The sequence below is a fragment of the Fusobacterium mortiferum ATCC 9817 genome, from assembly GCF_000158195.2.
Classification (GTDB): Bacteria; Fusobacteriota; Fusobacteriia; order Fusobacteriales; family Fusobacteriaceae; genus Fusobacterium_A; species Fusobacterium_A mortiferum.
The window spans coordinates 1-50,928 of sequence record NZ_GL987991.1 but is presented as its reverse complement, the minus strand read 5'-3'; the positions used below and the strand labels follow the sequence as shown (position 1 = coordinate 50,928).

52 protein-coding genes, 1 pseudogene and 1 riboswitch are annotated in these 50,928 nt (G+C 28.3%); of the genes and pseudogenes, 17 read left to right on the top strand and 36 right to left on the bottom strand.

What is annotated here, in order from left to right; translation table 11 throughout:
• Nucleotides 1-397 precede the first annotated feature (397 nt).
• From FMAG_RS13295 to FMAG_RS06680, 12 genes are all read left to right on the top strand, one after another.
• On the top strand, nt 398-1,390 hold the full coding sequence (locus FMAG_RS13295) for a hypothetical protein (protein ID WP_005885326.1): 993 nt from the start codon (nt 398-400) through the stop codon (nt 1,388-1,390).
• Between the two features lie 99 nt (nt 1,391-1,489).
• The gene (locus FMAG_RS06735) at nt 1,490-1,894 is read left to right on the top strand and encodes a M15 family metallopeptidase domain-containing protein (RefSeq protein ID WP_005885324.1); all 405 of its coding nucleotides are present in this window, start codon (nt 1,490-1,492) and stop codon (nt 1,892-1,894) included.
• Nucleotides 1,895-1,898: 4 nt separating this feature from the next.
• Entirely contained in the window at nt 1,899-2,153 is a 255-nt protein-coding gene (locus tag FMAG_RS06730) for a hypothetical protein (protein ID WP_005885322.1), read from the top strand.
• 10 nt (nt 2,154-2,163) lie between these two features.
• Nucleotides 2,164-2,613 carry a phage holin family protein gene (locus FMAG_RS06725; RefSeq protein WP_005885321.1) on the top strand — a complete coding sequence of 150 codons (450 nt, stop codon included), beginning with the start codon at nt 2,164-2,166 and terminating at the stop codon, nt 2,611-2,613.
• Nucleotides 2,614-3,243: 630 nt separating this feature from the next.
• Nucleotides 3,244-4,290 carry an ATP-binding protein gene (locus FMAG_RS06715; RefSeq protein WP_005885320.1) on the top strand — a complete coding sequence of 349 codons (1,047 nt, stop codon included), beginning with the start codon at nt 3,244-3,246 and terminating at the stop codon, nt 4,288-4,290.
• Nucleotides 4,283-6,511: a S8 family peptidase gene (locus FMAG_RS06710; protein WP_005885319.1), complete on the top strand. Its 2,229-nt coding sequence runs from the start codon at nt 4,283-4,285 to the stop codon at nt 6,509-6,511. Before FMAG_RS06715 ends, FMAG_RS06710 begins: the two co-directional genes overlap by 8 nt.
• A 296-nt stretch (nt 6,512-6,807) precedes the next feature.
• Complete coding sequence (locus FMAG_RS06705; RefSeq protein WP_005885318.1) at nt 6,808-7,164, top strand: hypothetical protein; 357 nt, start codon at nt 6,808-6,810, stop codon at nt 7,162-7,164.
• 231 nt (nt 7,165-7,395) lie between these two features.
• Nucleotides 7,396-8,277, top strand: coding sequence for a deoxyribonuclease IV (gene nfo, locus FMAG_RS06700; protein ID WP_005885317.1), 882 nt, complete (start codon nt 7,396-7,398; stop codon nt 8,275-8,277).
• A gap of 62 nt (nt 8,278-8,339) precedes the next feature.
• The gene (locus tag FMAG_RS06695) at nt 8,340-8,858 is read left to right on the top strand and encodes a hypothetical protein (RefSeq protein WP_005885315.1); all 519 of its coding nucleotides are present in this window, start codon (nt 8,340-8,342) and stop codon (nt 8,856-8,858) included.
• Nucleotides 8,848-9,561 carry a hypothetical protein gene (locus FMAG_RS06690; RefSeq protein WP_005885313.1) on the top strand — a complete coding sequence of 238 codons (714 nt, stop codon included), beginning with the start codon at nt 8,848-8,850 and terminating at the stop codon, nt 9,559-9,561. Before FMAG_RS06695 ends, FMAG_RS06690 begins: the two co-directional genes overlap by 11 nt.
• A gap of 11 nt (nt 9,562-9,572) precedes the next feature.
• Complete coding sequence (locus FMAG_RS06685; RefSeq protein ID WP_005885311.1) at nt 9,573-10,079, top strand: nitroreductase family protein; 507 nt, start codon at nt 9,573-9,575, stop codon at nt 10,077-10,079.
• A gap of 204 nt (nt 10,080-10,283) precedes the next feature.
• Nucleotides 10,284-10,616: a cupin domain-containing protein gene (locus tag FMAG_RS06680; protein WP_005885309.1), complete on the top strand. Its 333-nt coding sequence runs from the start codon at nt 10,284-10,286 to the stop codon at nt 10,614-10,616.
• Between the two features lie 248 nt (nt 10,617-10,864).
• Here the strand turns inward: FMAG_RS06680 and FMAG_RS06675 are convergent, their stop codons facing one another.
• Nucleotides 10,865-11,413 carry a hypothetical protein gene (locus FMAG_RS06675; protein WP_005885307.1) on the bottom strand — a complete coding sequence of 183 codons (549 nt, stop codon included), beginning with the start codon at nt 11,411-11,413 and terminating at the stop codon, nt 10,865-10,867.
• A gap of 116 nt (nt 11,414-11,529) precedes the next feature.
• Here FMAG_RS06675 and FMAG_RS06670 point away from each other — a divergent pair, with 116 nt between their 5' ends.
• Nucleotides 11,530-12,210, top strand: coding sequence for a pseudouridine synthase (locus tag FMAG_RS06670; RefSeq protein WP_005885305.1), 681 nt, complete (start codon nt 11,530-11,532; stop codon nt 12,208-12,210).
• Between the two features lie 132 nt (nt 12,211-12,342).
• Nucleotides 12,343-13,320, top strand: a complete 978-nt coding sequence (locus FMAG_RS06665) for a tyrosine-type recombinase/integrase (protein WP_005885303.1) — start codon at nt 12,343-12,345, stop codon at nt 13,318-13,320.
• Between the two features lie 229 nt (nt 13,321-13,549).
• Here FMAG_RS06665 and FMAG_RS06660 read toward each other — a convergent pair whose 3' ends face one another.
• Together FMAG_RS06660 and FMAG_RS06655 are read right to left on the bottom strand one after the other, a co-directional pair.
• A complete protein-coding gene (locus tag FMAG_RS06660; RefSeq protein WP_005885301.1) occupies nt 13,550-14,419 on the bottom strand; it encodes a LysR family transcriptional regulator in 870 nt (289 codons plus the stop codon).
• 170 nt (nt 14,420-14,589) lie between these two features.
• A complete protein-coding gene (locus FMAG_RS06655; protein ID WP_005885299.1) occupies nt 14,590-15,108 on the bottom strand; it encodes an IS110 family transposase in 519 nt (172 codons plus the stop codon).
• 279 nt (nt 15,109-15,387) lie between these two features.
• Here FMAG_RS06655 and FMAG_RS06650 point away from each other — a divergent pair, with 279 nt between their 5' ends.
• Nucleotides 15,388-16,362, top strand: a complete 975-nt coding sequence (locus tag FMAG_RS06650) for an alpha/beta hydrolase (protein ID WP_005885297.1) — start codon at nt 15,388-15,390, stop codon at nt 16,360-16,362.
• 20 nt (nt 16,363-16,382) lie between these two features.
• Here the strand turns inward: FMAG_RS06650 and nagA are convergent, their stop codons facing one another.
• From nagA to FMAG_RS06490, 32 genes and pseudogenes are all read right to left on the bottom strand, one after another.
• Nucleotides 16,383-17,522 carry an N-acetylglucosamine-6-phosphate deacetylase gene (nagA, locus tag FMAG_RS06645; protein ID WP_005885296.1) on the bottom strand — a complete coding sequence of 380 codons (1,140 nt, stop codon included), beginning with the start codon at nt 17,520-17,522 and terminating at the stop codon, nt 16,383-16,385.
• Nucleotides 17,523-17,586: 64 nt separating this feature from the next.
• Complete coding sequence (gene nagB / locus FMAG_RS06640; protein WP_005885295.1) at nt 17,587-18,414, bottom strand: glucosamine-6-phosphate deaminase; 828 nt, start codon at nt 18,412-18,414, stop codon at nt 17,587-17,589.
• Between the two features lie 15 nt (nt 18,415-18,429).
• Nucleotides 18,430-19,284 carry a MurR/RpiR family transcriptional regulator gene (locus FMAG_RS06635; RefSeq protein WP_005885294.1) on the bottom strand — a complete coding sequence of 285 codons (855 nt, stop codon included), beginning with the start codon at nt 19,282-19,284 and terminating at the stop codon, nt 18,430-18,432.
• Between the two features lie 13 nt (nt 19,285-19,297).
• Nucleotides 19,298-20,212: a TIGR01212 family radical SAM protein gene (locus FMAG_RS06630; protein WP_187073665.1), complete on the bottom strand. Its 915-nt coding sequence runs from the start codon at nt 20,210-20,212 to the stop codon at nt 19,298-19,300.
• Nucleotides 20,213-20,378: 166 nt separating this feature from the next.
• The gene (locus FMAG_RS06625; RefSeq protein WP_005885292.1) at nt 20,379-20,837 is read right to left on the bottom strand and encodes a putative periplasmic lipoprotein; all 459 of its coding nucleotides are present in this window, start codon (nt 20,835-20,837) and stop codon (nt 20,379-20,381) included.
• A gap of 7 nt (nt 20,838-20,844) precedes the next feature.
• Nucleotides 20,845-21,558 (bottom strand): 2-phosphosulfolactate phosphatase, encoded by a 714-nt coding sequence (locus FMAG_RS06620; protein WP_005885291.1) that lies wholly within the window; start codon nt 21,556-21,558, stop codon nt 20,845-20,847.
• Nucleotides 21,559-21,570: 12 nt separating this feature from the next.
• Nucleotides 21,571-22,860 (bottom strand): MFS transporter, encoded by a 1,290-nt coding sequence (locus FMAG_RS06615; protein ID WP_005885290.1) that lies wholly within the window; start codon nt 22,858-22,860, stop codon nt 21,571-21,573.
• A gap of 267 nt (nt 22,861-23,127) precedes the next feature.
• Complete coding sequence (locus FMAG_RS06610) at nt 23,128-23,853, bottom strand: basic amino acid ABC transporter substrate-binding protein (protein ID WP_005885289.1); 726 nt, start codon at nt 23,851-23,853, stop codon at nt 23,128-23,130.
• 42 nt (nt 23,854-23,895) lie between these two features.
• Nucleotides 23,896-24,624, bottom strand: a complete 729-nt coding sequence (locus tag FMAG_RS06605) for an amino acid ABC transporter ATP-binding protein (RefSeq protein WP_005885288.1) — start codon at nt 24,622-24,624, stop codon at nt 23,896-23,898.
• A complete protein-coding gene (locus tag FMAG_RS06600; RefSeq protein ID WP_005885285.1) occupies nt 24,617-25,327 on the bottom strand; it encodes an amino acid ABC transporter permease in 711 nt (236 codons plus the stop codon). Before FMAG_RS06600 ends, FMAG_RS06605 begins: the two co-directional genes overlap by 8 nt.
• Before the next feature lie 364 nt (nt 25,328-25,691).
• Entirely contained in the window at nt 25,692-26,882 is a 1,191-nt protein-coding gene (locus tag FMAG_RS06595) for a pyridoxal phosphate-dependent aminotransferase (protein ID WP_005885283.1), read from the bottom strand.
• Between the two features lie 132 nt (nt 26,883-27,014).
• The gene (locus FMAG_RS06590; protein ID WP_005885281.1) at nt 27,015-28,346 is read right to left on the bottom strand and encodes a dicarboxylate/amino acid:cation symporter; all 1,332 of its coding nucleotides are present in this window, start codon (nt 28,344-28,346) and stop codon (nt 27,015-27,017) included.
• Nucleotides 28,347-28,516: 170 nt separating this feature from the next.
• Complete coding sequence (locus FMAG_RS06585; RefSeq protein WP_005885279.1) at nt 28,517-29,266, bottom strand: cobalt-precorrin-6A reductase; 750 nt, start codon at nt 29,264-29,266, stop codon at nt 28,517-28,519.
• The gene (cobJ, locus tag FMAG_RS06580; RefSeq protein ID WP_005885278.1) at nt 29,263-29,994 is read right to left on the bottom strand and encodes a precorrin-3B C(17)-methyltransferase; all 732 of its coding nucleotides are present in this window, start codon (nt 29,992-29,994) and stop codon (nt 29,263-29,265) included. The genes FMAG_RS06585 and cobJ overlap by 4 nt, the downstream gene beginning before the upstream one ends.
• Nucleotides 29,987-30,973, bottom strand: a complete 987-nt coding sequence (gene cbiG / locus FMAG_RS06575) for a cobalt-precorrin 5A hydrolase (RefSeq protein WP_005885276.1) — start codon at nt 30,971-30,973, stop codon at nt 29,987-29,989. Before cbiG ends, cobJ begins: the two co-directional genes overlap by 8 nt.
• Before the next feature lie 24 nt (nt 30,974-30,997).
• Nucleotides 30,998-31,744: a DUF5710 domain-containing protein gene (locus FMAG_RS06570; protein WP_005885274.1), complete on the bottom strand. Its 747-nt coding sequence runs from the start codon at nt 31,742-31,744 to the stop codon at nt 30,998-31,000.
• 62 nt (nt 31,745-31,806) lie between these two features.
• Nucleotides 31,807-32,565, bottom strand: a complete 759-nt coding sequence (gene cobM, locus FMAG_RS06565; RefSeq protein ID WP_005885271.1) for a precorrin-4 C(11)-methyltransferase — start codon at nt 32,563-32,565, stop codon at nt 31,807-31,809.
• Entirely contained in the window at nt 32,544-33,272 is a 729-nt protein-coding gene (cobI, locus tag FMAG_RS06560) for a precorrin-2 C(20)-methyltransferase (RefSeq protein WP_005885269.1), read from the bottom strand. Before cobI ends, cobM begins: the two co-directional genes overlap by 22 nt.
• Before the next feature lie 293 nt (nt 33,273-33,565).
• A complete protein-coding gene (gene cbiT, locus FMAG_RS06555; RefSeq protein WP_005885267.1) occupies nt 33,566-34,126 on the bottom strand; it encodes a precorrin-6Y C5,15-methyltransferase (decarboxylating) subunit CbiT in 561 nt (186 codons plus the stop codon).
• A gap of 284 nt (nt 34,127-34,410) precedes the next feature.
• Nucleotides 34,411-35,040 carry a precorrin-6y C5,15-methyltransferase (decarboxylating) subunit CbiE gene (gene cbiE, locus FMAG_RS06550; protein ID WP_005885265.1) on the bottom strand — a complete coding sequence of 210 codons (630 nt, stop codon included), beginning with the start codon at nt 35,038-35,040 and terminating at the stop codon, nt 34,411-34,413.
• Nucleotides 35,027-36,151 (bottom strand): cobalt-precorrin-5B (C(1))-methyltransferase CbiD, encoded by a 1,125-nt coding sequence (cbiD, locus tag FMAG_RS06545; RefSeq protein WP_005885263.1) that lies wholly within the window; start codon nt 36,149-36,151, stop codon nt 35,027-35,029. The genes cbiE and cbiD overlap by 14 nt, the downstream gene beginning before the upstream one ends.
• Entirely contained in the window at nt 36,152-36,799 is a 648-nt protein-coding gene (locus FMAG_RS06540; RefSeq protein ID WP_005885261.1) for a precorrin-8X methylmutase, read from the bottom strand. It lies immediately after the preceding gene.
• Nucleotides 36,800-36,811: 12 nt separating this feature from the next.
• Nucleotides 36,812-37,267: a GNAT family N-acetyltransferase gene (locus tag FMAG_RS06535; RefSeq protein ID WP_005885258.1), complete on the bottom strand. Its 456-nt coding sequence runs from the start codon at nt 37,265-37,267 to the stop codon at nt 36,812-36,814.
• Nucleotides 37,268-37,405: 138 nt separating this feature from the next.
• Nucleotides 37,406-38,722, bottom strand: a complete 1,317-nt coding sequence (locus FMAG_RS06530) for a cobyrinate a,c-diamide synthase (protein WP_005885256.1) — start codon at nt 38,720-38,722, stop codon at nt 37,406-37,408.
• Nucleotides 38,719-39,776 (bottom strand): annotated as a pseudogene (locus FMAG_RS06525) (pyridoxal phosphate-dependent aminotransferase). Before FMAG_RS06525 ends, FMAG_RS06530 begins: the two are co-directional and overlap by 4 nt.
• A 109-nt stretch (nt 39,777-39,885) precedes the next feature.
• A complete protein-coding gene (locus tag FMAG_RS14090; RefSeq protein ID WP_005885254.1) occupies nt 39,886-40,689 on the bottom strand; it encodes a GNAT family N-acetyltransferase in 804 nt (267 codons plus the stop codon).
• A gap of 18 nt (nt 40,690-40,707) precedes the next feature.
• Nucleotides 40,708-41,220, bottom strand: a complete 513-nt coding sequence (locus FMAG_RS06515; RefSeq protein ID WP_005885253.1) for an ATP-binding protein — start codon at nt 41,218-41,220, stop codon at nt 40,708-40,710.
• On the bottom strand, nt 41,220-42,179 hold the full coding sequence (gene cbiB / locus FMAG_RS06510; protein ID WP_005885251.1) for an adenosylcobinamide-phosphate synthase CbiB: 960 nt from the start codon (nt 42,177-42,179) through the stop codon (nt 41,220-41,222). The genes FMAG_RS06515 and cbiB overlap by 1 nt, the downstream gene beginning before the upstream one ends.
• Before the next feature lies 1 nt (nt 42,180).
• On the bottom strand, nt 42,181-43,662 hold the full coding sequence (locus FMAG_RS06505) for a cobyric acid synthase (protein WP_005885249.1): 1,482 nt from the start codon (nt 43,660-43,662) through the stop codon (nt 42,181-42,183).
• A 215-nt stretch (nt 43,663-43,877) separates the two neighbouring features.
• A riboswitch (cobalamin riboswitch) is annotated at nt 43,878-44,077 on the bottom strand.
• Nucleotides 44,078-44,194: 117 nt separating this feature from the next.
• Nucleotides 44,195-45,751 (bottom strand): ATP-dependent helicase, encoded by a 1,557-nt coding sequence (locus FMAG_RS06500; protein ID WP_005885247.1) that lies wholly within the window; start codon nt 45,749-45,751, stop codon nt 44,195-44,197.
• Between the two features lie 21 nt (nt 45,752-45,772).
• Nucleotides 45,773-46,729 carry a Gfo/Idh/MocA family protein gene (locus tag FMAG_RS06495; protein WP_005885245.1) on the bottom strand — a complete coding sequence of 319 codons (957 nt, stop codon included), beginning with the start codon at nt 46,727-46,729 and terminating at the stop codon, nt 45,773-45,775.
• Between the two features lie 102 nt (nt 46,730-46,831).
• A complete protein-coding gene (locus tag FMAG_RS06490) occupies nt 46,832-48,346 on the bottom strand; it encodes an ABC transporter permease (RefSeq protein WP_005885243.1) in 1,515 nt (504 codons plus the stop codon).
• A 139-nt stretch (nt 48,347-48,485) separates the two neighbouring features.
• Between FMAG_RS06490 and FMAG_RS06485 the strand changes: the two genes are divergently transcribed.
• Nucleotides 48,486-49,478, top strand: a complete 993-nt coding sequence (locus FMAG_RS06485) for a DNA polymerase III subunit delta (protein ID WP_005885241.1) — start codon at nt 48,486-48,488, stop codon at nt 49,476-49,478.
• A 333-nt stretch (nt 49,479-49,811) separates the two neighbouring features.
• Nucleotides 49,812-50,570, top strand: a complete 759-nt coding sequence (locus FMAG_RS06480; RefSeq protein ID WP_005885239.1) for a glucosaminidase domain-containing protein — start codon at nt 49,812-49,814, stop codon at nt 50,568-50,570.
• 203 nt (nt 50,571-50,773) lie between these two features.
• Here FMAG_RS06480 and FMAG_RS13580 read toward each other — a convergent pair whose 3' ends face one another.
• The gene (locus tag FMAG_RS13580) at nt 50,774-50,899 is read right to left on the bottom strand and encodes a zinc ribbon domain-containing protein (RefSeq protein WP_081462349.1); all 126 of its coding nucleotides are present in this window, start codon (nt 50,897-50,899) and stop codon (nt 50,774-50,776) included.
• Between the last annotated feature and the right edge of the window lie 29 nt (nt 50,900-50,928).

Sequence of the window (50,928 nt, the reverse complement as noted above, 5' to 3'; positions counted from 1 at the left end):
TTAATCACACTACAACCCCTGCGGGGGTTTGAACACTTTAATTATAACAAAATAATAACAAAAAGTCAAACTTTGAGGAGTGATTCCAATGTAAAAAACATATGTAACATTACATAAATTTCATAATTTATGTAGTTTTTGATAATTTTGAAAGTTCCGAAAAGTCAATGAAATTAAGACTTTTATATTTTGAGATTACTCAAGTCTTTTATAAAAAACTCCTAAAGACATACTTTAAGAAAAATTATAAAAGCAAGTAAAATCAATACTTTTTCAAAAATCATAAAACTAAATTTTTTAAATAAATTATGAAATTTATTTAGATTTTTAGGAATATAAAATATCAAAAATTAATCAAATGATTAATCATATATTAAAAATTTTAAGGAGGAATAAAATGATTAAAGTATTTACAAAAGAAAAAATTTCAAAAGTAATTATAACACACTTATTTACTAGAGAAGAGATTAATCAGTATTTTGATGGAAATGTTTTTATAGACCATCCAGAACTTAATCCTCAAGACTATATTGTATTAGATGAAAATAATGATTTTACTCATCCTACATATGATGAAGAGCTTCAAGCTATAAGAGAGATGACATATGAAGAAACTAAATTATTAGAAGTTGAACCTCTTATAGATGGAGAATATATTGAAGATGGAAAACTTATTACAGTTGAATATGATGAGAAGTTAGGATATCTAAAAAAAGCTTGGAATAAAGAAATTCATGTATGGTATGAGGGAGCAACAGAAGATGAATTAAAAACTGAATATTTTAGATTGATAAATTTATATAAAGCTACTGTTTTTCCTGGTCCTTATAAATGGACTGATAAACTAGGAGAAGTTCATTACCAACACTCAAGACCAGATAAAGATGTAGGACTTCTTGAAACTACAATTTCCTATTTAGAAAGACATCCTGAAGATATTATGCTATGGCAATTTAGTGATGAAGATGAATATCCACTAACATTGGAAGAGGCTCATTCACTACAAGATGCTGGAGTTATATATACAGATGCCTTATTCGAGGTAGAAAGACAATTAAAAGCAGAGACTCCAAATGTTAAATTAACACTAGAAGAGTTCAAAGAGAAGTTTGACACTATTTATTCAACATATATAATGGAGAAAGCTAAAAAACACTCTGACTATATGAATAAAGTTAAATCATTAGAAAATACTATCGAAGTTCAAAAAGTAGAGATTGAAAAAAGAGATGTTCGTATAGTTGATTTAGAAAATCAAAATAAAGAAATGGAAACATTAAAAAAATCCTTAGAAGAAAAAGATAAAAAAATAGAAGAGATTTTACAAAAAATTGGAAGTTTAGAAAAACAAGATGAAATAAAAGCTACAAATGAAAATATTCAGCTATAGTTTATATCATCTAAGTTTTTTAAAGGGCCTTAAAAACGATTTTACGAGGTCGATTTTTTAGAATTATCAGATATAACTGATAGAAAAGGAGTTGATAACATGTATAAATTTAGTAAAACTAGTCTAAAACACTTAAATGAATGTGATGATAGATTAATATTAATAGCAAATAAGGCAATAGAAAGAATAGATTTCTCTATAATAGATGGAGCTAGAACAGAAGAGGAAGCAAAGGCAAATCAAGCTAAAGGAACTAGCTGGACAAACAGGTCTAAACATTGTAGAAAGCCTAAGAGTTATGCTTTTGATTTTATCCCATATCCTTTTAAAGATTGGAATGACTTAGAGGGATTTAAAAAAGTAGCTGATGTACTAAAAGAAGAGGCTGAAAAACTTGGTATTAAAGTTAGATGGGGTGGAGATTGGAATATGAATGGTAAATATGATGATGAGATAGAGAGAGGATCATATGATGGAGGACATTTTGAGTTAATGGAGGAGTAACAGTATGAACGGAATAGTCGCTTCAATAATAGCTTTTAGTAGTAAAATAGCTGATATTTTTAATAAAAAAGCAAAGAGTGGAGAGAAAGCTCAAGAGATTGAAGTAAAAAAAATAGATAATTTTTCAAAAGCAATGATGTGGATTGTTATTATAATTTTATTAATGTGTATGTTAGCTTCTTTATTCCCTCAACTTGCAATTACAGATTGGTGGTTTGAAAAGGCAGATATGGCACTAAAATATATTTTTACATTATAGGAGTGATTTTATGACTATTACAGAAATATTACAACTTGTTATTGATGTAGGAGATATTTTCATCAATAAAGTAGTATGGTTTATAGGCTCTATTATTTCTTTAATTTTTCTTATAACTGGTGGAGAAGATAAGATGATGAATTGTCTTATAATCCTAATGACTATTGATTATCTTACTGGAGTGGCTAAAGCTATTATAATAGAAAAAGTAAATAGTAAAGTTGGATTTAAAGGATTACTAAAAAAAATGGTTATGATAGGAGTAGTTGTCTTAGCTCATCAGATAGATTTACTATTTGAAGGAAAGTTTGCTGTTAAAAGTTTAACAATAGGAATATTATTAAGTAATGAGGGATTAAGTATCTTGGAAAATGCTTCCATTTGTGGAGTTCCTATTCCTGAAAAGTTAAAGAATATGTTAGAGCAGTATAAAGATAGTAAAAATAAAAAAATTGACTAATTAAAAAAAATATTGTATTATCTAGATAAAATATTATTGCTGTTGTGATGGATTTTTCGCCTTTGCTTTAGATAGCTTAATAAGTTATCTTGATTTCAATCAAACTAATGACTTTGAAGTTTGGCTAAATCAGGCAAACAATATACAATTTTACTTACTTAAAGTACTTGAAAAAAAACTTACAGAGGTGGTAGGTATGAAAATTAGTGTAATTGTAGGAGTTTTGGTGAAGCTGGTTCTTATGGAAGGGAATTTTCATCGAATTAAGAAGAGTCCATTAATTATAGATAAGAATACAAACACCAGCAGGGGAAAATTTCCCCTAACCTTCTACCAAATAAAAGTAAAGAGAGAATATAATTCTCAACTATTCTCTCTTGTCTTTCCACTAAATTATTAGTTTACTGTAACAGTTCTTCTAACATAATATTTAGGTTTAGATCCATCATCGAAATAATTTTACAGGTTTTCTTAATAATTTTTAATCAAGATTTTCAAATCTTTAAAATAAAATATAATAAATTAAAATAGAAAAAGTTCTTATTTTTTTAAAAAAAAATACTTGTCCCAATATATTGATTTTTGTCCCAGAGTGTGATATAATATTAATATAATGAGGAGGAATATACTATGAAAAAGGGAAATATTTTGAATTTGATTAAATATCATTCAGAAAAGAATGAAGAAGGATTTAGAAATGAAGCATATGAAATTGCTAATTATTTTGATAAGATTGGAGACTTTCAGTTAGCACAATATATAATGACACTACTATCTGATGCTAATACTTTTGTTCCACAAGAAAAGGAAAAAGAATTTACTTATTTAAAAAAAATAAATCAAAACTTAGAGTCATTACCACTTCCAGATATTATTAAAGATGATATATTAGGAATAGTTAATGCAGTAGGGCATAATATTGGAATTAATAAATTTTTATTTGTTGGAGCTCCTGGAACTGGAAAAACAGAAACCGCAAAACAAGTCGCAAGAATTTTAGATAGAGATATTTTTACTGTTCATTTTGATATGATTATAGACAGTAAATTAGGACAAACTTCAAAGAATATATCACTACTGTTTGAAGAAATAAATAGTTTTATCCATCCAGAAAAAGCTGTAATACTATTTGATGAAATAGATGCCATTGCGATAGATAGAATTAACTCAAATGATTTAAGAGAGATGGGAAGAGCAACCTCTTCTGTATTAAAAGGATTAGATATTTTAAATGATAAGATAGTACTAATAGCAACTACAAATTTATACAATGCATTTGATAAAGCATTAGTTAGAAGATTTGATAGTGTAATAGATTTTAATAGATATACAAGAGAAGATTTGATAGATATTGCTGAAATTATTATAAATAAATTATTAAATAAATTTAAAAATTTAAAGAAAAATACTAGATTATTCAAAAAAATAATAAATCAAATGGAGACAATTCCTTATCCTGGAGAATTAAAAAATTTATTAAAAACTTCAATTGCTTTTAGTAATCCAAAAGAAGAATATGATTATTTGAAAAGATTATTAAATAATATAAAGCCTAATCTAATAACTAATCTAAAACAACTTCAAGAAAAAGGATTTACTGTTAGAGAAATAGAAATTTTAACTGGTATTTCTAAAAGTCAAGTATCTAGAGAATTAAAGGAGTCAGATAATGAATAATATTTTACAATTAAAAGGATTATTTGAACAAAAAAGTCGACAACCACTTCCAATAATACCAAGCTTACCAAAAGGAGGCAAAGTAGAAGTTGGACATTTAAAAAAATTAAAAGATAATTTATTAAAATTAAAAAAATTTTGGTTTAATGAAGAATTAATACCAGGAGCTTTAATAGGAGTATGTTATAAAGATGTAATAGCTAAATCTAGAAGGATTTCAGGAACTTTTTCTAAAGGAAAAAAAATTACATCAAATAGTTCCATTGTAGGAGCTTGTTTTACAAGTTCTGGAAAAATCAAGCATATTATTACACATTATGTTAGTATAGAACTATTAAATTATACTATTTCAAATTATGAAAATGTTATTGAAATATTAGAAAAATATTTTGAAGGAGTAATGACTTCAGAAACTTTAAAAGAATATACATCGAATAAAAAAGAATTTTTATTTAAAGATAAGATAGGAAAAGATAGTTTTTTTAAAATTATAATTGATGCATATTATGTTGAAGATTTCATATTAAATAATAAAGTCGAAAAATTTGAAAATGATGCAATAGTATCTCTATATGAAACTGATATAGAAACGTTAGACCTATTAAAAAAAATAGGAATAAATATATTTTCTAATAAATTGATAGATAAAACAACAATTTTACTAACACCAGAGGAAATAGAAATTCTATATAAAAAAGCACCATATTTAGTAGCTATGGCAGTAACTGATATAAATGAATACGATAAATTTAATTATGATAATATAGAATATAAAAAATCAATAACTCCTATGATACCAAGTCCTAAAAATGAGCCAACTATTGGAGTTATAGATACATTATTTGATGAAAAGGTTTATTTTTCTGAATGGGTAGAATACCATGATATGATAGCAAAAGAAATAAAAAAGGACAAAATAGATTATGAACATGGAACATCTGTAACTTCAATAATAGTTGATGGTCCTACTCTTAATCCTGACTTAGATGATGGATGTGGAAGATTTAAAGTTCGTCACTTTGGAGTAGCTTTACATTCAAAAACAAGTTCTTTTGTAATATTAAAACAAATAGAAGAAATAATAAAATCAAATAGAGATATAAAAGTATGGAATTTATCTTTAGGTTCGAAATTTCAAATTAATGATAATTTTGTTTCTCCTGAAGCAGCTATAATAGATAAAATACAATATGAAAATGATGTAATATTTATTATAGCAGGAACAAATAAAGTTGAATCAGAAATAGAAAAAATAGGAGCTCCAGCAGATTCTATTAATTCTCTTGTAGTGAATTCAATAAATTCCAAAAAAGAAAAAGCAAGTTATTCAAGAAAAGGTCCAGTTTTATCTTTTTTTACAAAGCCTGATATTAGTTATTATGGTGGAGATATAGAGAAAAAAATAAAAGTATATACTGGAAATAAAGAAAAATTAGTAATGGGAACATCATATGCAGCTCCATGGATTGCAAGAAAAATGGCCTATTTAATAAATATACTAGGACTCAGTAGAGAAGTAGCAAAAGCTTTAATAATAAATTCTGCCACAACTTGGGAAGAAAATAAAATAGAAAATTCCTTTTTTATAGGACATGGTATAGTTCCTATTAAAATAGAGGATATTTTAAAAACTAAAAATGATGAAATTACTTTTATTTTAACAGGAACTTCTGAAAGATATGATACTTATACGTATAATTTACCAATTCCTGTAGTAAAAGATAAACATCCTTTTATAGCAAAAGCGACATTATGTTATTTCCCTGCATGTAAACGAAATCAAGGTGTAGATTATACAACTACAGAATTAGATATTTCTTTTGGAAGAATTAAAGAAAACTCTATTGAGACTATTAATAATAATTTTCAAACATTAGAAGGAAATCATATGTATGAAGGTAATGCAAGAATATTTTTTAGAAAATGGGATAATGTTAAACACATTAGAGAAGTTTATAAAAAAGGAACTAGATCTAAAAAAGCTTATGATAAAGGTTTATGGGGAATAAGTTTAAAAACTAAAGAAAGATTAGATGAAAAACATGGTAGAGGAATTAAATTTGGAATAGTAGTTACACTTAAAGAAATCGATGGTGTAAATAGAATAGAAGAGTTTATAAGAAATTGTTTTTTAAGAGGATGGTTAGTAAATAAATTAGATGTAGTTAATCAAGTTGAAATATATAATAAAGCTGAAGAAATAATAAGTTTTGATGATTAAGTATAAAAAACTTTTATATATTATAATATATAAAATAAAAAGGAGATTAAAACTCCTTCTTAAAAATTCCAGCTTAAAGCTGTTTATGTTATAGATTGGTTTAACAAATAAATTGGCACTTTATTTGTTAGTTGCAATAAATCCTGGCAAGATTTATTTTTTAGCATAAAAGGATTAATTATTAAAAATCGATAATTAATTCTTTGAGAATTTATGCTACTATAACTATCTAAGTTAAAATTATTTTAGCATAATATTTCTCTAAAGTCAAAAGATTTAAAAAGAAGGAGGATATTATGATAAACAATATTAAATATCAAAATATGGAAAAACGCTTAACTGGGATGTCAGTTGAACAATTAAAAGTATTTTTAAAAAGTTTTAGTTCAAGATTAAAAGATGTAAATTTACATTGTAGAGATTTAGTCGACACGACAACAAATATAGCATATATAACTTCAGTTGAAGGATCAGGACTAACTGTAACTAATACTTCTAACCGTAATATGTCTGAAGATGTTTATTTAAAAGCTATGTCAATTCTTGGATATGCTCAAAATAATCCAAATAGTAATTACAGTGAAGATGAACTTTTATTTACCAAAGGATATATTGCATTATATCATAAAGTAGAAGCACAAAAAATACACTAGTTTTAATTAAGGGGTATAGAGTATATTTCTATACCTCTTTTTATCTTTATTATTTTATTGTTTTATTTTTTATTACTCTGAAACGGTTAATGGAGGTACTATTTACAATCTAAAGTATATAATTTGATATTTTCCATTTTTTTTAAGATTTGATAAAAAATAAATTTAAAGTTTTAATATTCCTCTCTGCTCCAATTTATGATATAATTAGTATAAGATAAAGGAGTGGTTATGGAAAAGAAATTGGAAACAAGAGAAGATAGAGTAAAAAACAAGTGGGTAGGAACTCACGTATCTACTACAGGTGGAGTATTTAACGCACCAATCAATGCCAATAAGATAGGTGCTAAAGCTTTTGCACTATTTACGAAAAATCAAAGAAGATGGGAAGCAAAACCATTAACAGATGAAGATATAATGGAATTTAAAAATAATCTTCAAAAATATGGTTACTCTCCAGATCACATATTACCTCATGATAGTTATCTTATCAATCTAGGAGCTGAAGATATGGAGAAAAGAGAAAAATCTCTAAATGCTTTTATAGATGAGATAAGAAGATGTGAACAACTAGGACTTAAATATCTCAATACACATCCTGGTAGTCATCTCAATGAGATAAGTGAAGAGAAATGTATAGAAAATATTGCTGATTCTATAAATAAAGCTTTAGCTGTTACAAAAGATGTAATGGTAGTATTGGAAAATACAGCTGGGCAAGGTTCTAATATGGGATATGACTTTGCTCATATAGGAAAAATTATAGAGAAAATAGAAGATAAAAGCAGGATAGGAGTTTGTTTAGATACTTGTCATACTCTAGCTGGTGGATATGAATTAAAAGATGAAGCTGGATATAATAAAACAATGGAAGAATTTGAAAAACATATAGGTTTTAAATATCTAAAAGGAATACATCTAAATGATGCTAAATTTGATACTGGAAGCAAAAAAGATAGACATGATAGTATAGGAAAAGGAGTTCTAGGAGAGGAATTTTTTATTAGATTTATGAACGATAGCAGATTTGATAATATGCCAATTATTCTAGAAACTATTGATGATAGTATCTGGAAAGAGGAAATAGAGTATTTATACAGTCTAATTAAGTAAAAAATTAATAAAATATATTATATTTGGTGGAAAGTTAAACTTGAATTAAAGGAGTTTTAATCATGAAAAAAATACTTATTTGTTATTTAATTTTCACTAGTCATATTTTGATAGCACATCCACACATTTTTTTTGAAAATAGTTTTAAATTAGAAAATTCTTCTAAAAATACTATTAATTTAAAATTAGAGTTAATTCTTGATGATTTAAATAGTGAATTAGCTAAAGAAAGCAGTGATAATTCACATTTTTATAATGATATTTCACAAGACTTAAAATTTTATTATAATGGAAAAATATTACAAAATAATATTATATCAAAGAATACGAGATATAAAGATAATAATTTAATTATTGATCTAGAATTTAGTTATATTTCTCCTTTAAAAAAAGGAGATAAAATTCAGTTAACTATTTATGATAAAGAGTATTTTTATGATTATGATTATGACAAAGATTCTTTAAAAATAGATTTTTCTCATAATAATTTTAAACTAACTTTTAAAGAAGATAAAACTCAGCCATATTATTATAATATGGTATATCCTAAAGTTTATGAGGTAGATATTGATGAAAAATAAAATATTCCAATTATCAATATTTATACTTTTAATTTTAGCTTATATTTACCATCGAGAACTATTTATTACTCAACAAAAATTAACATTATTACTTATGAAGAATATTACATATGCTTTAAAAAATAAAAAAGTTATATATTATATATTTTTTATTTTTTTATATGGTATGCTTCATTCTCTTGCACCTGGACATGGAAAATCTTATATTTTAAATTTAAGCTTAAAATATAGTTTATTAAAACTTTTAATAATATCTGCTCTAATAGCTTATGGACAAGGATTAGTTAGTTATTTTGTAGCTACTTTTTTTATTAAATCAATATCTCAACTTCAAAATATAGATTTAATAAGTAAAAATATTTATAGTATTACTTTAATTTTATTAGCTAGCTTCAATTTAATAAATGAATTTAAAAATAAACATATTGAAAATTCAAAGTTTATATTTGGATTATTTTTTCCTTGTTCTGGGATATTAAGTGTACTTTTATTAGGAAATATGCTAAATAAAAATATACCTTTTGGATATTTAATTCTAGCTATGTCTAGTGGAATATTTTTAACATTAAGTATTTTTTCTTTTATTATAAAAAATATTACATTTTCTTTTAAGTTGAAAAAAAATAAAAATTACATAAAATATTCAAATCTCAGTTTAAACTTAATAATTTTATTATTAGGAATATATATGTTATTTAAATAGGAGGACTTACTATGGATTTTTTAACAAGAAGAAGTATCAGAAAATATCAAGACAGAGAATTAGAAAAAGAAGTTATTGAAGAACTTATGAAAACAGCTGTTGTATCTCCAAGTGGAAAAAATGGAAGACCATACGAGTTTATAGTTGTTACTGATAAGGAAAAAATAAAAAAATTAGCTCATTCTAAAGAAAGTGGAGCTCAATTTGCTGAAAATGCTCCTCTTATGATATTGACAGTGTGGCATGAATATCCAACAGGAGAAGATGATGCTTGTATAGCTAGTACAATTATTCAACTAAAAGCTCATGAGTTAGGGCTTGGGTCTTGTTGGTTACAAACTAAAGGAAAATTTGATGCTAATGGAAAACCTTGTCATGATAATATCAGAGAGATTTTAGAAATACCAGAAGATATCTATATTAGTAATTTAATATCATTAGGCTACCCAGCAGAAGAAAGACCTGCTTATACAGAAAAAGATATGGATATGAGTAAAGTACACTACAATAAATGGTAAAAAATAAATTTTTAAAAATCTAAAAGTGATAAAAATTGAAAAATAAAGAGAGCAGGTGAGTTAAGCTATACTTGCTCTTTATTTTTAACTTTAATTATTTGTTTTTTCATAATCCTCTTAGTTGGTAACATATGTTACTGAAATATATCTATAATTATGATATTATTTATTTAGATAAAAAGTTAAATTTGGAGGTAAACAATAATGAGTAATATCATAAAAAATATAGAGGATTCAAAATCTTTAACTTTAAAATCTCAAATAGATTATAAAGAAAATTCTGTAGAACAACTTATATTAGCAAAAAATCAAGGAGTTACAATGATTTTATTTGCTTTTGATAAAGGAAAAGAGATTTCTACTCATACAGCTCCTGGAGATGTATTTGTTACTTGCTTAGAAGGAAATGGAAAAATTATTTTAAATGGAATGGAACATAATCTTAAAGAGGGAGATTATATTCTAATGCCAGCTAAAGAACCTCATTCTGTATATGCTTTAGATAAATTTAAAATGTTACTTACAATAGTAATGTAATAAATTAACAAAAAAGAATTTAAAGAGGCTACTCCAAGTGATAGAATAGAGATTAAGTCTTAAACTTTAATTTCTGAGTTTTAAAATTTTAGAGTTTAAATTTTAGAATGAAGAGTTAAAATTTCAGATTATATTAAAACTAGGATAGAGTGTCATAAAGATAAGTTTGTTCTTTGAAGAGCCACCTAGCTAATATACTATCCAGTATTATAATAAAACCTCAAGAAATTAATCTTGAGGTTTTTATATTATAAATTATTTACTAATTTTTTTAAAGCTTTAGCTATACTCTTATCTTCTTCTACTTTTTTTATTTTGTTAAGTAACCAGTTTAATTCCTTTTCATCAATAGAAAGAGAAGACCTAATATAATTTTCCAACATCTCTATCTCTTGAGGTAAAAGAGCCTTTCTTGTAGATTGGTTAATCTCTCCTACCGTTCCCTTTCCCTCTAAAAAAGCTATCACTTTATTCCAGTTACTGTATAAATCAGTTTTTCTAAGCAACATTATAGACTTATAATCTAATTCTGGTATCTCTGAATATCCCTTTCTTTTTAAATAAAGTTTTATCTCATCATCTTTTTGAGTGGCAATAAGTATCTCTCCAGCTTTTTTAGAATTCATTATTTTAGGAAGCTTACTATCCTTTCCTTTTGTTCTAAGATATTTAGATAGAGGTATCAGTTGTACCACCTTAAAAAACTCTATAAAAAATTCATTGTTACTATATCCCTCTGGAATTATACTATCTTCTATTAATTCTATCATCTCATCTATCTTTTTAAAATCTAACATATTTTGCTCCTTTTATTGTTGATATCTAATTATAACATTTACTTCTATAAAAGTAAATTTGAAACTTCTTTTAATATATGGTAATATTTAAGTAAGAATAATTTTTGGAGGATAAAATGAGATTAGATAAATTTTTAACAGAGTGTGGATTGGGAAGTAGAAGAGAGGTAAAAAAACTTTTAGACAATGGAAAAATAAGAGTAAATGATATTATAGTAAAAAATCCACAGGCTAATATAAAAGAGAGTATAGATAAAATAGAGTATGATGGGAATAAATTAGAATATAAAGAGTTTAGATATTATATAATGAATAAAAAAGGTGGATATATTACTGCCACTGAAGACCCTAAAGAAAAAACTGTAATGGAGTTACTTCCAGAATGGGTAATAAAAAAAGATTTAGCCCCAGTAGGTAGACTAGATAAAGATACTGAAGGGTTGCTACTATTTACTAATGATGGTAAATTAGGACATTCTTTACTATCTCCAAAAAAGCACGTAGATAAAACTTACTATGCTAAATTAGAAAAAGAGATAGGAGAAGTGGAGATTAAAAAATTAGAAGAGGGAGTAGATATAGGAGGATATATTACTCAACCAGCAAAAGCAAAGATTGTTGGAGAAAAGGAGATAGAGCTTACAATTAGAGAGGGAAAATTTCATCAAGTAAAAAAAATGTTAGAAGCTGTAAACAATAAAGTAGTCTATCTTAAAAGAGTAACTTTTGGAAAATTAGAATTAAAAGATATGGAGTTAGGAGAGGTAAGAGAGATTAATTTAGAAGATATTATTTAAATTTTCTTATTGCTCAAAAAATTAAAATTTTTTGCAATTTTCAGTCATAGTTTTAGTCGAAAAGTTTTTTATTCCTTCTTAAAACTATGTATTTTATAAAAAATATCTTAGGACTTTTTAGGAGAAAAAAATATGGATATCATAAAAAGAGAGGAAACCAGATTAGATACTCCTCGTAGAAAAAAAAGAGAGAAAGAAAATAGAAAGAGTATTTTTGAAACCTATCGTTCTCAAAAAACTATAAAGGATTATCTTTTCTATCTCAAAGATTTTTTACAATATATATACGAGGGAGAAAATATTAGAGCAGATGAGCTTATTGATTTAATGAAAGATATAGAGAAGCAAGATGTAGAAGATTATCTCTCTCATCTTATAGAAGATAGAAAGATGAAAAAAACTTCTGTAAATAAAGTTATTTCTGCTTTAAAATCTCTATATAAGGAGATGGAAAAAAATGGATATCCTAATCCATTTAAATATGTAGAGCTATTTAAAGTGTCTAGAAATATTGATAATGTATTAAAACTTTCTGCTGAAGATATAAAAAAAATTATAGGACAATATACTATCAAAGGGGAAAAAGAGTATAGAAACATAACTATACTATATACTCTTTTTTATACTGGTATGAGAAGTTCTGAATTAATAAATTTAAAATTTAAACATCTACTCAATAGAGAGGGGAATTATTTTATAAAATTAGAAGAAACAAAAAGTGGTAAGGAGCAGTACAAATCTATATATCCAACATTAGTAGAAAAACTATTGGAGTATAAAAAATATAAACAGATGTTTTTTTCTATCTCTGATGAAAATATAGAGGAGCAATACATATTTAATAGCTCTATTGAAAAAAATACAAAACTATCATATAGAACTCTTTATGATATAATACAAAATTTCGGAAAAATTATAGGGAAAGATATTAGCCCACATAATATACGTCATGCTGTGGCAACAGAGCTTTCATTGAATGGAGCAGATATTTTAGAGATAAGAGATTTTCTTGGACATTCTGATACAAGAGTTACAGAGATATATATCAACGCTAAATCTGTGTTGGAAAAGAGAGTTTTAGAAAAACTCCCTGACTTAGAAAAATTATAATAAATAAGTCAGATAAATTTAATTATAAAATGTAATAAAATATTTAGAGTTTTATTGTATTTTTCCTTTATCTGTAAATTTATATTAACCTTTGTTTTAAAAATATAAAATTATAAAAATTAAAATAATATAAAAGTAATTTTAAATTAAATAATTATTTAACAATTAATCAAACCACATATAATTAACATTATATGTGGTTTGATTATTTTAAATAATGAAATAAAAGTTATTTTAAATAATTTTTAACAAAGTTATGGAATATCTTCATACTTTCAGAATAATGAGTATCTTTATTTTTTATTAGAAAAACATCTAAATCTATCGAAGGTACAATTGGAAGAAAATCCAAACCATCTTTTTTAAATATATTCAAACTTTTAAATGGAATGAGCGCTACTGCATCTTCTATCTTTATATAATCTACTAAACTCTCTATTCTCCCTGTTCTAACAATATTTAAGTCCACTCCTATCTTTTGAGATAATAACATTATTTTTTTATATACAGTTGTATAATTATTCATTGTTAATATTTTTTCTTTTTTTAATTGACTGAAGTTTATAAACTTATCTTGAGTTAAAATATGAGATGATGAATACACAGCCACTATCTCATCTTTAGCTATTGTTTCACATTTTATTAAATTTTTTTCAAATAAATCTCTAGAAATTACAAAATCATATTTTTTATTTAGAATATTTTCTTTCAATAAATTCTCTTCTTGTTCATCAATAATTAATTCTATATCTGGATATATACTTTTAAAATTCTGAAATAATAAATTTAAATTATATTGGCTTAAAATAGGAAGTACTCCTATAGATAATATATTTTTCTTTTTATATGGTTTTATATTTTCTAAAAGTTTTTCATATTCTAATAATAATTTTTTTGCTTCTAAGTAAAAAAATTCTCCACCTTCTGTTAATTTAGCTTTTCTTCCACTTCTATCTAATAATGATACTTCTAATTCTTCTTCAAGTTTTTTTATCTGTTTAGAAAGTGAGGACTGAGAAATATACAGTTTTTCTGCTACTTCTAAAAAGTTTTCTCCCTCAACTAATGTAACAAAATATTTTAATTGTTCAAACGTCATTTTTTCTCCCTTCTATATATTCCTTTTTGGAATATATTATAGCATATTAAGAATTGATTTTCTAATCTATTTTATCTATAATATATATATCAAGAATAAAAGGTGATAAAATGGTAAAAATAAGAGATTTGAGAAGTGCTCTCGAGATTTTAAAAAATAATTCAGAAGAGTTAATAGAAACAAAAGATATTACTAAAAGAGCTCGCATATTCTGGAAAAACTTGGTCTAATACAGCAATTGTTTTTCGCTTTAAATCACTGACAGAAGAGATAAGATAACTTCTAAAGCGAGTAAGATTTCTTAAAGATAAGTAGTCTTCATTAGAAAGACTAGTTTCAAGAAAATCTCCATATCTTAGGAGGTCAGCAATTAGGATAGAATCAATGATATCAGTTTTTCTTTTACGAATTTCGATACCGTTACGCCAACCATCAGTCTGAATAGGATTGATAACATGGACAGAAAGGTTTTTTTCAACGAGAAAAGAATAAATAGAAAGCCAGTAATGTCCAGTAGCTTCCATACCGATTTCTAAAGATTGAATAAAGGGAGATAATTTTTCAAGAAGCGAGTTGGCTCCATCAATAGAATTTGAAAAAGAAAAAGCTTTAAAAATAACCTTTTTCTTATCATCAATAAGAGAAGCGACATGAGTATTTTTACCAATGTCAATACCTAAATAAAACATAAAATCACCTCAAGGAATAAATCAAAGATAAAGACCTCTTATCTGAGAAACGTTACTACCTTGTGAAAAATACGAAGTACCAGAAACTGGTCAACATCTAACTCATTCGTAAACAGTTAAACAGAAAGAGGCACCACTCTTTCAAGTACGAGATTAAATCTCAAGGAGGAAACGGTGTCACTCTATCTAATTAAATATATTATACACCAAGTGTATAAAGATTAAAAAGGATTATAGGTTGCCTTTATTAACTTAAATACATTATACAAGGAGAAAATAATGAATAAATTAATAATAGGAGCATTACTTATGACAATATTTTTTAATTCTTTATCTGACAATATAATTCCACCAAAAAATTTAGATTATGTATCATTTCCTAAAAGTGAAAAGAAAAGTAAGGGAATGAAAGTAATCAAAGCGAAAGAAGATATAAAATCTATTAGCTTAGAAAATGTAGTATATACCATAAAGGATAATACCCCTTTACATCTTAATATTCTCTACCCTAGTTTTGAACCAAGTGAAAAAAACAAAGAGAAATACCCTCTTATAATATATATTCAAGGTTCAGCCTGGAGAAAACAAAATCTAGGAATGGGAGTTGGACAATTATCAAGAATGGCAGAAAAAGGTTATATTATAGCAATTGTAGAATACCGTTCATCAGACATAGCTATATTTCCAGCCCAAATTAAAGATACTAAAACGGCTATTCGTTATATGCTAAAAAACTCTGAAAAATATGGAGTAGATAAAGATAAAGTTGTTGTATGGGGGGATTCTTCGGGAGGACATACTGCTGCAATGGTAGGAGCAACTTTAAATGAAAAGGAATATAATGATGAAGATAGTCAATTAGATATTAAAGCTATTATAGATTTTTATGGACCAACTGATATTTCAAAAATGAATTTCGAACCTTCAATTCAGGACCATATCTCTCCTAGCTCTCCCGAAGGAGAACTTATTGGTAAAGTAAATGTATTAGAAAATCTAGAAAAAGTTTATCCCACTGTAGTAATGAATCACATATCTAAAGAAAAATATCTTCCGCCATTTCTTATTATTCATGGAAATAAAGACCGTCTAGTTCCTTTTGGTCAAAGTGTATTACTTTACGATAAATTAAAAGAAGAAAACAAAATTGTAGAATTTTATCAATTAGATGGAGCTGACCATGGTGGAGCACCTTTTTGGCAAGAGGATATATTAGATATAGTAGATAAATTTATAAAAGAAAACTTAAAATAGGGAGCCTTTGCTCCCTTATTTTAATATTCTATTCCCTTAGCAATTACCTTCTTCAAATTCAAATGTTTATCTAGGAAAACTATATCAGCAAAATAATCCGGTTGAAGTTTTCCATATCTATTATCTATCTTTACAGCTTTAGCTGGATATAAAGTAGCCATTCTTATAGCTTCTTCCAATGTAATATCACAATGTTTTACTAAGTTTTTTACTCCCATATCCATAGTTAATGCAGAACCACCAAGTGTTCCATCCTCTCCAAAACATTTTCCATCTTTATAATATACCTTATTTCCTTCAAAATAGAAGTATTCCATATCAGTTCCAACTGGAGAAACAGCATCTGTCACTAAAAATAATCTCTCTCCCATAATTTTTATAGCTGACTTTATAGCTGAGTAATGACAATGGAAACCATCAACTATTATACCGGCACAGATATCACTATCAAATATAGTTCCCACTGCTCCTGGATTTCTATGGTTAAACGATGACATTCCATTATATAGATGCGTAGCTAAAGTTACTCCATACCCCTCTTTTTCTTTTAACTCCTCATAAGTCCCATTAGTATGTCCTAAAGCTACATTGATTCCAGCTTTATAAAGTTTTGAAATTACTTTTTTATCAGTTTTTTCTGGAGCTAAAGTAATTATCCTTACATTTTCCTTTCCAGCTTCTATTATTCTATCTATAATCTTATCTTCAGCTGCTCTTATAAATTTTGGATTATGTATTCCTTTCTTTTCTACATTGATATATGGTCCCTCTATATGTAAACCTATTACTCCATATTTTTCTTTATCTATATTTTCCACTAGAGATATAGCTTTTAATATATTTTCATCACTTGTAGTAATAAGAGTAGGAGTAAATGATGTACAACCAAATTTTAAATTTGTTTTATACATAATCTCTAATGTTTTCTCACTAATATCATCATTAAACAGTACTCCACCACAACCATTCAGTTGTAAATCTATAAATCCAGGAGTAACATAGCACCCCTTAGCATCTATAACTTCAATATTTCCGTACTCTTTCTCTAATTCACTTGCATCTAATATATCTACTATTTTTTCATTTTCAAATACTAATACTCTATCTTTATAGAATCTATTTCCTATAAACAACTCTCCATTTACTATCGCTTTTTTCATCTTACCTCCTACAAAAAGGGAGCCACATTAATAAATGCAACTCCCCAGTTGATTTTAATATTTATTATTTATTCTCTGCATATAAGTCTGCTAATAATTTTTCTGAATCTAAGTTATCTTTTTCGATATCTTTGAAATATCTATATGTGCTAACTTTTAATTCTGAACAAGCAGCTTCGTCAGAAACTATTATACCACTTCTGTGAAGTTGAAGAGCTGATATTGTCCACATATGGTTTACTCCCTCTTCTACTCCATGTTGAAGAGCTCTTGATTTATTAGCTCCTGTTACCATTATTAATACTTCTTTAGCATCTAATATAGTTCCTACTCCAACAGTTAAAGCAAGTCTTGGAACTTTATTTATATCTCCACCAAAGAATCTTGAGTTAGCAATTATAGTATCCATAGTTAACTCTTTATCTCTAGTTCTTGAAGATAGAGAAGATCCTGGCTCGTTGAAAGCTATATGTCCATCTGGTCCTATTCCTCCTAAGAATAAGTGGATTCCTCCATAAGATTTTATTTTATCCTCATATCTTTGACACTCTGCTCTATAATCTACTGCCATTCCATCTAATATATTGATATTTTCTTTTGGAATATTGATGTGGTCAAAGAAATTATGGTGCATATAGTAATGATAGCTTTGGTCGTTATCTGGAGTTAACCCTACATACTCATCCATATTGAATGTCACTACATTTTCAAAAGATACAATTCCATCTTTATTTAATTGAATTAGTCTCTTGTACATTTCTAAAGGAGTTCCTCCAGTTGGTAAACCTAAAACAAATGGTCTCTCTTTAGTTGGTTTGAACTCATTAATCTTTCTTGCTACATATACAGCAGCCCAGTCTCCTATATTTTTATCAGTGATAATTACTCTCATTTCTTCCTCCTAAGTTTACTTTATTTTAAACCCTTGAACTAACTCAATAGCATCAAAGATATAATCTTGCATATTTTTATTCTCTAACATCATTTTAACATAAAGCATATCTATTACTGTAAGCTGTGAAATTCTTGGAGATAATGCTGTTGACCTAAAGTTACTATTCATTTCCACAGTATTAAGTCTGATATCTGCTAAATCTTTAATTGGATTTGGAGCTATACTTGTCATTGCTATAACAGTTATTCCTTTACTCTTAGCTACTTTTACAACATTGTACATTTCCATTGTCTTTCCACTATGAGAGATTACAAATAATACATCATCTTCTCCCATTGTACTTAAACAACTTAGTTGCATATGTGTATCCACTTCTATCATAGCATGTTTTCCTAATTCTAATAATTTATAGTAAAAATCCTTTGCTACTATTCCAGAAAATCCTATTCCCGCTAACATTATTTTACGAGCTTTAGATAACATTACTACAGCTTTTTCTAGCTCTGTAAAGTCTGTAACTTCATAGGTATCACTAATAGCAGTAATATTCTCATTAGATATCTTTCTCCCTATAATTTCAAAACTATCATCTGGTTTTATCTCTTCATGCATAATATTTACGTGAGATTCAGCTTTTCTATTTCCAAGATCTTGGCTTAAAGCAAGTTTAAAAGCTGGAAAACCTTTAAATCCTAATCTTTTAGCAAATCTTACAACAGTAGCTTGACTTGTCTTAGTTATATTAGCTAACTCATATGTATTCAAATCTTTTATCTTATCTGGATTTTCTAATATATACTCTCCTACTTTTTTTTCAGTAGAACTTATATTATCTAACATACTATTTATTTTTATAAGTACTCCCATATAAAAAATCCCCCTACTTCTCTTTTTCGCTTCCCTGCGTTATATTTTCTTCTTTCATAAGCTTATCAATACTATTTAAAACATCTCTTTTATTCAAACTCCAAAGAGGTCCTATTAAATTATTTTTATCTCCATCTCCTGTTACTCTATGTATAACTATATTATACGACAAATTTGCCAAAATTTTAACTATTTTTTTCACGTATTCAGATTTTTTTTGTAATTTTATTTCATCTTTCTGATAAAGCTCTTCTAACATAGTATTTTTAAGCACATGTAGAAGATGAATCTTTACTCCCCAAGTTCCACATTTTTCAGAAAACATAGCAGTTTCAAGAGCATCATCCTCTTTTTCATAAGGAAGTCCAACAATAATGTGTGTAACAAATTTTATATCTCTTTTATTTAACTCTTCAGTAGCTTTTACATAAGTTTCCAATGGATATTGTCTGTTTATTCTTTTAGCCACCTCTTCATTTATTGTCTGTAATCCCAACTCTACCCAAAGAAAATGTTTTTTATTTAATTCATCTAATAGCTCTAAAACATCTTCTCCTAAACAATCTGGTCTAGTAGCAATAGCTAATCCCATCACTCTAGGGTGTGAAAGAGCTTTTGTGTAAATCTCTCTCAAGTACTCCACATCAGCATAAGTGTTAGTAAAATTTTGAAAATATGCTATTACCTCTCCCTCTGGGAATTTTTTTTCAATGAGTTTTAGTTGTTCCTCTATTTGATTATATATATCATCTCCACGCTTCCCAGCAAAATCTCCACTTCCTCTTTCACTACAAAATATACAACCTCTTTTGCTAAGTGTTCCATCTCTATTAGGACAGGTAAATCCCCCATCAAGTGAAACCTTATATATTTTCTTTCCAAAGGTTGTTTTAAAAAAATTGTCTAAAGTACTATATCTCTTCATCACTTTTTCCTCTATAAATTTTTAATTCTCTTTTTTATATTATACCATAATTTATAATTTCATTCATCTTATTTAATATAATATAAAGGAGTAAAGAGAAATAAAAAAGGAGATAATCCTACAAAATAATCAATGTAGAATCTCTACTTTAAACTTTATTTTAATTTTTTTATCTCTTATAAGTAAGAATCTTCTCTATTCCACTTTGAAAAGTTTTCTTTACCTCTACTTTATCTTCAGTTACTGATATTATTTCATATCTATTTCCATTAGAAGTCCAAGTTTTTCCAACTACTAGAGGAGCTTTTAACACTACCTCTCCAGAATTTATATCAAGCTTAGATAAATCAGCTACTTGAGCTTCTTCTGTGAATAATAGTAGTATCTCATCATTATCTAAATAATAAACTCTTTGAACAGTTGTAGCTGTATCTGTTGTATCCTCTACTAAGAATTTTTTATCATCTAATTCTACTATTTTGGAATCTACTTTATAACCAGCATTTTCAAATCCACTTGTATAAGTTTGAGTATTTTCTACAAAGAAATCTTCTACTTTAGGCTGTTGAGTATTTGAGCAACCTAAAAGTAATAAACTTCCTATAAAAATTGCTAATTTCTTTTTCATACTATCACTACTTCTTTACTATTATTTTCCCATCATTATAAAAAGGTAAAATATCATACTTATCCATTGTAAAACAATGCTCCATATCTCCTGTAAATCCAATAGATTTTAGATATTCATAGTGCTTTGTTCCCTTTAATGTAGTAGGAATATCTTTTGAGTTTTCTGCTATAAACTTTAGTCCTATTGCCATATCAGATAATTCTATATCTTTCTCTTTAACAGCTCTTTTTATTATCTCCCCAGCACAAAGAGCATCATCTAAAGAAAAATTATCATCTGTACCAGAGCATACAATTACTACATCTCTATTATCTTCTACAATTTGTTTTGCCACTCTTCCTACATTTAAAAAAGCTGATATATATATTCTCTCTGCTCCATCAGCACTTTTTTCTATTGCTCTTGTCCCATTACTAGTAGTCATATACATATTTCTACCCTCTACTAGCTCTCTTGGATATTCTAGTGGAGAGTTACCACAATCAAACCCTTCTATCTTAAGTCCTTTTCTCTCTCCACATAACAATGGATTCTTATCCAACTTTGAATTTTTTAGTACACTCTCTATATCTTTATATGGGTAGATAGCCTTTACTCCATTTGCTAAGGCTGTTGTCATAACACTTGTAGCTCTTAACACATCTATTATGATAACTGTTTTCCCTTTTACTTTTTCTTGAGTAATATTTCCAGCTACATCAATTATATCTATTCTCATCTCTCTACTCCTCTATTTTTGATCTAATTTATTAAAATTTTTATTTTTTTTAAATAAAAAACTTCCTATAAAACCTATTAATCCTAAAAATATATACATTAAAGCTAAACCGCTTCCTGAACCTTCACCTGTAAAATAATGAAAAAACTCTTGCCCATATCCTCTTCCTAACATATATGGCTCAAAAAAATTATCAGCTAATATACCACAAAGTAAATTTCCCATTGGTAAAGTTGCATATTGAATAGTATTTCTTGCTGAAAAAACTTTTCCCTGTACTTCAAGAGGAACCTTTGTTCTCATAAAATATTCCATATTAGCTAAAAGTAATGGTACAAAGAAATGTCCTGCTAAAACAGCTATTGTCCACCAAATATAATTTCTTCCAACTCCTAATAAAATATTACAAATTAAAAATGAAAATATCATAATATTTGCCATAAGAGGAACTCTTTTTTTAGGTTGAGGAAATTTTTGAACTATCAAGCTTCCTAAAAGTCCAGATATTCCTATTGAACTTGTTACAACTCCAAGTTGAATATCATTATTTCCTGTTCTTGAAAGTATCATAGGAGCAAGAGCTGTATTATACATTCCTGCAATAAAATTTATAAATCCCATAAAATATATAAGTGCTAAAATATCTTTTCTATAAAAAATATATTTAACTCCAGCAATACATTGCTTAAAAATATTAATATTTTCTTCCTTTAAACTTTTTATTTCTGGTATATAGACTAAAAAAATAAGAGTCAATAAAGCAAATAAAAAAGTTAATAAATCAACAATTAAAATATATTTTAATCCTGAAAAAGAATAAATTGCTACTGAGCAAATAGGAACAAAAATAGTAATAAAAGAATTAAAGAAAGAACGTATCCCACTTGTTTTTATATAATTTTCTTTGGAAACTATTATTGATATTACCACTTCAGAAGCTGGATTTTGAAAAGCATCTCCTATACCTAAAAGAAAATTTATAATATAGAGATGTTTAACTTCTAATATATCGAAACTAAAAAGCATTAACACTAAAAGCGAAAGAAATCCTGCCATAGTATCAGATAAAATAATTATACTTTTTTTATTCCAACTATCACTAATTCCTCCAGCTATAAAACTAAAGAAAATTTCTGGAACAAGATAACATGCCCCTAGTAATGAAGTTGTTAATACAGAATTACTCTCTTTATATGCCCACAATATAAAACCATAACTTGACAATTTACTTCCAAATTGAGAAACAAATTGTCCTAAACTAAATATATAAAAATTTTTTAACTCATTAATCTTATTTTCCATTTTAACTTTACTCCTTTTCAATATTATCTTTAATTGAAAATACAAAGTTAAAATTTAGATAGTTTTTTTACTCCACACAGCCTATCATATTTTAACTCTGTATGGAGTATATACAATGCATAATTTCATTTTTCGCCCCTGTTATTTTAATTTTTATATTTATAGATTAACACAATTATTTTTATTTTACAACACTCTTTTCATATTATACTATAAAACTTTCAAAAAATAAAAAAAGAAGAGGATAAAATCTCCTCTCTCCTATTTCTAGTTAAAATATTTCTCTAATAATTTATCATAAGTTCCATTAGCTTTTACTTCTGCTAGAGCTTTTTCTATTTTCTCTAATAACTCTTTATCATTTTTTCTAAGAGCGATAGCATACTCCTCTTGAGCTGCAACTGCTTCAGCTATTTTAAGTCCAGCATTTTGTTTTACATAGTTTTTAGCTGGTTCAGAATCTAATACAACAGCATCTACTTTATCAGCTTTAAGAGCCATTATTCCAGCATAAGCAGCATTGAATCTCTCAACTTTTACTCCTTCTATCTCACTTACAACTGTATCTCCAGTAAATCCTAACATAACTCCAACTCTTTTACCTTTTAAGTCATCAAAAGATTTTATAGAGTTATCTCCCTCTTTTACTATTATAACTTGGCTAGCTGTATAGTAAGGTTGTGTAAAAGCAACTGTTTTCTTTCTCTCTTCAGTAGCTGTCATTCCTGCTATTACCACATCTACCTTTTTCATTTGTAGAGCTGGAAGCAATCCATCAAAAGCCATATCTTGTACTTTTACTTCAGCGTCTAAGACTTTTCCCATCTCATTCATTAATTCAATATCAAATCCTGTAATCTCACCTTTCTCTAAATATTCAAAAGGAGGAAATTCTGCATTTGTCCCCACATAGATTTTTTCCTTAGCTAATGCTGTTGCTGATAAAGATAGAACCATCATTCCAATTAAAGCTTTTTTAAATAATTTTTTCATAATAAAATCCTCTCCTTTTACCTTAGTTAATATAAAGTTAAATTACTTGTTTAATACCTTATTTAAGAACTCTTGTGTTCTCTCATGCTTAGGATTACTAAATAGCTCGGTTGGTGTAGTATCTTCTAATATAGTTCCTCTATCCATAAAGAAAATTCTATTAGCTACATTTTTAGCAAATCCCATCTCATGTGTTACTATAAGCATAGTCATTCCCTCTTGAGCTAGCTCTCTCATTACATCTAGTACCTCTTTTATCATCTCAGGGTCAAGAGCTGATGTAGGCTCGTCAAATAACATTACTTCTGGTTCCATTGCTAAAGCTCTTGCTATTGCTATTCTTTGTTTTTGTCCTCCAGATAATTGATTAGGATAGGCACTTGCTTTATCTTTTAATCCTACCTTTTCAAGTAAGATAAATGCTTTTTTCTCAGCTTCCTCTTGAGAAAGATTTTTTAATTTCATAGGTGCTAAAGTTAAGTTTTCCATTACTGTTTTATGTGGAAATAAGTTAAAGTGTTGGAATACCATTCCTACCTTTTGACGAATTAAGTTAATATCTGTATTATCTGACATTATATCTTGATTTTTTATATATATATGTCCACTAGTAGGCTCTTCTAATTTATTTATACATCTTAAAAAAGTAGATTTACCACTTCCAGATGGTCCTATTATTGCTATTATATCTCCCTTGTTTACTTGAGCATCTATTCCTTTTAATACTTCTAATTTATCATAATTTTTACAAAGTTTTTCAATCTTAATCACTTACTTTCAACCCCTTTTCTACTCTTCTCATAAATTTAGTAAATACTGCTGTCATTATTAAATAGATAAATCCAACAGCTAATAGTGGTTCTACTCCTCTATATGTTTGGCTTGTGATGATGTTTGCAGAACGTAGTAAGTCAACTCCACCTATAAATCCAACTATTGAAGTTTCTTTAAGTAAAGTTATAAACTCACTTACAAGTGCTGGTAAAATCTTTTTAACAGCTTGAGGAATGATTATCTCTTTCATAGATTGTCCATAGTTCATTCCCAAAGCTCTTGCAGCTTCCATTTGTCCCTTGTCAAGTCCTTCTATACCAGCTCTGATTATCTCAGCAACATAAGCACCAGAGTTAATACCGAATGAGATAGCAGCAATTACAAGTATAGGTGTATCTCTTAAGCTTCCTACAAATATTAAGTTAGCTAAAATCATAAGTTGAACTACTGCAGGTGTTCCTCTAATTAAATCTACATAACCAAAAGCTAATTTTGAAAGTGGATTAAATTTTTTCCAATTTTTACTATGTTTAAATGGATAAAAATGTGAAAGTTGTAATAGAGCTATAAATATTCCTAAAGCTATTCCAATTATTGCTGCTAGAGCTGTAGTTCCAACAGAAAAGGATAATCCGTTTAGTATATACTTATATCTTTCCCCTCCTATAAAAATATCTTTTAGTAGTGCTAAATACTCCATCTGTTCCTCCTTAATATATTATAACAATTTATTTTTTTATAAAAAAATACAGACACCGAAATGTCTGTATTACATACTTAAATTAAACTAAGAATATTATATATTAGTATTCAAAGCTATCAACTTTATGCTCATGGAAAAACAATTTAAATTATTTCCAATCTTTTCAAGAAGATAAATGTAATTCAGTCAATTTCAAAGACAAGGCTATTAAAATTATTCTTTTTATTGTTCGTCCTTATCCTGAAGTTCCTTAACATTCTCTCTTCCTCCTTTTCGTAATTTTCCTTGATTATACTCTAATTTTTTTTAATTGTCAATATTTTTTTGTAAATTAATTTTTATTTTTCCTTAACTTACTATCTTATTTTCTATTATATTCTTCTAATGCTCTTCTTAAAACTATCATAGCATTTTCTATATCATCTACATTTGTACAGAAAGAAAATCTTACCTCTTGCGTTCCCTTTCCTGGTGTTTGATAGAATCCAGGTCCTGGAGCTATAAGTAAAGTTTTTCCTTCATATGAATAATCTGTTAATAGCCATTTAGCAAATTTTTCTGCATTATCCACTGGAAGTTTAGCAAAAATATAGAAAGCTCCTTGAGGTTTTGAACAGATTACTCCTGGTATTTTCTTTAAGTATCCATATAATAAATCTCTTCTGCTCTTATATTTTAATTTTACATCTTCAAAATAACTATCCATAGTATTAATAAGATTTGCTGCTGCATGTTGCTCTATTGTAGAAACACATAGTCTAGCTTGACAGAACTTTAAAATATAGTTCATTAACTCATGATTTTTACTAGCTATAAGTCCAATTCTTGCTCCACAAGCACTGTAGTGTTTAGATATACTATCTACTAGTATTACTCTATCTTTTAAATCTTCCATTTTCATAACAGAAGTATAAGGTACATCATCATATACAAATTGTCTATATACCTCATCAGCTATGATGTATAAATCATGTTTTTTAGCTATCTCTCCTATCATTCTTATCTCTTCTTCTGTATATATAGTTCCTGTTGGATTTACAGGATTAGAGAACATTATAGCTCTAGTTGTAGGAGTGATTAGGCTCTCTATCTCTTCTTGAGAAGGTAGATGGAAATTGTTTTCTATTGTAGTTGGAATAGGTTTAACTTTTGCTCCTGAAAATGTAGAGAAGCTTGAGTAGTTAGAATAGAAAGGCTCTGGTACTAATACTTCATCTCCCTCGTTACAAATAGACATAAGTATAAATAGTATAGCCTCACTTCCTCCTTGAGTGATAAGTATATCATCTACATCTATATCTATTCCACTTGCTTTATAACTTTTTACAAAGCTCTCTCTTAATTTTAAAATTCCTTTTGAATCTGAATATGTTACAATTTTCTCTTGATAATTATGTAATCCTTCAAAAAATGAGTCAGGTGTTACAATGTTAGGTTGCCCTATATTTAATTTATATACTTTAACTCCTCTCTTTTCCGCTTCGTCCGCAAGAGGTATCAACTTTCTTATTGGTGAAAAATTCATTTCTATTGCTCTGTTGGATATTTTCATAACTCTCCCTCTTTCAAAATTTATTTTAATTGTATTTATCTATTTTATCATACCTTTAAAAAAAATTCAAAATATTTATTGCAAAAAATAAAAATAGTCAAGAACTATTTATCCCTGACTATTTTATAAAAATTATTTATGATAAATTTCCTCATTTAGCATATGTTCGCTCTTAGCTACATAGATACTAGCAGCACTATCTCCTATTACATTTAGAGAAGTTACTAACATCTCAATAGGTCTATTGATAGCAAGTATTAAAGAGTAAGTTAATATTGCTGTGTCATTTACATATCCAAGTCCAGATAAGATAGTAAATAATACTATTGCTCCAGCTCCTGGTGCTGCTGGTGTTCCTACTGAAGCTATAAGAGCAAGGACTCCTATGATAAATATATTAGCAAGTCCTAATTCATATCCAGCTGTACTAGCTACAAATACAGCAGCAATTACTTGCATAATAGCTGTTCCATTCATATTAGTTGTCATTCCAAGTGGAAGTACAAATGAAGCTATATCTTCATTTACTCCAAGCTCTTCTACAGTTGTCTTTTTATTAAGTGGTAGTGTAGCAGCTGAAGATGAAGTTGAAAAACCAAATAGAGCAACTTTAGATGCCTTTCTTACAAATGGCATTGGATTTAATCTAGTAGATGCTACTATTAATATAGCATATCCAAATACTAAGAATAAAAGTAAAGTTATAGTAGTAGATACTACATATATTAAAGCTGGTTTTAAGTGCTCTACTCCATAAGCAGCAAATGTTCTAGTAAGTAGAACAAATATAGCTATTGGTCCAAATTTATTTATTGCAAATGATAAAAACTTTATAACTATATCATTTACCTCTTGTAAAAATCCTTTTACATAGTGAGTTTTTTCTCCTAATGAGTTAATACATAGTCCTGTTGATACAGCTAAGAATACAGCTGCTAATACTCCACCATTTTGTGAAAAAGCAGCAAATATATTATTAGGAACTATTTGCATAATCATTAGAAGTGGGTTACTTCCTGTTTTTCCTGCTACTACATTTACTCCAGATTCAATATGAATACTAAATGCCCCTGACATATTTAAAGCCATTCCTACAAATCCAGCTAAAGCTAAAGCAAAGATTGATGACACTAAGAAAAATCCTAATGTTTTATAAGAGATACGTCCTAATTTTCTTGTATCACTAATGTGGCAAATAGCAAGAGTTATTGAAGTATATACCATTGGTATAATTACAAGTTGTAGTGAGTTGATAAACAATTGCCCTATGATATAGAAGATACCAATTGCTCTTTCTCCTCCTTTAGCACTGATGTCTTGGAATAGTAAGAAGTTTAAAAATTTCCAAGCTCCACTATCTACTCCTACTCTCTCTCTAAAAAAGATACATAAAAATCCAGCAATGATACCTAACACTAAAGCTATACTCATTTTTACAGCTAGTGTATTAGAGTTTTTTTTCATTGTTTTTTTCCTCCTAATATTTATTTTTAAAAAATTCCTAACAGTTATTATATTCCAATTTTGAAAATATGTCAAAGATTTTTTCACAAAATTGCCATATTTTTTTTAAAAAATAAAAAAAAGAAAAAATTACTTTTAAATAGAAAGTAAAATTTTCTTTTTATAATCTACTATTTCTCTATTACTCTTTTAAATAATTTATCTATATCACTATAACAGCTAGGATATTCTACCTTAGGACGAGTAAGAAAAACTACTTCTATATTCATCTCATCAGCAGCTTCTATCTTTTCTCTCTCTCCTCCTGTATCTCCAGCTTGCTTAGTTACAAGATATTTTATATCATATTGCTCTATCATAGCCTTGTTCATATTTTTAGAGAAAGGTCCTTGCATAGCAATTATATTCTTAGGGAGTACCCCTACATCTTCACACTTTTTTACCATATCCCATTTAGGTAAAATTCTAAAATAAAAATTTTTTAAATTCTTAAGCTTAGAAAAATGAGGAATATTATTACTTCCAAGAGTAACTAATATATTTCCCTCTACTCCCTCTAAATATTTTATCAGGCTTTCTATATTATCAAACTCTTTATATTTTTGTGGGAGAAAAGAGATTTCCTCTCTTTCAAATCTAAAATACTCTATTTGTAGCTCCTTACTTACATCAATGGCATTCTGTGAAACTTCCATAGCATATGGGTGAGATAAATCAACTATCTTATCAATAGAGTTTTCTTTTACAAAATCTACCATCATAGAGTAAGTCAATTTTTTACATAGAGTTTTTACTGGCAGATTTTCTAAAAGTTTTCCACCATACTCAGTAGCTGTTGTTACAATTATATCAGTAGTACTCTTTACAATCTTTTCCAGAAAATCTCTAGAATCCTTTGTACCACCTATTACCCAAATCATAGATGATATCCTCTAGGAGTTATCATTTTTCCCTCTTTTACATATGTTTTAGAGTTTCCAACTATAACCACAGTAAACATATCTATCTCATAGTTTAACATCTCATCTAAATTAGTTAAAGTATAGTTCTCATCTTCTCTCCCTACATGCCTTAATAGAGCAACTGGAGTGCTAGGAGCCTTATGTTTTAACATAATCTCTCTTGCCTCTACTATCTGTTCTGTTCTTCCCTTACTCTTTGGATTATATAGAGAGATTACAAAATCTCCCTCACTAGCTCTATCTATTCTTTTAGTAATAACTTCCCAATCTGTAAGTAAATCACTTAAACTTATTATAGCTTGGTCATGCATAAGAGGTGCTCCAACTAATGAAGCTCCAGCTACTGATGATGTAATTCCTGGTATAACCTCTACATCTATTCCACTTCCTAATGCTACCTCTATCATTATTCCAGCCATTCCATAGATACCAGCATCTCCACTACTTATCAGAGCTACTGTTTTTCCCTCTTTAGCTAGCTCTAAAACCTTTTCACATCTGTCTATCTCTTTTTTCATTCCAGATACATAGAACTCTTTCTCCTTAAATTCATCTTTTACTAAATCTATATAAGTGATATATCCAGCTATTACATCTACATTTTTTAAAGTCTTATAAGCTCTTACACTTATATCTTCCATATTTCCAGGTCCTATCCCTACTACATATATTTTCCCTTTACTCATCTCCAAATTTCTCCTCATAAATTGATATTGTTATTCCACTTTGAATATATTTTTGCTCTAAAAATTTACCATCTCCATTAGAAGCTAACAGAGCACAAGGTTCAGATACACAGCTAACTCCTATCTGTTTTTTTACAAATTCAGAGCCTACAAATCTATCCTCCACCTTTTTTATATCCTCTCTGGATATAATTATAAGCTCTCTATTTAAAATTTGGGCTAACTCTATAATTCCAACTTCATCAGCCTTTATATCCACAGTAGAGATTTTTTTTATACTCTCATAAGCAAGATTATGTTTTCTCATTACCTCATCTAATGATTTTTCTATCTCCTCTTTAGGAGTTCCTCTCCTACAACCTATACCTACAATAATATTTTTAGGATATAATCTCATTATATCTATACTTTTTTTATTTGATACTATTACTACTCCAGAGGAATTTTTATTCTCTCCTAATTTTACATTATTAGGAAGTAGTATATCTACCTTTTTATCATCCACTATTAAAGATGTAAGCTCTTTAGCTTTAGTAAGAGATTCCATCTCGCAATTTAGTTTTTGTGCTATTGTGTCTATTGCTATCTTTCCTGTAACATCTGAACTAGTAGTTATAATAGGGAGTAAAGAGCAAGACTGAGCAATTTTATAAGCTAGCTCATTAGCTCCACCAATATGACCAGAGAGAAGAGAGATTACAAAATTTTCTCCCTCATCTATAACTAATACAGCTGGGTCAATATCTTTACTCTTTATAAGTGGTGCTATCTTTCTAATAACTATTCCTGTTGCCATAATAAATATATGCCCATCATAATAGTTAAATTTTCTCTCTAGTTCCTCACTAAAGTTTTCTATTTGAATACTTTCCTCTATATTAAATTTTTTTAGAGTATATATATCCCCCTCTACTTTTTTCCCTATTCTCTTAGCTACCTCTCCAGCTCCTCTTGTTACACTCCAAAATGCAATCTTCATAATTTTCCTCTCTTAAATTTAATTTTAAATAATATCATCTATCTCTATTTTTGAATCAATAAAAGTTGAAAAATTTTTGATATCATTATTTCTTTCTTCATCACTATAATTAGATATAAGTGTTATAGTCGGACTATATCCATATAAGATAAAATCATTTTTTAAATTAAATTTTATAAAGGTTAATTTCTTAGCCATTTCTCTATTCATTATATTAAATGGCGAATCTACCTCATCAAATAAAAAATAATTTCCTTGTAAAGAATCACAATGTTGACAACAATTAGCATACTCTTTCCTTTTAGTTGTATGTGAATATTTTAGTTTATAATTATATCTCTCTTTAATTAAATCTAATATTTTTTCTGAAATATTTCCTAAACTTATTATTTCATAACTAAAAGTATCCTCTATATCAAATTTATCCTCTGAAAACTCAAATTTTTTATAATTATACTCTTCACTTTCTATATCAAATTCTCCATCTTCCCATCTATATAATGGAAGATTTCTAAATTCTATCCTTTGAGGAATACATAAAGCAATAACTTCGGTTTCTTTTTTACATTTCCAACATTGCTGTTTTGAAATAACTAAATAAATATAATCTTTTACTACTATTGCATCTTCAAAATTTTTCAATATATATTGTGCAAATCTTTTATAGTCTTCTTTCTTTTCTACATACCATTTTTTTATTTCTGGATTCCACCTTGCACCTAATCTTTTTACTTTATCCTTTATATCATAATCAACCTCTAAAAATAACATATTCCCTCCAAAAATTTTTAAATAAATTTTAAAGTTTTCTATTATTTTTCTATTTAATAAGGCTACTCTACTCCCTTTCTAAATTCATGAGTAAATGTTTTATCATATAACTTAGATTTTTCATACTCATTTCCTAAAAAATCTCCAACTAATATTTGAGCTGTTTTAGATATTCCTGCCTCTTTCACTTGTACCTCTATTGTTTCTAGAGTTCCTACTACTATTTTTTCATCTGGCCAGCTTGCTCTTTGCACCACAGCTATCGGAGTGGTCATAGGATAGGAAGTAGCTAGTCTTTTTACTACATCTCCTATCATATGAACAGATAAAAATATTGCCATAGAAGCTCTATGAGTAGCTAGGCTCTCTAATGATTCCTTTTCTGGTACAGGAGTTCTTCCCTCTAATCTTGTACATATTACAGTTTGAGAAACTGATGGAAGCGTAAACTCTTTTTTTACAGCAGCTGCTGAAGCTAGGAAAGAGCTTACCCCTGGAATAACTTCATACTCTATTCCATACTCATCTAAAATATCCATCTGCTCTCTATGTGCTCCAAATATTGCTGGGTCTCCTGTATGTACTCTAGCAACTTTTTTCCCCGCTTTTATTCCATTGATAGTTACTTCCATTACCTCTTCTAGTGTCATTGAAGCTGAGTTATAAATCTCTGCTCCCTCCTTATGACAATCTATAACTTCCTTTGGTACTAATGAACCTGCATATATAATTATATCTGCCTCTTTTACAATTCTTTGTCCTTTAACTGTTATTAACTCTGGGTCCCCTGGTCCTGCTCCTATAAAGAAAACTTTTTCCATTCCTCAAACCCTCCCTTTTTAAAAATCATAGTAGTGAAATATGGGATATCCTCTTTTGTAAGATTAGATATATCATAGAAAACTTTTTCTGTATCTTTTCCACTATTAGATACCATTATTATATTATTCATATTGTTAGTTTTTATAAGAGCCTCTTTTAATTTATCAAAATTTCTCATAACTTTCATAAATACTATATTCTCACTACCTGCTAACTCTTTCTCTATATCAGTATCATCATTTATAGATATTATTTTTAATGACTCATCTCCCATTACTATTGGAAAATTAAATCTTGATGACATATCAGCAAAAGATGAAATTCCTGGGATAGTTTCTACCATCGATTTATATCTATCTTGCATATTTTCTAAAAGATATACATATGTACTATAAGTCATAGTATCTCCTATTGTAAGAAATCCTACATTCTTTCCTTCATCAAGTAATTTTTCTACCACTCTTGTATTTGCTTTTCTTCCCTCTACTCTATCCAATGGATTTTTTAACATAGGAAATTCCATAAATACTATCTCTATATCATCTTTTAAATACTCCTTAGCTATCTCATAAGCAGTACTTCCCTCTGCCTTTTTTGCCTCTGGTACTATTACTACATCTAATTTTTTTAAAGTATTTACTGCCTTTATTGTAATTTGCTCTGGGTCTCCTACTCCTACCCCTATACCATAAAATTTATTTGTCATTCTTTAAAGTCCTCCTTCATTTAAATAAAGAAAACTAAGAATTATTTCATACTCCAAGAAGTTGATTAACTATGGCTTCCAAAATTCTAAGAGCTTTAGCTCTCTAAGAATTTTGAAACACAGAAATTTATTTTCTGTGTTTCAATAGTAGTAGTCGTTAAAACTCCTCTACTATTGGAAGAGTTAAGTCTTCGACTTATTGCGTTTTTTAGCATTTCGTTTCGCTGACTTAATCTAACTTCTCTTCGTAATTTCCATAATTCTTTGAGTTTTCTTTAACTCTACCAAACTCTTTACTTATTAATTGTTATTATGTAAATAGGATTTTCCCCATACATCATTGTATAAGGTCCTACCTTTTTTCCTCTTGATACCATCATATTTACTACTTCTATATCTTTAAATCCATACTCTTTAAGTAGAGCCATAGTATCATTTAAACTCTCCAATGTAATTGTATTTATAACAAGTCTTGCATCATTTGTGGAATAATTTATAAAGTGTTCTAATATACTTCTCATACTTCCTGTTGAGCCACCAACAAACATTCTATCATACTCTACATTAGGGATAGACTCTGGAGCCCTTCCGTGTATCAATTCATAGTTAGTTAAATTGAATTTTCTTACATTCTCTTTTATAGTTTCTAATCCTTTTTCCTCTTTCTCTATCCCTATTACCTTTCCATCACTAAGATAAGTGGCACATTCTATTCCTATTGTCCCTGTTCCTGCTCCTACATCTATCAATATAGAGTTAGTTTTTAGTTGAAGCTTAGCAACAGTTACAGCCCTTACCTCTTGCTTTGTCATAGGTAACTCTCCTTGGATAAACTCTTTATCATATATATGCAAGTTTTTCTCTCTCCTTCCTTCTCTACTTTTCTAAAAAACTAAAAATTGCTCCATACTACAAGAAGTTGATTAACTATGGCTTCCAAAATTCTAAGAGCTTTAGCTCTCTAAGAATTTTGAGACACAGAAAATAAATTTCTGTGTCTCAATAGTAGTAGTCGTTAAAACTCCTCTACTATTGGAATACTCGCTTTGCTCAAACAGTTGTGTTTTTTAGCATTTGATTTCGCTGACTTAATCTAACTTTTCTCCGTAATTTCCGCAACTCTTTGAGTTTTCTATCATCAAGATTTTTTCCTTACTATCATTAAATTTATAAAAAACTCTCTATTAAGTTTTTCATAGTCCTCTATATTTATAAAGGTAATTTTTTCATCTGGATAAGAGAGTCTCTCTCCTACCACAATCTCCACATCTCTATACCCAGCTTCGTAGATATTCTTAGCTATTACATATGGAGTATTTATATTGTCAGTAAGGAGTACTATTCCCCTCTCCTTTGAAAAAATCTCTACATACTCAGCCTCTCTTCCGTGCACACTAAGAAGTTTATAATCTTGCCACACCTCTCCTATACGAGAGAAAAGATATTGATAAGAAGATATTCCAGGTATTACATTCAATTCCTCTCTGGAATAATTTTTTCTCAAAAAGCTAAGCAAACTATAAAATCCTGTATCTCCAGATACAATTATACAAATTTTTCTATCTCTATTTTTATTAATAAACTCTATTAAATCAGAAAGTTTACCTAGAGTATATTTTTCACAAGTAGGTAGGAGTAGAGAGGAAATCTCTTCTAATTGTCTTACTCCTCCTATAGCTATCTCGCATTTTTTTATACTCTCTATTCCAATCTTAGTTATATAATCTATATTCCCTGGTCCAAGTCCAACTACATTAATTTTTTTCAGCTAACTCACCTGCCATCTGATAAAATCTCTCACTATATCCAAGAGTATCCCCTTTAAAAGAGAAAAGTAAAACTTCACATTCTAACTCCCCTCTTGAATACTCCTCTACTCTTTTTTTTACCTTATTAGCTACAAATGGGAAGAACTCTTTTTTCTCTATATAATCACAAGCCTCTTCCACAGTATTAGACTCCATTATCTTATGAATATTTTCTGGACTCTCTCCACATAAAAAAGCATTAGCTCCCATTATCTCCACACGAGCATCAGCCACTCTACTGTGGGTATTAAATATTCCTCCAGCTATTTTTATAGCCTTTCCTATATGTCCAAGAAGTAGAATTTTTCTAAATCCAAGTTTTACAGCAGAGTCTATCATAAATCCCACATAGTTACTTATGACTATTGTTTGCTCTAAATCAAGCCCCAACTTTTCACAATAGTTTTTGCTATAATTTCCAAAGGTAAATATACACCAATCTCTATCCTTTGCCATTCTCAATACTTTGAGTTCCACAAACATAGAGTCCTTTAGTGCTTCCTCACTCATAGGTTTTACTATTCCAGTAGAACCAAGAATTGATATTCCACCTACTATCCCAAGTTTTGGATTAAAAGTTTTTTTAGACTTTTCCAATCCTTCTGGAACATATATAGTAATTATAGCTTTTTTCACATTTTCCTCTAAAAACTTATCAGCTACCTCTTCTATCATCTTTTGAGGACCGGGATTGATAGCTGGTTTACCTATCTCTACTTGTAATCCAAGCTTGGTAACTTTTCCTACTCCTCTTCCACCAACTAAGACAAAATTTTTAAAATAGATTCCATTTTCTATATGGGGTAATTTATCTACTAATTTTATCTTAGTACATATATTTATTCCATTAGTTACATCTGGGTCATCTCCAGCATATTTAGTCACAGCCACACTTACAGAGTTTTTTCTTGTCTTTATCTTATATATGGGTACAACTATCTTTTCTCCATTAAGTGTTGTAAATTCTAGTTGTTCTAAGTAATTATTATTTATTAGAGCCTCTAATCCTGCTTTTATACCTACAGCAGAACAAGTTCCAGTGGTATAACCACACTTTAATTTATCAGACATTTAAAACCCCTCTCTTTTATACATCTGATAAAGTATTCCGTGAAGAATAGATACAGCTACTGTACTTCCCCCTTTTCTTCCATTTATAGTGATATATGGAAGTCCTAATTCTTTAAATGCCTCTTTTGATTCAGCTGCCCCTACAAATCCAACTGGAACTCCAACCACTAAAGCAGGTTTTTCAATCTCTCCTCTCTCTATCATCTCTTTTAGTTGATATAGAGCTGTTGGAGCATTCCCTATTAAAAATATTTTTGTATCTCTATCTTTTCCAGCTTTTTCCATTCCTACTATTGAACGAGTAACTCCTCTCTCTTTAGCCTCTTTTATAACCTCTTCATCAGACACTAAACAATAAGCTGAAGAGTTAAATTTTCCTAAAACTAATTTACTAAGTCCATTTACTATCATATTGGTATCACAGTAAATCTTACAACCATTTTGCAAAGCTTCCATAGCACTGTCCACAGCCCCATTTTGAAACTCTATCAAATCAGCATATTCAAAATCTGCTGTTGTATGTATTACTCTTTTTGCTATTGGGAGAGTTTTTTCATCAAATTTCTCTCTCTTTTCTCCTAATTCCTCCCCTATTATCTCAAAACTTCTTTTTTCAATATCTTGAGGAACTTTTATATATGTACTCATCTTTTTACTCCTTTATATAAATATTTCCATTTCATTATTTTTCTCTTTAAATCCTAGTTTAAGATAAATTTTCTTTCCTTCCTCACTTGCATTTAACCATAATTTTTTAATTCCTATTTCCTTAGAATGCTCTATTAACTTTTCTGTTATCTGCTTTCCATAGCCTTTCTTTCTATATTCTGGTAAAGTATAAATATTCAATATATATCCCTCTCTTCCAGAAATATTTTCCATATAAGGTATCCTTTCAAATAAGCATAAGGAACCTATACTTACTATTTTATTTTCTTTAAATATCCCATAAGTTATTAAACTCTTATCAATATTTTTTAGGTAATGCTCCTTAGTGGAGTTTTTTAAATTTTCAATATTATCATTTTTATCTATTTCTTGTAATTCATAAAAAAGTTTTAATCTTAAATCTAAAAAAAATTCTACATCTTCGATATCTAATCTTTTTATAATCATCTTTTTATTATATAACCCTTCTTTTCTAAAACTTCATCTGTTTTTCAAATAAAACAGAACTTCTTATCTAATTTAACTTGTGAACAATCCTCTACCTTACAAACTGAAAAATTATAATTTAATATTTTAATCTCCATATTATCTATTCTCTTTTATTATTTCCTCCAAATAATCTAAACTCTTAAAAAAATGTATATGTGGATAGCCAGCTCTACAATTTTTTTCTTTAAAGACACAAGCCCACTCTTTACCATTAGGTTTTATAGCTCTATACTCTCTACTATCATCTTTTATATCAGATATTTTAGAGTAGTGAAATTCGTGTCCTCTTCCTAAAGTTTTTTCCTTGTCATAAAGAGATATATAACCAAATCTAGAAATATCTAATCTATCTCTCATCTCTACACTACATTTTATAATATCACACATAGGGAAATATTTCCCATCTAGCAGTTTTATTCTAGAGGTAAGATACATAAATCCTCCACACTCTCCATAAATTTTTCCACCCTTTTGATGATACTCTCTTATACTCTCTATCATCTCAATATTACTAGATAACTCTTTGGCATAGTTTTCTGGATAACCACCACCAAAGTATAATAAATCTACCTCTGGTATCTTTTTATCATTTATAGGAGAAAAGGGAATCAATTCCATTCCTAAATCCTCCATCAGTTCAAGATTGTCATTATAGTAAAAACTAAAGGCTTTATCTTTAGCTACCCCTACCTTTAATCCCTTATACTTATCTTTTAATTCTTCAAAAGGATTTTTTCTATATTCTCTTTCTCCTAACTCCGCTATTTCTAAAAGTCTTTCTACATCAATTGTCTTTTGCAAAATCCCCTTTAAATGCTTTGATTTTTCTCTTAAGTCATCTACCTCAGCAGCTTGTAGAAGTCCAAGATGTCTACTTGACACACTCAAACTCTCATCTTTTGGAAGATATCCTATACACTCTACCCCTGTATATTTTTCTATTGCCTCTTTGTAATGTTTGTACATAGCCTCAGTAGTTCTATTGATTATTACACCAGCTATTTTGACTCTACTATCCAACATCTTATACCCGAGTACCTCAGCAGCTATACTTGTACTTTTTCCTCCACCACTTACTATTAAAATAACAGGTAAATCCAATACTCTAGCTAAATGTGCTGAACTATTATTATCTAAGCTATGGTTTATTCCATCGTATAGTCCCATCACTCCCTCAACTATTGAGATTCCCTTATGATGTTTATAGAAAGAGTATTTTACCCCCTCTTCTCCCATCATAAACAAATCTAAGTTATAGCTTTTATTTCCTGTTACAAATTGATGAAATGTTGTATCTATATAGTCTGGTCCAACTTTAAATGGAGAAACATTTTCAAAGAGCGACATAAGTCCCATTGATACAGTGGTTTTACCTATACCACTACTTACCCCAGCTATCATAAATCCTTTCATCTTACCACCTCAGCAAGATTTTTTAATACCTTCATATTATTTTCTCTATCTTTGATAGCAAGTCTAATATAGTGATTATTTAGTCCTACAAAGTTAGAAGCATCTCTTACAACTATTCCTCTCTCTATCAATTTCTCTCTCACTTCATTAGAGCTCTTATTTAAAAGTTGTATCAAAATAAAGTTTGTGTTAGTCCTATATGCTTTTATTCCCTCTATCTTTAGAGCTTCATTATAAAACCAAACTTTTTCCTTTTCTATCCAATTCTCACTTTTTTCTATATACTCTCTATCCCATAACATAGTTTTTCCTGCTATGTCAGCAAAACTATTTATACTCCACGGCTCTTTATACTTAGGAAGAGTTTTCATTATCTCTTTATCATAACTTATTCCATATCCTAATCTCAACCCAGGTACAGCAAAAAATTTTGTCAATGCTCTCATTACAAATATATTACTATCCTCCAAATTTACAGCTGTAAATTTTTCCCAACCTTTTATAAATTCTATAAAAGCTTCATCTATAAAAAGTTTTATATCTTTTTTTTCAACTCTCCATTTATTCTTTGAATATTTTCAAGAGATATAAAATTTCCTGTGGGGTTATTAGGATTACATATTACTACTAAGTCACATTGAGGGATAGAATTTATAAATTTTTCTACATTCAAATTAAAATTTTCTCTTTCATCTAATATAAAATACTCTATCTCACAATCTATACTCTCTAATGCTCTTCTATATTCAGCAAAGCTTGGAGCTACTACAAAGGCTTTTTTAGGTTTTAAGCTCTTCATATATAGAAAAAGTATTTCTGTAGCTCCATTTCCTACTACTATATTTTCTATATCTATGTTATTATATTTTCTAATACTCTCTCTCAGTTCTATATAATCTGGGTCTGGATACTTTTCTAATATATCAAAATTTTCTATCACACTTTTTTTAAACTTTTCAGGTACTCCTAAGGGATTTATGTTTGAGCTATAATCTAATAGCTCCCCCTTTCCCTCTCTTTTTAGTTTATATATATTTCCACCGTGTAAATCCATCTATTCTACCTCTTTTCCATAACATAGTTTTCTAATAGAATACCTTCTCTCTCTACCAACTGTTGTTTTATAACTTTATACCCTCTTTTAATAAAAAATGGTTTTGCTGTTATAGAGGCGTGAGTATATAGTGAGTATATAGTGGTTTTCCTTTTACTTTATTTTCTAACTTATCACAAATCATTGTAGCTATTCCTATTCTTTGAAAAGCCTTATGCACATATAATCTATCCAAATATCCATCTTCAGCAATATCCCCAAAGCCAACTATTATACCATTACTTTCAGCAACAACTGTGTAGTTTTTTAAAAAAGAAGTATCCCATTTCTCTATATCTATATTCTTAGTCGCCCATACATCTAATTGCTCTTGAGTATAATCTTTTTTATTTATACTATGCACTGTATTATAAAAAAGCTCTGTTATCTCTTGGCAATCAGAAGATTTATATTTTCTTATCTTTATAGTATTTTCTTCTTTTACACTTATATATAAGATAGAATGACATTTCCCATCTTGTGAAAATATTGGCAAGATATCTAATTGATAATCTTCAATATATACTCTATTCAATTTATTATTTTTCTTATCTTCCCATACTCTATTCCAAACTTTTCTGGCACAATTTTCTATATTATCATCTATCTCTTCATATTTTATAAATTCTCTATTTTTTACTCTCTCATCTAACTTTAATAAGAATTTTAATTCTCTTCTCATTATAGTTAAATCATATTCTCCATTTTCATCACTCTCATAATTACTATATTTCGAAATTAATAATTCATTTTTATTTTCTGGGAGCAAAGAGATTTTTTTAGAGAGTATATCTCCCCAAAGTTGAGAAATTTTTTCCATTCCTTCTGGAGTATTATTTGTTCTCAATACTACCTCTTTTAATATATAACTCATTTTATTACCTCACTTATTTTAGAATAAAATATCTAACTTGTATTCTTTATCTATTAAAATATACTTACAACCATATTTTTGACACTCTCTTAGATTTTTCTCATTTTCCTCTATAAGAAATTCTTTTGTACAATAGGAATCATCTAATCTATTTTCTATTGTATTGGCATACTCAACTATCTTATCAAAATTCTTTTCAATATACTCTTTACTCATAATTAAACAATAATATTTTATATTCTCTAGATATTTACTATCAAAATCTCTCTCCCAATCAAAAGGAACATAACAACCTTCAACTATTAGATTTTGTTTATTCTCAATAGCTGTTTTTATAATCTCTCTAACTATTCCCCAAAGATATGGAGTAAGTTGTTCATCATCTTCTGCATTTAGATTTATATTTCCACTTCTTATTAATCCCATCTTTATATGGTCTATTGATAGATAAGGAAACTTATATCTCTCTAGTAGGTTTTGGGCTAATAGAGTTTTTCCTGTATGTGATGCTCCTGTTATAATTATTATCATTAGATAATCACTCCTATTAATTGAGATAAAATTATAAATGTAGCAAGTCCCACCCAAGAGGAAACATATAGAAGTCTAATTCCTCTTTTTACATCTGGTATTCCAAAATGTTTTAATTTATCTCCAATAGTAGGTTTGTCGTGCCATTTTCCAAAGTAGCTAGTTCTTCCACCAAATTGTACTCCCAATGCTCCAGCGAAAGCAGCTTCAGAGTGTCCAGAGTTTGGGCTAGAATGGTTTAGTCTATCTCTAAAAAATATTCTCCAAGCACTTCTATAATCCATTCTTAATAAAAAAGCTCCCATTGGAATAATAAATCCTCCAGCTATTCTAGCAGGAATAAAATTTGCCATATCATCTATCTTAGCAGATAACATTCCAAAATCAATATATTTATCATTTTTATATCCTACCATAGAATCCAAAGTATTTATCGCCTTATATCCCATAGCAAAAGGAAGAGCAAGAGATACTCCCTCAATAGTAAAAAAACTTCCTACAAAGGCAAAGAACATAGGAGCAATAACTCCATCTACTGTATTCTCACTTATTGTTTCCAATATACTTCTTACTATTTGAGTAACGTCCATACTATTTGTATCTCTACTTACTAAATAGGCTAGCTCTTTTTTAGCCTTTTCCATATCTCCCTCTACTAAAACTTTACAAACTCTAAATCCTTCATCTGCTAAGCTTTTAGTAGCCAATGTAGTATATAGAAAAAATATTTCCAACATAGGTGATAACTTAACTAAATAAAATGATACTAAAAAAGTTATTCCAATAGTCAGTATAGCCAATACTCCCCCAGTAATTTTTTTACAGCTAAATCTGTACAATAATTTTTCTAGTAAAGTTATAAGTTTTCCTATAAATCTAACTGGGTGTGGAAACCAGTGTGGGTCTCCTAATATTAAATCCATTATATATGCTATACTGTATCTCATTATAAAAATCATCTTACTCACCTAATATTTTATAAATTTTTTCCATCTCAATATTTTCTCTAAAAATTTCTTCAAGCTTGTCTAGCTCTTTCTCTCTATACTCATCAAATGATATCCCTTGAGCTTGTAATTCCATACCTTTTTTCTCTCTTACCTTGTTGAGTATATGTCTAGTTACTTTTTCATTGTCAAATATACCGTGTAGATATGTTCCAAAGATATTTTCTCCCTTTACAACTGCTACTACTCTCTCATCAGCTGTAACCTTTCTCTCCTCTCCTAAAGTTACCCCTTGATGAATTTCATATCCTTTTATCTTTTCTCCCTCTAGTCCTTCAAGCAATCCAGATGTATTTATAAGTCTACCTTTATATTGTAAAGTATTTTTCTCTCTCTCCATCACTGTTTCCAATTCCAATAGAGAAAGTCCAGGAATCTCTTTTATCTCACTCTCTATTCCATATGGGTCTTTTATCTTCTCTCCCATCATTTGAAATCCACCACAAATACCTATTATAATTTTTCCAGCCTTAGAAGCTTTTATTATTTCAGTAGCTATTCCATTATCCTTTATCTCTTTTAAGTCATCTATGGTGTTTTTAGTTCCAGGGATAATTATAATATCTTCATCTCCTAACTCATCAGCAGAAGTAATATATTTTATATTTACATCTTCTACTATTCCTAGTGCATCTATATCAGTAAAGTTAGATATATGTTTTAATTTGATTACAGAGATATTTATTCCCTTTCTATTTTTCATTTTCTTAAATCTCTCTGTTACACTGTCTTCATCTTCTATATCTATATTACTATAAGGCATTACTCCTATTACAGGAACTCCTGTCAATTCTTCTATCTCTTTAAGTCCAGGTTTTAATATATTTACATCTCCTCTAAACTTATTTATAATTACTCCTTTTACTCTTGCTCTCTCCTCTGGAACCATAAGCATAATAGTCCCATATATAGAAGCAAAAACTCCACCCCTATCTATATCAGCTACAAGTATCACAGGAGCATTAGCCATCTCTGCCATCTTCATATTGGCAATATCCTCTCCCTTAATATTTATCTCAACAGGACTCCCTGCTCCCTCTATTATTGATATATCATAGTTTTCTCTGATATAATTATATGATTTCATTATCTCTGGCTTTAAAGAGGTTTTAAATTTCCCATACTCTATTCCACTCATATTCCCAATAGATTTACCATTTACTATCACTTGAATCTTTCTATCTGTGGTAGGCTTTAGAAGTATAGGGTTCATATATACTTCTGGTTCTATTCCACAGGCATAGGCTTGTACCACTTGAGCTCTTCCCATCTCTAGCCCCTGTCTTGTAACAAAAGAGTTAAGTGCCATATTTTGAGATTTAAATGGAGATACTTTATACCCATCTTTTGTTAAAGTTCTACATAGCCCTGTAACTATCATACTCTTTCCAGCTCCAGATGAAGTCCCCACTACCATTATATTTCTATGTTTCATTTTTCACCTCAATAAATAAAAAAAGTATAATAGATATTAAAAGTATTTGCTAAGCTTAAAAGAAAGCTCAAGAATTGTGCAATTTATGAAAAGAAATTAAATCAACTCATCTTAGCTTTCTTTAATTCAGAATTATCAACTGAATAGATACTTACTTTTTATTTATTATCTACTATACTTATATCTCATTTTTCTTTCTCCTCCCGTCCACGCAGGATAGTTAAATATTTTAAGCGAGATATCCTGACTTTGATTCAACCTACTTGTACTCCTTCCCAATTCCTCAGTGGCTAATGTACTTTCGTCCTCATTACAGTGGCGGGACCGTACAAGAATTTCACTTGTTTCCCTCTACTTAAAATTTTACTTATCTTTTCTTTAAATATTATATAATACTTCAAACATTTCCGTCAAGAAAAGAAATACTGAGAATTATATATATTATTTCTTGTTTTTTATGAAAAAAGATATTAATTATATTAATAATTATCATTTTCTAAAAAAATACATTCCCTTGTTTTATTTTCTTCTATTAGTAATCTAAAAATTTTGATTTTTTATCAAAATATCCAAGTTTTTCATAGTGATATTTTGGATAACTTAGATGTAAAAAACTTTTTGCCCTACTACACCCTACATAGTAAAGTCTTTTCTCCTCTTCAAGATTTTCTTTTTCAATACTACTAGGAAATACCCCATCTAAAAGTGTAGGTATAAAAACTATCTCCCATTCCAACCCTTTAGAAGAGTGTAAGGAGTAAAGGGCTACTCCTCTTTTCTCTTCCATCTCTTTTTTATAATATGGTATTTTATATTCCATCAATAACTTTTCCATCACTTTTACTGTATATTTATTTCTAAATAGTATCACCATCTCCTCAAAGGGAAACTTCTCTTTATAAGCTAAAATCTTCTCACAAATATATCTTCCCTCTTTCTCCTCATCTTTAAATGAGTTGATATGTACTCTCTCCCCTCTTCTTCCTGTTCCATAGATTTTTTTATTATATTTAATTTTAAAATTATTAGCAATTCTATTAGTATATGCGATTATCTCCTCACTACTTCTATAATTTTTCTCTAGCTTAATCAATTTTGCTTTTGGGAAATCCTCTCCAAATTTTAAAATATTAGTAAAGTCTGCTCCTCTAAATCCATATATACTTTGATAGTCATCTCCTACTACCATAAGATTTTTATCTTCTCCTACAAGAAGTTTAAGCAGTTCTCTTTGAGCTAAATTACTATCCTGATACTCATCTACTACAATATAATCTATCTTATCTCTTATAATTTTTAAAAACTCTCTATTCTCTTTAAATTTTTTTATGACTATCTCAACCAGATCATCATACTCATAAACATTTTTTATTTTTTTATATTTTCTATATTCGGACTTAATTTTTATAATGTCATCTATATGCTCTTTAGGAAAGATATCTTCTAATCTCAACCTTGCATTTTGTAATTTTTCTAATCTATTTGATAACTCTTCAATATCATAAAATTTTCCTTTGTATTTTTTATTTAGTTCAAACCTCTCTACTATTTTTAAGAGAATCTTTTCTCTTTCTCCCTCTTCCATTATATTTAGATTATCTACTTCAAAAAGAGCCTTATATTTAAAAATAAGTCTAGCACAAAAAGAGTGAAATGTAGTTACTACTGTTTTTAGCTCTTCTACATTTAAAATATTTTTTAATCTCTCTTTCATCTCTTCACTAGCTTTTCTAGTAAATGTTACCATTAAAATTTTTTCCTCTGATACTCCGTTTTCAATCAACCAAGCTGTTCTATATACTATTGTCCTAGTTTTTCCAGAACCTGCTCCAGCTATCACTAGATATTGTCCCTCTGTTGAGAGCAGTGCTTTTTTCTGTTCCTCATTGAGTAGAGAGGAATAGTCTATTTTATATCCTTTAGATAAAAGAGAGGTATCTACACTCTCTACCTCTCTCCTCTCCAAATCTCTTATACTTTTTCTCAATAGAGTTTCCTCATCTGATTTTTCTACTTTTCTCTCTCTAATTTTTATCCCTTTATCTTCTCTCTTCTCTTTCTTTACTAATCTCTTTAATATCTCCCACATATTTCTCCTTAAATAATGATATTATCTATTAGCAAGAGCTTCCATTATCTCCACACATTTTCTTGAAGTAGCAAAACTATTTAAAGTTGATTCTACTCTTCCCTCTTCTATAAGTTTTGCGAACTCCTCTATCTCATATCTCATATCATTTGTATAGGTATCTACTTCTATCTTTTCCTCTCTACCATCTCTATATTTAATTGTTATTCCTTTTACAGTAGAAACCTTATCTATAACAATAGAACCATCTTCTCCTATTATCTCTGATGGAGTTTTTTCATCTGTTATTTTTGAATAAGATATTACTCCTATCTTATCTGGATATTTTAAAATAATTGTTCCACAACCATCTACACCACTACTTAATAGATAGTTACTTCCCATATACTCTTTTGGTTCTCCAAACATAGCTAAAGTAAAATATAATGGATAGACTCCTATATCATATAGCGCTCCTCCAGACATATTTTTATCAAAGATATTTGTAACTTCTCCAGCTTTTAATAAATCATATCTTGATGAGTATTGACAATATTTTAACATCACTTGTCTTATTGCCCCTATCTTATATAAGTTTTCTTTTATTAACTTAAAATTTGGATTAGTAGTAGGACGCATTGCTTCCATAAGTACCACTCTATTTTTTATAGCTATCTCTTTTAATATATCAAACTCTTTTACAGTTGGAACTATTGGTTTTTCACAAATTACATTTTTCCCTGCTTCCAATGAAAGTTTTGCTTGCTCAAAATGTTTTCCATTAGGAGAAGCTATATATACAGCTTGTATATCCTTATCTTTTAGCATCTCCTCTATATTAGTATATATTTTTTCTATTCCAAACTTTTCAGCAAATCTCTTTCCTTTATTTTCATCTCTCGAAAGAAGAGCATAAGCTTCACACCCCTCTGTACTCTTTAATGCATCTATAAATTTTTCACTTATACTACTTGTCCCTATTATTGCAAATTTTATCATCTGACTCTCCTTTAATATTTTTATATTTCTAATTTGAGTATAACTTACACTATATAAAAAATCAAGAGCAATTTCTGAATTACTCTTGATTTATAAATATTTTTACTCTTTTTCTTTAAAATACTCCCCTAATAAAAAAGCACTTAAAACTATAAACAAAACAATAGATGAAAAAGCAGAACTCTCCATATATTTTTTACTACTTACCAATGAATAATTTACAAGGGAAGCAATAGGTATTATATCTCCTAACTGCATAGTATATACCACAGTAAACTCTCCAAATATCACAGCAAAAACTTGGAGAAAAGAGGAGATAAAAATATTTTTTAAAATTGGAAACTCCACATATCTAAATCTTTGATAAAAATTTTTACAATCTAACTCAGAAGCTTCCAATATATCAACAGGAAATTTTTTTACATACTGATACATAAAAGAGTAACCAATTGGTATAGCTCCTATGAGATATCCTATCCCTAAAAGTATAATAAGAGGAATATCAAATAGGATATTCATATAATATAAGGTTATAGCTAGAAATGCTCCCGACACTCCCATATTAGAAAATATGATTATGTCTGTTAACCTACTATAATTTTTTATAATCAGATAGATAGTAAATACAGTTATTCCACTTACAACTACAGATATTCCAAAAGAATTTACTACCCCTTTTATTACTCCAAACTCCTCATTAAATTCAGGAGAAAAGAGATTTAAATAGGATTGTATAGAAAATTTTCCTGTCAACTGATTAATAAATGAAAATATAAAAGATAATCCTACAACTCCATATTGAAATACCATATATACTAGAGAGTATATTTTAAATATAGGATTGAGTTTTTTCTTTTCTTGTTCTCCTGATATCTCATACTCCTTTACAAATACTCCTAAAGAATTTAAAACTAACAGTATTATAAATTGTAATCCTCCTAAAAGCATAGCCTTAGAAAAATCCGCTCCCCCCATCAATGTATTAGCTATCTCTACCTCTATATTAGAATATCTTATTCCTCCCAGTGAAAGAATTATTCCTAACCCTAAAAAACAATAGGTAAATACTAATATAAAAGCTCTAAATATCTGTGGAAGTATAAGAGGAAGTTGCCCTCTAAGAAAAATTGTCAAGGCACTAGCTCCATCTATTCTCATAGCTTCTCCTAGCTCTTTTGGAATTTTTCTTAAACCTTCACTTATATATTTTACAAATATAGGAGAGTTATAGAAAACATTAGCTATTATTATCCCCTTCAGTGTGTATAGTATATTTAATTCTTTAATTATTGGAAGGTTAAATATAACTGAAAAAATTGTAACTATCGATATTACAGGAAAGAAAAATGGAATAAAGACTAATCCCTGTATAAATTTTGATAGAGTATCTTTATTATAAGCAGAATAATAAGCTGGAACTATTCCAACTATTAAAGCCATAATTGTAGAGTAAAATCCCTGCTTTATAGAAAAAGATATTATCTCTTGAATATAACTTTCCTTTAAAATTTCAAAACTTGATAGTTCAAAAAAATCTCTAGCAAAATAGTATATAGGAGCTAACCACAATACTCCATAAAGAAAATTTACTAAGAATCTCCCCAATTTTTTTTTCATTTTTACTCTCTCTTTCTATTTAAATTTACTTTTTTATAATTATAGCAAATTTTTATCTAGTTGACTATTCTTCCTCTTTTCTTTTTTTAGAATTTGTGATATCATCTAATATAAACTTGATTTTTAAAAAGGTGGATTTATGATATATTTTTTACACGGAGATACTGCTCCTTTGCAGATAAAATACGAAGAAATTTTAGATGAGATTAAAAGTAACAACCCCTCTATTCCAGAAAAAATTTTTGATGCCTCATTAGATGAGGTTACTCAATTTTTTGACTCTGTATCTACAAACTCAATCTTCTCTCCAAAAGAATTAGTAATTCTAAAGAGGGTAGAGAGCTTTAAAAATTTAGAGGGAATAGCAAAGTCCCTTAAGATGTATAATCTTACACAAAAAGAGATAATAATAATTTATGAAGAGTTCTTAAATGACTTTGGAAAGATAAAAAATCCAATTCCTAAAAAAACACTGGATAGTTTCAAAGAGATAGCAGAAATTATATGTTATAGAAAAGAGAATGAAAAAAAAGCTATAATTTTCTATCTTCAGCAAGAGTTAAATATTTCTGAATATGAAGCTGAAAAGTTTGTAGAATTAGTGGGAGATGACTTTTTCAAAGTTAAAAATGAAGCTGAAAAAGTAAAAAATTTCTTAGATGGAGAAACTTTTAATTTAGATAAAATAAAACCTCTCCTATCTATCAATGAAGACTTTAATTTAAAGACTCTTATTGAAAATTTTATTACCTCTAAAGCTAAAGATGATTTACTCCATTTTATAGCTAAAGAAAAATTACATTCTAATTTTATATATGGAATAGGAGATGAAATAATTTTATATCTAAAACTTTCTTCACTTGCTCAAAATGGTATTATAAACAAAAATCTCTCTTATAAAAAATTTAATGAGGGAATTTTTGAAGAGATTAAAGAATTTTTCCTTACTGAAAGAGGCTATCCTCATCCTTATACTCTTTTTTTGAAGCTAAAAAATATTGAACTATTTGAAACAGAATTTCTAAAGAAAAAATTAAAAGAATTAACATATTTAGAGTATAGTATTAAGAGTGGTAATATGGATATGGAAATAGGGGTAGAGGATTACATATTAGAATTTTTTAAAAAATAAATCAAGAATAACAGACATTGTTAAGAATATTTAGAGTAGCTTGGCGAAAATAAATATAAAAAACACTTCCTTTATAACTTAGAGAGATTTGGTGTTTTTTAATATCTTATAAGCTTTAGCTACTCTTTATTCTTTAAATAAAAGTTATTCTTGATTTATTTTTTTGAAAAAACACCTTAAAATATTTTATATATAACATTAATTATAGGACTTTATTTATAGAAATAAAAATTAATTACGATTACTTCAAATTCTATGAATAAAAAATTCTTTACTTACTATGATAAATATGATATACTATTAACCGACTATTTTTTTAAGGAGAGTTTTATTATGAAATTAAAAAATATTTTTATCTGTATTCTTATTTTTACTCTAAATATTATAAGTTATGCAGAATCTTCTATTCCAAAAGTTGAGTATAAAAAGATAGAGGTAAATAGTTTAGAAGATATAAAAAAATGGAAAGATTCAGATGAACTATATGTTTTTACTAAAATTAATATTGATTTAAGCAAACTATCCCCATTAAAAAAGAAAGATACTTTTGTAGATATTTTACTTCCCTCTATAAAGGTTGTTAATGCTGAGATAGAAAATAACAGAAATATAGCTAAAACACTTTCTCAAAAAACTACTCTTTCTGAAGAGGAAAAAAAATACGCTGAAAATCTTTTTAAGAAATATAGAGTTGAATATGGGGACTGGGAGAAACTATATTCTCGTCTTATTATTTATCCTACTTCACTGATTTTAACTCAAGGAGCTATAGAGAGTGGTTGGGGTACTTCTAGATTCTTTAAAGAGGGAAATAATCTATTTGGTATGTGGTCTACTAATCCAAATGAGCCAAGAATACCTGCTAAAGGAGTTAGAGAAAACGGATTTGTTCCTCATCTAAAAAAATATGATAGTGTAAAAGGTTCTGTTTCAGATTTTGTTTTAAATTTTTCTAGAAATAAAGCCTATACAAATTTAAGAAAATTACTTCGTGAAAATCAACCACCTCAAATTGTTGCTGAAGGACTTATTAACTATTCCGAAGAGAAAGAGAGATATGTAAAAAAAAGTTATCAACACGATGAATTATAATGAATTTACTGAATTTGATACCCCTATTGAATAACCAGCATTTAATTATAAAAAACTACATCTAAATTCTAATAGTGAACCTCTCCCACTTAAAATTACTTTGTAATTTTTGAAGTGGGAGCTTCTTCTTGGGAAGTAGTTGCTTTTGTTAGCCAACTATATTTACCAAGCTAACCCCGTAGTTCCCACGGTTCTTTTTATTTTTAGACTGCTTGTTTTATTCTTAGACCTTCAGTCAATATATTTTTAGCTGCGTTTATATCTCTATCGTGATGAGTATGACAAACTGAACAAGTCCACTCTCTTACATCAAGAGTTTTTCTTGCCATCTTTATAACCACATACAGAGCATATTTGA

What these genes read in the sequence shown, in the direction of transcription:
- FMAG_RS13295 (WP_005885326.1), top strand. Translation starts at nt 398, where the DNA reads ATGATTAAAGTATTTACAAAAGAAAAAATTTCAAAAGTAATTATAACA.
- FMAG_RS06735 (WP_005885324.1), top strand. Translation starts at nt 1,490, where the DNA reads ATGTATAAATTTAGTAAAACTAGTCTAAAACACTTAAATGAATGTGAT.
- FMAG_RS06730 (WP_005885322.1), top strand. Translation starts at nt 1,899, where the DNA reads ATGAACGGAATAGTCGCTTCAATAATAGCTTTTAGTAGTAAAATAGCT.
- FMAG_RS06725 (WP_005885321.1), top strand. Translation starts at nt 2,164, where the DNA reads ATGACTATTACAGAAATATTACAACTTGTTATTGATGTAGGAGATATT.
- FMAG_RS06715 (WP_005885320.1), top strand. Translation starts at nt 3,244, where the DNA reads ATGAAAAAGGGAAATATTTTGAATTTGATTAAATATCATTCAGAAAAG.
- FMAG_RS06710 (WP_005885319.1), top strand. Translation starts at nt 4,283, where the DNA reads ATGAATAATATTTTACAATTAAAAGGATTATTTGAACAAAAAAGTCGA.
- FMAG_RS06705 (WP_005885318.1), top strand. Translation starts at nt 6,808, where the DNA reads ATGATAAACAATATTAAATATCAAAATATGGAAAAACGCTTAACTGGG.
- nfo (WP_005885317.1), top strand. Translation starts at nt 7,396, where the DNA reads ATGGAAAAGAAATTGGAAACAAGAGAAGATAGAGTAAAAAACAAGTGG.
- FMAG_RS06695 (WP_005885315.1), top strand. Translation starts at nt 8,340, where the DNA reads ATGAAAAAAATACTTATTTGTTATTTAATTTTCACTAGTCATATTTTG.
- FMAG_RS06690 (WP_005885313.1), top strand. Translation starts at nt 8,848, where the DNA reads ATGAAAAATAAAATATTCCAATTATCAATATTTATACTTTTAATTTTA.
- FMAG_RS06685 (WP_005885311.1), top strand. Translation starts at nt 9,573, where the DNA reads ATGGATTTTTTAACAAGAAGAAGTATCAGAAAATATCAAGACAGAGAA.
- FMAG_RS06680 (WP_005885309.1), top strand. Translation starts at nt 10,284, where the DNA reads ATGAGTAATATCATAAAAAATATAGAGGATTCAAAATCTTTAACTTTA.
- FMAG_RS06675 (WP_005885307.1), bottom strand. Translation starts at nt 11,413, where the DNA reads ATGTTAGATTTTAAAAAGATAGATGAGATGATAGAATTAATAGAAGAT.
- FMAG_RS06670 (WP_005885305.1), top strand. Translation starts at nt 11,530, where the DNA reads ATGAGATTAGATAAATTTTTAACAGAGTGTGGATTGGGAAGTAGAAGA.
- FMAG_RS06665 (WP_005885303.1), top strand. Translation starts at nt 12,343, where the DNA reads ATGGATATCATAAAAAGAGAGGAAACCAGATTAGATACTCCTCGTAGA.
- FMAG_RS06660 (WP_005885301.1), bottom strand. Translation starts at nt 14,419, where the DNA reads ATGACGTTTGAACAATTAAAATATTTTGTTACATTAGTTGAGGGAGAA.
- FMAG_RS06655 (WP_005885299.1), bottom strand. Translation starts at nt 15,108, where the DNA reads ATGTTTTATTTAGGTATTGACATTGGTAAAAATACTCATGTCGCTTCT.
- FMAG_RS06650 (WP_005885297.1), top strand. Translation starts at nt 15,388, where the DNA reads ATGAATAAATTAATAATAGGAGCATTACTTATGACAATATTTTTTAAT.
- nagA (WP_005885296.1), bottom strand. Translation starts at nt 17,522, where the DNA reads ATGAAAAAAGCGATAGTAAATGGAGAGTTGTTTATAGGAAATAGATTC.
- nagB (WP_005885295.1), bottom strand. Translation starts at nt 18,414, where the DNA reads ATGAGAGTAATTATCACTGATAAAAATATAGGAGACTGGGCTGCTGTA.
- FMAG_RS06635 (WP_005885294.1), bottom strand. Translation starts at nt 19,284, where the DNA reads ATGGGAGTACTTATAAAAATAAATAGTATGTTAGATAATATAAGTTCT.
- FMAG_RS06625 (WP_005885292.1), bottom strand. Translation starts at nt 20,837, where the DNA reads ATGAAAAAGAAATTAGCAATTTTTATAGGAAGTTTATTACTTTTAGGT.
- FMAG_RS06620 (WP_005885291.1), bottom strand. Translation starts at nt 21,558, where the DNA reads ATGAGAATAGATATAATTGATGTAGCTGGAAATATTACTCAAGAAAAA.
- FMAG_RS06615 (WP_005885290.1), bottom strand. Translation starts at nt 22,860, where the DNA reads ATGGAAAATAAGATTAATGAGTTAAAAAATTTTTATATATTTAGTTTA.
- FMAG_RS06610 (WP_005885289.1), bottom strand. Translation starts at nt 23,853, where the DNA reads ATGAAAAAATTATTTAAAAAAGCTTTAATTGGAATGATGGTTCTATCT.
- FMAG_RS06600 (WP_005885285.1), bottom strand. Translation starts at nt 25,327, where the DNA reads ATGGAGTATTTAGCACTACTAAAAGATATTTTTATAGGAGGGGAAAGA.
- FMAG_RS06595 (WP_005885283.1), bottom strand. Translation starts at nt 26,882, where the DNA reads ATGAAAATATCCAACAGAGCAATAGAAATGAATTTTTCACCAATAAGA.
- FMAG_RS06590 (WP_005885281.1), bottom strand. Translation starts at nt 28,346, where the DNA reads ATGAAAAAAAACTCTAATACACTAGCTGTAAAAATGAGTATAGCTTTA.
- FMAG_RS06585 (WP_005885279.1), bottom strand. Translation starts at nt 29,266, where the DNA reads ATGATTTGGGTAATAGGTGGTACAAAGGATTCTAGAGATTTTCTGGAA.
- cobJ (WP_005885278.1), bottom strand. Translation starts at nt 29,994, where the DNA reads ATGAGTAAAGGGAAAATATATGTAGTAGGGATAGGACCTGGAAATATG.
- cbiG (WP_005885276.1), bottom strand. Translation starts at nt 30,973, where the DNA reads ATGAAGATTGCATTTTGGAGTGTAACAAGAGGAGCTGGAGAGGTAGCT.
- FMAG_RS06570 (WP_005885274.1), bottom strand. Translation starts at nt 31,744, where the DNA reads ATGTTATTTTTAGAGGTTGATTATGATATAAAGGATAAAGTAAAAAGA.
- cobM (WP_005885271.1), bottom strand. Translation starts at nt 32,565, where the DNA reads ATGGAAAAAGTTTTCTTTATAGGAGCAGGACCAGGGGACCCAGAGTTA.
- cobI (WP_005885269.1), bottom strand. Translation starts at nt 33,272, where the DNA reads ATGACAAATAAATTTTATGGTATAGGGGTAGGAGTAGGAGACCCAGAG.
- cbiD (WP_005885263.1), bottom strand. Translation starts at nt 36,151, where the DNA reads ATGTCTGATAAATTAAAGTGTGGTTATACCACTGGAACTTGTTCTGCT.
- FMAG_RS06540 (WP_005885261.1), bottom strand. Translation starts at nt 36,799, where the DNA reads ATGAGTACATATATAAAAGTTCCTCAAGATATTGAAAAAAGAAGTTTT.
- FMAG_RS06535 (WP_005885258.1), bottom strand. Translation starts at nt 37,267, where the DNA reads ATGATTATAAAAAGATTAGATATCGAAGATGTAGAATTTTTTTTAGAT.
- FMAG_RS06530 (WP_005885256.1), bottom strand. Translation starts at nt 38,722, where the DNA reads ATGAAAGGATTTATGATAGCTGGGGTAAGTAGTGGTATAGGTAAAACC.
- FMAG_RS14090 (WP_005885254.1), bottom strand. Translation starts at nt 40,689, where the DNA reads ATGAGTTATATATTAAAAGAGGTAGTATTGAGAACAAATAATACTCCA.
- FMAG_RS06515 (WP_005885253.1), bottom strand. Translation starts at nt 41,220, where the DNA reads ATGATAATAATTATAACAGGAGCATCACATACAGGAAAAACTCTATTA.
- cbiB (WP_005885251.1), bottom strand. Translation starts at nt 42,179, where the DNA reads ATGATTTTTATAATGAGATACAGTATAGCATATATAATGGATTTAATA.
- FMAG_RS06505 (WP_005885249.1), bottom strand. Translation starts at nt 43,662, where the DNA reads ATGAAACATAGAAATATAATGGTAGTGGGGACTTCATCTGGAGCTGGA.
- FMAG_RS06500 (WP_005885247.1), bottom strand. Translation starts at nt 45,751, where the DNA reads ATGTGGGAGATATTAAAGAGATTAGTAAAGAAAGAGAAGAGAGAAGAT.
- FMAG_RS06495 (WP_005885245.1), bottom strand. Translation starts at nt 46,729, where the DNA reads ATGATAAAATTTGCAATAATAGGGACAAGTAGTATAAGTGAAAAATTT.
- FMAG_RS06490 (WP_005885243.1), bottom strand. Translation starts at nt 48,346, where the DNA reads ATGAAAAAAAAATTGGGGAGATTCTTAGTAAATTTTCTTTATGGAGTA.
- FMAG_RS06485 (WP_005885241.1), top strand. Translation starts at nt 48,486, where the DNA reads ATGATATATTTTTTACACGGAGATACTGCTCCTTTGCAGATAAAATAC.
- FMAG_RS06480 (WP_005885239.1), top strand. Translation starts at nt 49,812, where the DNA reads ATGAAATTAAAAAATATTTTTATCTGTATTCTTATTTTTACTCTAAAT.
- FMAG_RS13580 (WP_081462349.1), bottom strand. Translation starts at nt 50,899, where the DNA reads ATGGCAAGAAAAACTCTTGATGTAAGAGAGTGGACTTGTTCAGTTTGT.